57 protein-coding genes and 1 pseudogene (2 of these 58 cut by a window edge) are annotated in these 55,152 nt (G+C 63.5%); 17 read left to right on the top strand and 41 right to left on the bottom strand.

Going from position 1 to position 55,152, the window contains the following annotated elements; all coding sequences use genetic code 11:
• The 3 genes from ACX3OZ_RS03325 to ACX3OZ_RS03315 all read left to right on the top strand — a co-directional run.
• Positions 1–1,594, top strand: partial view of an alpha-D-glucose phosphate-specific phosphoglucomutase gene (locus ACX3OZ_RS03325; protein ID WP_459094853.1) — the 3' portion only. It extends 41 nt beyond the left edge of the window; the window shows 1,594 of its 1,635 coding nt (coding positions 42–1,635); the start codon falls outside the window, past its left edge; the stop codon is at positions 1,592–1,594.
• Between the two features lie 96 nt (positions 1,595–1,690).
• The gene (glgX, locus tag ACX3OZ_RS03320) at positions 1,691–3,688 is read left to right on the top strand and encodes a glycogen debranching protein GlgX (protein ID WP_459103817.1); all 1,998 of its coding nucleotides are present in this window, start codon (positions 1,691–1,693) and stop codon (positions 3,686–3,688) included.
• A 304-nt stretch (positions 3,689–3,992) separates the two neighbouring features.
• Positions 3,993–4,421 (top strand): hypothetical protein, encoded by a 429-nt coding sequence (locus tag ACX3OZ_RS03315; RefSeq protein ID WP_459094855.1) that lies wholly within the window; start codon positions 3,993–3,995, stop codon positions 4,419–4,421.
• 74 nt (positions 4,422–4,495) lie between these two features.
• Here the strand turns inward: ACX3OZ_RS03315 and ACX3OZ_RS03310 are convergent, their stop codons facing one another.
• The 5 genes from ACX3OZ_RS03310 to ACX3OZ_RS03290 all read right to left on the bottom strand — a co-directional run bounded on the left by ACX3OZ_RS03310 (position 4,496) and on the right by ACX3OZ_RS03290 (position 7,052).
• Positions 4,496–4,927 (bottom strand): DUF3995 domain-containing protein, encoded by a 432-nt coding sequence (locus ACX3OZ_RS03310; protein WP_459094856.1) that lies wholly within the window; start codon positions 4,925–4,927, stop codon positions 4,496–4,498.
• A 77-nt stretch (positions 4,928–5,004) separates the two neighbouring features.
• The gene (locus tag ACX3OZ_RS03305) at positions 5,005–5,538 is read right to left on the bottom strand and encodes a hypothetical protein (protein ID WP_459103816.1); all 534 of its coding nucleotides are present in this window, start codon (positions 5,536–5,538) and stop codon (positions 5,005–5,007) included.
• Between the two features lie 57 nt (positions 5,539–5,595).
• Entirely contained in the window at positions 5,596–5,979 is a 384-nt protein-coding gene (locus ACX3OZ_RS03300; RefSeq protein ID WP_459094858.1) for an MliC family protein, read from the bottom strand.
• Between the two features lie 129 nt (positions 5,980–6,108).
• Positions 6,109–6,510: a hypothetical protein gene (locus ACX3OZ_RS03295; protein ID WP_459103815.1), complete on the bottom strand. Its 402-nt coding sequence runs from the start codon at positions 6,508–6,510 to the stop codon at positions 6,109–6,111.
• Positions 6,511–6,647: 137 nt separating this feature from the next.
• Positions 6,648–7,052: an META domain-containing protein gene (locus ACX3OZ_RS03290; protein WP_459103814.1), complete on the bottom strand. Its 405-nt coding sequence runs from the start codon at positions 7,050–7,052 to the stop codon at positions 6,648–6,650.
• 388 nt (positions 7,053–7,440) lie between these two features.
• Between ACX3OZ_RS03290 and ACX3OZ_RS03285 the strand changes: the two genes are divergently transcribed.
• Positions 7,441–7,905, top strand: coding sequence for an Lrp/AsnC family transcriptional regulator (locus ACX3OZ_RS03285; RefSeq protein WP_459103813.1), 465 nt, complete (start codon positions 7,441–7,443; stop codon positions 7,903–7,905).
• Positions 7,906–7,911: 6 nt separating this feature from the next.
• On the opposite strand, the gene ACX3OZ_RS03280 is transcribed toward ACX3OZ_RS03285, so the two are convergent.
• Positions 7,912–8,712: a class I SAM-dependent methyltransferase gene (locus ACX3OZ_RS03280; RefSeq protein ID WP_459103812.1), complete on the bottom strand. Its 801-nt coding sequence runs from the start codon at positions 8,710–8,712 to the stop codon at positions 7,912–7,914.
• Between the two features lie 82 nt (positions 8,713–8,794).
• Entirely contained in the window at positions 8,795–9,313 is a 519-nt protein-coding gene (locus tag ACX3OZ_RS03275) for a MarR family winged helix-turn-helix transcriptional regulator (protein WP_459103811.1), read from the bottom strand.
• A 138-nt stretch (positions 9,314–9,451) separates the two neighbouring features.
• Between ACX3OZ_RS03275 and ACX3OZ_RS03270 the strand changes: the two genes are divergently transcribed.
• On the top strand, positions 9,452–10,345 hold the full coding sequence (locus ACX3OZ_RS03270) for a branched-chain amino acid aminotransferase (RefSeq protein WP_459103810.1): 894 nt from the start codon (positions 9,452–9,454) through the stop codon (positions 10,343–10,345).
• Positions 10,346–10,559: 214 nt separating this feature from the next.
• Here the strand turns inward: ACX3OZ_RS03270 and ACX3OZ_RS03265 are convergent, their stop codons facing one another.
• The 6 genes from ACX3OZ_RS03265 to ACX3OZ_RS03240 all read right to left on the bottom strand — a co-directional run bounded on the left by ACX3OZ_RS03265 (position 10,560) and on the right by ACX3OZ_RS03240 (position 16,065).
• On the bottom strand, positions 10,560–11,006 hold the full coding sequence (locus ACX3OZ_RS03265; RefSeq protein ID WP_459103809.1) for a molybdenum cofactor biosynthesis protein MoaE: 447 nt from the start codon (positions 11,004–11,006) through the stop codon (positions 10,560–10,562).
• 1 nt (position 11,007) lies between these two features.
• Positions 11,008–11,259: a molybdopterin converting factor subunit 1 gene (moaD, locus tag ACX3OZ_RS03260; protein ID WP_459103808.1), complete on the bottom strand. Its 252-nt coding sequence runs from the start codon at positions 11,257–11,259 to the stop codon at positions 11,008–11,010.
• Complete coding sequence (pgsA, locus tag ACX3OZ_RS03255; protein WP_459103807.1) at positions 11,256–11,822, bottom strand: CDP-diacylglycerol--glycerol-3-phosphate 3-phosphatidyltransferase; 567 nt, start codon at positions 11,820–11,822, stop codon at positions 11,256–11,258. The genes moaD and pgsA overlap by 4 nt, the downstream gene beginning before the upstream one ends.
• A gap of 266 nt (positions 11,823–12,088) precedes the next feature.
• Positions 12,089–13,162 (bottom strand): 3-deoxy-7-phosphoheptulonate synthase, encoded by a 1,074-nt coding sequence (locus ACX3OZ_RS03250; RefSeq protein ID WP_459103806.1) that lies wholly within the window; start codon positions 13,160–13,162, stop codon positions 12,089–12,091.
• Positions 13,163–13,402: 240 nt separating this feature from the next.
• The gene (gene uvrC, locus ACX3OZ_RS03245) at positions 13,403–15,286 is read right to left on the bottom strand and encodes an excinuclease ABC subunit UvrC (RefSeq protein ID WP_459094869.1); all 1,884 of its coding nucleotides are present in this window, start codon (positions 15,284–15,286) and stop codon (positions 13,403–13,405) included.
• Complete coding sequence (locus tag ACX3OZ_RS03240; protein ID WP_459103805.1) at positions 15,283–16,065, bottom strand: SDR family oxidoreductase; 783 nt, start codon at positions 16,063–16,065, stop codon at positions 15,283–15,285. Before ACX3OZ_RS03240 ends, uvrC begins: the two co-directional genes overlap by 4 nt.
• Before the next feature lie 210 nt (positions 16,066–16,275).
• On the opposite strand from ACX3OZ_RS03240, the gene ACX3OZ_RS03235 reads away from it, so the two are divergent.
• Both ACX3OZ_RS03235 and ACX3OZ_RS03230 read left to right on the top strand, forming a co-directional pair.
• Entirely contained in the window at positions 16,276–16,593 is a 318-nt protein-coding gene (locus tag ACX3OZ_RS03235; RefSeq protein ID WP_459103804.1) for a hypothetical protein, read from the top strand.
• Between the two features lie 77 nt (positions 16,594–16,670).
• Complete coding sequence (locus tag ACX3OZ_RS03230) at positions 16,671–17,594, top strand: DMT family transporter (protein WP_459094872.1); 924 nt, start codon at positions 16,671–16,673, stop codon at positions 17,592–17,594.
• 34 nt (positions 17,595–17,628) lie between these two features.
• Here ACX3OZ_RS03230 and ACX3OZ_RS03225 read toward each other — a convergent pair whose 3' ends face one another.
• Positions 17,629–18,087: an SH3 domain-containing protein gene (locus tag ACX3OZ_RS03225; RefSeq protein ID WP_459103803.1), complete on the bottom strand. Its 459-nt coding sequence runs from the start codon at positions 18,085–18,087 to the stop codon at positions 17,629–17,631.
• Between the two features lie 95 nt (positions 18,088–18,182).
• Complete coding sequence (locus ACX3OZ_RS03220) at positions 18,183–18,605, bottom strand: MarR family winged helix-turn-helix transcriptional regulator (protein WP_459094874.1); 423 nt, start codon at positions 18,603–18,605, stop codon at positions 18,183–18,185.
• Between the two features lie 143 nt (positions 18,606–18,748).
• On the opposite strand from ACX3OZ_RS03220, the gene ACX3OZ_RS03215 reads away from it, so the two are divergent.
• From ACX3OZ_RS03215 to hemH, 3 genes are all read left to right on the top strand, one after another.
• Complete coding sequence (locus tag ACX3OZ_RS03215) at positions 18,749–19,648, top strand: LysR family transcriptional regulator (protein WP_459094875.1); 900 nt, start codon at positions 18,749–18,751, stop codon at positions 19,646–19,648.
• A gap of 10 nt (positions 19,649–19,658) precedes the next feature.
• Complete coding sequence (locus ACX3OZ_RS03210) at positions 19,659–21,281, top strand: HoxN/HupN/NixA family nickel/cobalt transporter (RefSeq protein WP_459103802.1); 1,623 nt, start codon at positions 19,659–19,661, stop codon at positions 21,279–21,281.
• Positions 21,282–21,362: 81 nt separating this feature from the next.
• Entirely contained in the window at positions 21,363–22,388 is a 1,026-nt protein-coding gene (gene hemH / locus ACX3OZ_RS03205) for a ferrochelatase (RefSeq protein ID WP_459094877.1), read from the top strand.
• Positions 22,389–22,396: 8 nt separating this feature from the next.
• Here the strand turns inward: hemH and ACX3OZ_RS03200 are convergent, their stop codons facing one another.
• From ACX3OZ_RS03200 to ACX3OZ_RS03170, 7 genes are all read right to left on the bottom strand, one after another.
• The gene (locus ACX3OZ_RS03200) at positions 22,397–23,125 is read right to left on the bottom strand and encodes a FadR/GntR family transcriptional regulator (RefSeq protein WP_459094878.1); all 729 of its coding nucleotides are present in this window, start codon (positions 23,123–23,125) and stop codon (positions 22,397–22,399) included.
• Between the two features lie 57 nt (positions 23,126–23,182).
• Positions 23,183–24,391: an aminotransferase class V-fold PLP-dependent enzyme gene (locus tag ACX3OZ_RS03195; RefSeq protein ID WP_459094879.1), complete on the bottom strand. Its 1,209-nt coding sequence runs from the start codon at positions 24,389–24,391 to the stop codon at positions 23,183–23,185.
• 1 nt (position 24,392) lies between these two features.
• Positions 24,393–25,274, bottom strand: a complete 882-nt coding sequence (locus tag ACX3OZ_RS03190) for an ABC transporter permease (RefSeq protein WP_459094880.1) — start codon at positions 25,272–25,274, stop codon at positions 24,393–24,395.
• The gene (locus ACX3OZ_RS03185) at positions 25,271–26,200 is read right to left on the bottom strand and encodes an ABC transporter permease (protein WP_459094881.1); all 930 of its coding nucleotides are present in this window, start codon (positions 26,198–26,200) and stop codon (positions 25,271–25,273) included. The genes ACX3OZ_RS03190 and ACX3OZ_RS03185 overlap by 4 nt, the downstream gene beginning before the upstream one ends.
• 178 nt (positions 26,201–26,378) lie before the next feature.
• Positions 26,379–28,136 carry an ABC transporter ATP-binding protein gene (locus tag ACX3OZ_RS03180; RefSeq protein WP_459094882.1) on the bottom strand — a complete coding sequence of 586 codons (1,758 nt, stop codon included), beginning with the start codon at positions 28,134–28,136 and terminating at the stop codon, positions 26,379–26,381.
• A gap of 68 nt (positions 28,137–28,204) precedes the next feature.
• Positions 28,205–29,812: a peptide ABC transporter substrate-binding protein gene (locus ACX3OZ_RS03175; RefSeq protein ID WP_459094883.1), complete on the bottom strand. Its 1,608-nt coding sequence runs from the start codon at positions 29,810–29,812 to the stop codon at positions 28,205–28,207.
• 387 nt (positions 29,813–30,199) lie between these two features.
• Positions 30,200–32,587, bottom strand: a complete 2,388-nt coding sequence (locus ACX3OZ_RS03170) for a transketolase (RefSeq protein WP_459103801.1) — start codon at positions 32,585–32,587, stop codon at positions 30,200–30,202.
• 112 nt (positions 32,588–32,699) lie between these two features.
• On the opposite strand from ACX3OZ_RS03170, the gene ACX3OZ_RS03165 reads away from it, so the two are divergent.
• Entirely contained in the window at positions 32,700–33,176 is a 477-nt protein-coding gene (locus ACX3OZ_RS03165) for an Lrp/AsnC family transcriptional regulator (protein WP_459094885.1), read from the top strand.
• Position 33,177: 1 nt separating this feature from the next.
• On the opposite strand, the gene ACX3OZ_RS03160 is transcribed toward ACX3OZ_RS03165, so the two are convergent.
• Both ACX3OZ_RS03160 and ACX3OZ_RS03155 read right to left on the bottom strand, forming a co-directional pair.
• A complete protein-coding gene (locus ACX3OZ_RS03160) occupies positions 33,178–33,531 on the bottom strand; it encodes an SH3 domain-containing protein (RefSeq protein WP_459103800.1) in 354 nt (117 codons plus the stop codon).
• Between the two features lie 550 nt (positions 33,532–34,081).
• Positions 34,082–34,474 (bottom strand): hypothetical protein, encoded by a 393-nt coding sequence (locus ACX3OZ_RS03155; RefSeq protein ID WP_459094887.1) that lies wholly within the window; start codon positions 34,472–34,474, stop codon positions 34,082–34,084.
• Between the two features lie 300 nt (positions 34,475–34,774).
• Here ACX3OZ_RS03155 and ACX3OZ_RS03150 point away from each other — a divergent pair, with 300 nt between their 5' ends.
• Positions 34,775–35,314 carry an SH3 domain-containing protein gene (locus ACX3OZ_RS03150; RefSeq protein WP_459094888.1) on the top strand — a complete coding sequence of 180 codons (540 nt, stop codon included), beginning with the start codon at positions 34,775–34,777 and terminating at the stop codon, positions 35,312–35,314.
• 356 nt (positions 35,315–35,670) lie between these two features.
• Complete coding sequence (locus tag ACX3OZ_RS03145; RefSeq protein WP_459103799.1) at positions 35,671–37,278, top strand: RNA-directed DNA polymerase; 1,608 nt, start codon at positions 35,671–35,673, stop codon at positions 37,276–37,278.
• 58 nt (positions 37,279–37,336) lie between these two features.
• Here the strand turns inward: ACX3OZ_RS03145 and uvrB are convergent.
• The 8 genes and pseudogenes from uvrB to ACX3OZ_RS03105 all read right to left on the bottom strand — a co-directional run.
• Positions 37,337–39,688, bottom strand: a pseudogene (uvrB, locus tag ACX3OZ_RS03140) (excinuclease ABC subunit UvrB); the annotation flags it as partial.
• 394 nt (positions 39,689–40,082) lie between these two features.
• Complete coding sequence (locus ACX3OZ_RS03135; protein ID WP_459103798.1) at positions 40,083–40,772, bottom strand: spermidine synthase; 690 nt, start codon at positions 40,770–40,772, stop codon at positions 40,083–40,085.
• Positions 40,773–40,994: 222 nt separating this feature from the next.
• The gene (locus tag ACX3OZ_RS03130) at positions 40,995–41,456 is read right to left on the bottom strand and encodes a DUF3597 domain-containing protein (protein ID WP_459103797.1); all 462 of its coding nucleotides are present in this window, start codon (positions 41,454–41,456) and stop codon (positions 40,995–40,997) included.
• A gap of 174 nt (positions 41,457–41,630) precedes the next feature.
• A complete protein-coding gene (locus ACX3OZ_RS03125; protein ID WP_459103796.1) occupies positions 41,631–42,005 on the bottom strand; it encodes a hypothetical protein in 375 nt (124 codons plus the stop codon).
• A 427-nt stretch (positions 42,006–42,432) separates the two neighbouring features.
• Positions 42,433–42,996, bottom strand: coding sequence for a peptidase inhibitor family I36 protein (locus tag ACX3OZ_RS03120; protein ID WP_459094894.1), 564 nt, complete (start codon positions 42,994–42,996; stop codon positions 42,433–42,435).
• A 110-nt stretch (positions 42,997–43,106) separates the two neighbouring features.
• A complete protein-coding gene (locus tag ACX3OZ_RS03115; RefSeq protein WP_459103795.1) occupies positions 43,107–43,790 on the bottom strand; it encodes an SH3 domain-containing protein in 684 nt (227 codons plus the stop codon).
• A gap of 200 nt (positions 43,791–43,990) precedes the next feature.
• Positions 43,991–44,323, bottom strand: coding sequence for an acyl-CoA thioesterase (locus ACX3OZ_RS03110; RefSeq protein ID WP_459095460.1), 333 nt, complete (start codon positions 44,321–44,323; stop codon positions 43,991–43,993).
• Positions 44,324–44,379: 56 nt separating this feature from the next.
• Positions 44,380–44,973: a thymidine kinase gene (locus ACX3OZ_RS03105; protein ID WP_459094896.1), complete on the bottom strand. Its 594-nt coding sequence runs from the start codon at positions 44,971–44,973 to the stop codon at positions 44,380–44,382.
• A gap of 288 nt (positions 44,974–45,261) precedes the next feature.
• Here ACX3OZ_RS03105 and ACX3OZ_RS03100 point away from each other — a divergent pair, with 288 nt between their 5' ends.
• Positions 45,262–45,645 (top strand): DUF2147 domain-containing protein, encoded by a 384-nt coding sequence (locus ACX3OZ_RS03100; protein ID WP_459094897.1) that lies wholly within the window; start codon positions 45,262–45,264, stop codon positions 45,643–45,645.
• A gap of 129 nt (positions 45,646–45,774) precedes the next feature.
• Here the strand turns inward: ACX3OZ_RS03100 and ACX3OZ_RS03095 are convergent, their stop codons facing one another.
• The 3 genes from ACX3OZ_RS03095 to ACX3OZ_RS03085 form a co-directional block, all read right to left on the bottom strand.
• Positions 45,775–46,680, bottom strand: coding sequence for a DMT family transporter (locus tag ACX3OZ_RS03095; RefSeq protein ID WP_459094898.1), 906 nt, complete (start codon positions 46,678–46,680; stop codon positions 45,775–45,777).
• 201 nt (positions 46,681–46,881) lie between these two features.
• The gene (locus tag ACX3OZ_RS03090; protein WP_459103794.1) at positions 46,882–48,114 is read right to left on the bottom strand and encodes an aminotransferase class V-fold PLP-dependent enzyme; all 1,233 of its coding nucleotides are present in this window, start codon (positions 48,112–48,114) and stop codon (positions 46,882–46,884) included.
• A gap of 130 nt (positions 48,115–48,244) precedes the next feature.
• On the bottom strand, positions 48,245–48,850 hold the full coding sequence (locus ACX3OZ_RS03085) for a Spy/CpxP family protein refolding chaperone (RefSeq protein WP_459103793.1): 606 nt from the start codon (positions 48,848–48,850) through the stop codon (positions 48,245–48,247).
• A gap of 223 nt (positions 48,851–49,073) precedes the next feature.
• Here ACX3OZ_RS03085 and ACX3OZ_RS03080 point away from each other — a divergent pair, with 223 nt between their 5' ends.
• The gene (locus ACX3OZ_RS03080) at positions 49,074–49,460 is read left to right on the top strand and encodes a GNAT family N-acetyltransferase (protein ID WP_459103792.1); all 387 of its coding nucleotides are present in this window, start codon (positions 49,074–49,076) and stop codon (positions 49,458–49,460) included.
• On the opposite strand, the gene ACX3OZ_RS03075 is transcribed toward ACX3OZ_RS03080, so the two are convergent.
• The 5 genes from ACX3OZ_RS03075 to ACX3OZ_RS03055 all read right to left on the bottom strand — a co-directional run bounded on the left by ACX3OZ_RS03075 (position 49,457) and on the right by ACX3OZ_RS03055 (position 52,370).
• Complete coding sequence (locus ACX3OZ_RS03075; RefSeq protein WP_459094902.1) at positions 49,457–50,092, bottom strand: LysE family translocator; 636 nt, start codon at positions 50,090–50,092, stop codon at positions 49,457–49,459. The two genes, ACX3OZ_RS03080 and ACX3OZ_RS03075, sit on opposite strands and share 4 nt — an antisense overlap.
• Before the next feature lie 15 nt (positions 50,093–50,107).
• Positions 50,108–51,094, bottom strand: coding sequence for an alpha/beta hydrolase (locus ACX3OZ_RS03070; RefSeq protein ID WP_459094903.1), 987 nt, complete (start codon positions 51,092–51,094; stop codon positions 50,108–50,110).
• A 65-nt stretch (positions 51,095–51,159) separates the two neighbouring features.
• Positions 51,160–51,588 (bottom strand): CBS domain-containing protein, encoded by a 429-nt coding sequence (locus ACX3OZ_RS03065; RefSeq protein WP_459094904.1) that lies wholly within the window; start codon positions 51,586–51,588, stop codon positions 51,160–51,162.
• A 138-nt stretch (positions 51,589–51,726) separates the two neighbouring features.
• Positions 51,727–52,026 carry a hypothetical protein gene (locus tag ACX3OZ_RS03060; protein ID WP_459103791.1) on the bottom strand — a complete coding sequence of 100 codons (300 nt, stop codon included), beginning with the start codon at positions 52,024–52,026 and terminating at the stop codon, positions 51,727–51,729.
• Between the two features lie 167 nt (positions 52,027–52,193).
• A complete protein-coding gene (locus ACX3OZ_RS03055; RefSeq protein ID WP_459103790.1) occupies positions 52,194–52,370 on the bottom strand; it encodes a hypothetical protein in 177 nt (58 codons plus the stop codon).
• 155 nt (positions 52,371–52,525) lie between these two features.
• Here ACX3OZ_RS03055 and ACX3OZ_RS03050 point away from each other — a divergent pair, with 155 nt between their 5' ends.
• Both ACX3OZ_RS03050 and ACX3OZ_RS03045 read left to right on the top strand, forming a co-directional pair.
• Positions 52,526–53,581 carry a LacI family DNA-binding transcriptional regulator gene (locus ACX3OZ_RS03050; RefSeq protein WP_459103789.1) on the top strand — a complete coding sequence of 352 codons (1,056 nt, stop codon included), beginning with the start codon at positions 52,526–52,528 and terminating at the stop codon, positions 53,579–53,581.
• Positions 53,582–53,643: 62 nt separating this feature from the next.
• Complete coding sequence (locus ACX3OZ_RS03045) at positions 53,644–54,846, top strand: pyridoxal phosphate-dependent aminotransferase (RefSeq protein WP_459103788.1); 1,203 nt, start codon at positions 53,644–53,646, stop codon at positions 54,844–54,846.
• Positions 54,847–54,983: 137 nt separating this feature from the next.
• On the opposite strand, the gene ACX3OZ_RS03040 is transcribed toward ACX3OZ_RS03045, so the two are convergent.
• Positions 54,984–55,152, bottom strand: the end of a protein-coding gene (locus ACX3OZ_RS03040; protein ID WP_459103787.1) for a hypothetical protein. It continues 941 nt past the right edge of the window; the window shows 169 of its 1,110 coding nt (coding positions 942–1,110); its start codon lies off the right edge, out of view; its stop codon occupies positions 54,984–54,986.

The raw sequence follows: 55,152 nt of genomic DNA, 5'->3' as shown, positions 1-55,152 counted from the left end.
GAAGCCGGGAACCTCGGGCCTGCGCAAGCGGGTCACGGTGTTTGCCCAGCCCCATTATGCCGAGAATTTCGTGCAGTCGATCTTTGACAGCCTGGACGGGATCGCCGGCCAGACGCTGGTGATTGGCGGCGACGGGCGCTTCTACAATGATGTCGCCATCCAGAAGGCGATCCGCATCGCGGCGGCCAACGGCTTCGGCAAGGTGCTGGTCGGGCAGAACGGGCTGCTGTCGACCCCGGCGGCCAGCCATGTCATTCGCCATCACAAGGCCTTTGGCGGGCTGGTGTTGTCGGCGAGCCATAATCCGGGCGGGCCGGATGGCGATTTCGGCATCAAATACAATATCGGCAATGGCGGACCGGCGCCGGAAAAGATCACCGACGCGATTTATGCGCGCAGCAAGGTGATCGACCGCTATCTGACCAATGATGCGCCCGACGTGGCTTTGGACCAGATCGGCACGCAGCGTTCAGGCGACATGGTGGTCGAGGTGATCGATCCGGTGGCTGATTATGCGGCGCTGATGCAGACGCTGTTCGATTTCGACGCCATCCGCGCGCTGTTCGCCTCGGGCTTCCGCATGACCTTCGACGCCATGCATGCGATTACCGGCCCCTATGGCCACGCCATTCTCGAAGGCCTGCTTGGTGCGCCCAAGGGGACGGTGATCAACGGCACGCCGTCGCCCACTTTTGGCAACGGGCATCCCGATCCGAACCTAGTCTATTGCAAGGAAATGCATGATCTGCTGATGACGCCGGAGGGGCCTGATTTCGGCGCGGCCTCGGATGGCGATGGGGATCGCAATCTGATCATTGGCAAGAACCGCTTCGTTACGCCCTCGGACTCGCTGGCCATTCTGGCGGCCAATGCGCATCTGGCGCCGGGCTACAAAGATGGCATTGCCGGCATTGCCCGCTCGATGCCGACCAGTGCGGCGGCAGACCGGGTGGCGGAAAAGCTCGGCATCGAAATGCATGAAACGCCAACGGGTTGGAAGTTTTTCGGCAATCTGCTGGATGCCGGAAGGGTGACCATTTGCGGCGAGGAAAGCGCCGGCACCGGCTCGAACCATGTGCGCGAGAAGGACGGTCTTTGGGCCGTGCTGCTGTGGCTCAACATCATCGCGGTCCGCAAGCAGAGCGTCGATCAGATCGTGCGCGAGCACTGGGCGAGTTATGGGCGCAACTACTATACGCGTCACGATTATGAAGAGGTCGATGCCGCAATCGCTGGCAAGCTTGTCGATGATTTGCGTGCAGAATTGCCCAAGCTTTCTGGCAGAATTCTTGCAGAAGACTTGCAAGTTGCTTACGCTGACGACTTCACCTACCACGATCCGGTCGACGGTTCGACCAGTGCCAGACAGGGCATCAGGATCGGCTTTACTGACGGCAGTCGCATCGTTGTGCGGCTGAGCGGAACCGGTACGGTCGGCGCCACGTTGCGGCTCTATCTGGAGCGCTATGAGGCCGCCGATGGACGACACGATCTCGAGACGCAAACTGCCCTGGAGCCGCTCATCGCGTTGGTCGATCAGCTCACGGGGATCAAGCAGCGCACTGGCCGGCGGGAACCCAGCGTCATCACCTAGGGCCGTACATGATTTGACCAGGGTCACCTCATCGGCCCTAACCTTTTGTTGTCGCAAGGTTATTTGCGAACACCTTGCTTTAGCATCGGAACACCAATGAAACCCATGATTGTCCCCAATGGGGGCAGTATTGAGCACCTCGGCGCCACCCTCACCGAGGGCGGCGTCAATTTTGCTGTGTACTCGGAAAGCGCCACCACGATCTGGGTGTCGATCTATGACGAGCAGGACGAGGAAACCGACCGCTTCGAGCTCGATGTGCATCAGGACCATATCTGGGCCGGGCTGGTCTCGGGGCTGACGGCGGGCACGCGCTATGGGTTGCGCGCCGATGGGCCCTATGATCCCGATCAGGGCTATTTCTTTGATCCGATGAAGCTGCTGGTCGATCCCTATGCCAAACGGCTGGATCGGGTGTTCGTGCGGTCGCCGCGGCTGCGGCTGGATCGCAGCGAGGCCGTCGACACCGCGCCGCTGATCCCCAAGGCCATCGTGATCAGCAATACCGGCGAGACTATTCTGCCGCGCAAGAAGGCGCCGGGCCTGTTCTATGAAATGAACGTGCGCGGCTACACCATGCGCCATCCCAGTGTGCAGGGGCCGCTACGCGGCACCATTGCCGGGCTGACCACGCAGCGGGTGATCGATCATCTGAAATATATCGGCGTCGACACGCTGCAATTGATGCCGACGGCAGCGTGGATCGATGAGGGGCACCTGCCGGTGCTCGGGCTGACCAATGCCTGGGGCTATAATCCGGTGGCCTATTCAGCCATCGACCCAAGGCTGGCGCCGCGTGGGCCGCAGGAATTGCGGAACATGACCGATCTCTACCGCAAGAACGGCATCTCGGTGATCCTCGACGTGGTCTATAACCACACCGGCGAAAGCGACGCCAATGGGCCGATGCTGAGCCTGATGGGGCTCGACGCCAAGACCTATTACCGGTTCGTGGAAGTCGACGGCAAACAGCATCTGGTCAACGACACCGGCACCGGCAACACGCTGCGCTGCGACCATCCGGCCACGCAACGGCTGGTGATCGACTCGCTGCGTTACTGGGTCGAGGAAATGGGCGTCTCGGGCTTCCGCTTCGATCTGGCCACCATTCTGGGCCGCGATCCCGGCTTCGACCCCAATGCGGTGATGCTGCAGAAGATCAAGGCCGACCCGGTGCTGAGCAAGGCCATTCTGGTGGCCGAGCCCTGGGATCCGGGTCCGGGCGGCTATGCGCTCGGCCAGTTCGGCAAGGAATTCAAGGAGCACAACGACACTTATCGCGACGAAGTGCGAGAGTTCTGGCGCGGTGAGGACGGCAAGATCGGCGCCTTGGCCGGCAAGGTCGCTGGCTCGGCCGAAATCTTCAATTTCTCCGGCCGCAAGCCCAGCCATGGCGTCAATATGCTGGCGGTGCATGACGGGTTCACCCTGCGCGATCTGGTGAGCTATCACGACAAGCATAACGGGGCGAATGGCGAGAACAATAATGACGGCCACAACCACAATGCCTCGTGGAATTGTGGGGCCGAGGGCGAGACCGACGACGAGACCATTCAGGCCGCCCGAAAGCGCGACGTGCGAGCGCTGCTGGCGACGCTGTTCCTGTCGCGCGGCGTGCCGCTGCTGCAGCAGGGCGACGAGATGTTCCGCACCCAGCAGGGCAACAACAATGCCTATGCGCAGGACAATGAAATCACCTGGCTGGACTGGGAAAACGGCGATGGCGAGCTGGTCGACTTCGTCGCCGCGATGAACCGGTTCCGCAAGGCGCATCCCGCGTTGACGCATGACCATTTCCTCTCCGGGCAGGAGAAGAACGGCGTGCGTGACGTGGTCTGGCTGCACCCGGATGGCCGCGAGATGAATGAAGGCGACTGGGGCGACTCCAGCGCTTCGGTGCTGGGCATGCAGCTGCGGCACAAGGATGACGAGGTGCTGGTGTGGTTTAACCGGCGCGCCGAACCGGTGGTGGCGCATTTGCCCGAGGGCGGATGGAGCGTCGGCATTCTCTCCGACAGTCTGGCCACGGTGCCGATCGCCGACAATATCGCGACGCTGACGCCGCGCTCGGTGGTGGCGCTGGTGCGCGGTTAGTCGACGGCAACCATGCCAAGACGCTGATAGAGTGCAATGGCGGGCGCGTTGCCCGCCATGACTTGACCAGATTTGCGCAGGCGGATCACGTCAGTCAGTTCGGCACCTGTCCAAGATTACATTCCGGACATGATTTGAAACATTCCACAATCCTTGCGATTGCCCAAATCATGCCGCGACAATTCCCAAGATCAAGCCCAAAATTGCCTTGGGTGGAGCGCCTGATGCTAGCGTCGACGCGATGTCACGCCGATGACCGCTCGCAGAATCCTGCGGCCTGATCTCGCAATCCATGGAGTTCAAAATGAAACCGATGCGCTCAGTATCGGCGGCAGTGCTGCTCGCTGCCATTCTCGCTATTCCCGGCACTGCGGCCTTCGCCGCGACCACGCCGGCGCCCGCCGCGGCCAAGGTGACCATGGGGGTCAAGACTGAGCTGGTGCCGGTAGGCAATCTGGTCGACATGATCGGTAGCTGGACGGCCGGCGATCTGGCCTTCCTCGACAAGGCGACCAGCATCAAGACCTTCGACACCAAGACGCTCTATCCGGCAACTGAACAGGCCCAGATTGCCAGTGCCGAGGCCGCCAAGTCGGTTCAGCTCGGTAAGTTCCGTGATGCCATTCGCGCCGACGGGGCGCTCAATGGCTGGTTCACTGCCAACCATATCGACGTCAACCGCGTGGTGGCGGTGGCCGACCCGAAGGGCAACCCGGAGATTTTCCTCTATTAGGCGCAGCCCGTCGCCTCGAACTGGACCAGTGCCGAATCCGCAAGGGTTCGGCGCTGGTCGTTTGCGGTAGGCGTTCAGAGCAGTCGCAGGATCACCAATGCGACGAAGCCGGCGCCCAGGAACAGGCAAAGCGGGGAATAGACGCGGGCGTCATTGAGGCGGAAATTGGCTTCGGGAGTCTTTTCGGCCCACCAGGCGGTGTAGCCAATGATGCCGCGTGCCAGGAACATGATGGCGAGGGGCAGGCCCAGCAGCGTCAGGGGCAGGCCGCCGCTGGTGTGGTCGGCCAGTGCCAGGGCGAGGATGCCGGCAGCCAGGGTGACCACCGCCACGGCGAAGGAAGCCAGCCTGGGCGGCATGCGCTCGATATCGCGGAAGCCGACCACGGTCTGGGCCAGCAGCTTCTCGCCGCGGATCGGCCAGGTGAAGCCGAGTGACCACAGCAAATGCGCCGTCGATACGGCCAGCAGGGCGATGAACATGAAAGCGGCGATCAGCATGCTCATAAGCGGAAGAATCTCCTGGTGCGGAAGGAACGCGTGATCGGGGTGATAGCCGCCGCCTCACGCGCGAGCAACAGGGCTCAGGTGACGGTGTTGAACAGGCGGAAGATCCACGACAGCTTGTAGATGAGATAGACCGACACCAGCGTCAGGTGAAAATTCCGGTTTGGCGTCCAGATGGCGATAGCGCAAAGGGCGATGCCGATGGGCGCCTGCAGGGCGAATTCGAAGGCGAATTTGCTCCAATGGGCTTCGCCCTTGATATAGGTGTCGACCAGGTCGCAAAGAATATTGGTGATGAATAGTCCGAAGAACCAGGGGCGACGATTAAGGAAGAAATCCTCATAGCCGTCATATTCAGCCAGCGAATCAGGAAACAGCAGCGCCGCCTGCAGGAACAGCACGATGGTGTAGAGAAAAATGAAGAAGAAGACGCCGAAGGTCCAGTCGTCGAGCTGGAACAGCGCAAATTCCCACCACCAGAAGTGAATGAGTTCGAGCAGGATCGCGCCGACCCATAGCAATTGCAGCGTCGAGAAGGTTTTCCGCTTCGGATGTTGAACCAGACTGGACACGCCCAGCAATAGGCGGGAGATGCCTAGACCGACGACCATGCCCAAAACGATGCGGATGTGGGGAAAAAGCTCCGGCGCAGCGTGCGGGTCCATGGCTCACGGGGTGTTGATCAACTCCGAGCAAGTAAGCACAGCTTGGGCATCTTCGCCAAGCGTCATGTCGTAGAGGCTGGCATCGGCGCCCTTGGTCCACCAAACCCATTGCCCGGCGGCGTAACGCACGCCGGAAGCGGCGATGACGGCGGTAAACACCAGTTCTTCGGGTTCCTCGACAATCGGCACCAGTGCCAGGAAATTCGGCGCCGCGTTGATATAGGTCACGGTGAGCGGCTCGGCTGCCGCACAGTCATAATGCATGACGCGGCGCTCGAAGTCGGATTGAGTCGCCAGATTGATGGTGACCGAGGTTTCGACGGCCTGGGCGGCGCCAGGCGCGAGCAAGGTGGCGATGATGGCTGCGGCGAGCAGGGGATGCGTCATGGGTGGGGCCTCCGTTGGGTTGCGCCATGGTGCTTTCGGCACAAGGCGGAATTGGGTCAGAGACGATCGACCTGGGTGCCGGATGGCCGGAGCAGGTCCGGCCATGAGGGCGCAACGCAAATTGCTACGCTAGTTGGCCTGGGCGGTTTTTTCCCGGCGATAGATGGCGGCGGTGTAGTCGATGATCTGGTCGAGCAGGGCTTCGCCCGCGGCGATCTGCGGGTCGCCGCCCTGGGTGCGGGCAATCAGGGAGATGGCGAGAACCTGGATGACATAAGCATGCGCCGACCGGCCCTCGCGATGATGCTCATTGCCCTGGGCCTCGAAGGTGCGCAGCAATGTGTCATAGGTGGCGGGGGCCATGGTGCGCTTGGCGCTCGACCAATCGGCGGTTTTGAGGTCGTCCGCCAGATCCGCCGCCAGGCTGCCGAGCAGCCACATGGCTTCCTTGTCCTTCGAGCCGTTCTGCTGCAAATCCTTGAGCACTTCGACGAAGCGGATCTTGAATTCTTGTTCCTTGGTGATGGTCATGGGGCAGGTCCGGGTCAAGATGATTGGCTGCCCTTAAAGCATTTGTGCGGGCGGGACGCCATGGCGCGGGCGATAAATCCACGCGCGATGTTCGCGCGTGGAGCCTGATGCTTGAACTGGCGCTGGCAAAGCGGGGCTTAGCTGGCGGGCGTGAACTCGGCCAGAACGGTAGCGCCGTCATCCAGCAATTGCAGCTTGCCGCCGGTGATGGCGAAATTTTTGGTGGCTTCGAGCGCGGCGAAGAAGGCCTGCTCCTGATCCAGCCCGGGGCACGCCATCATGGTCGAGAAGGTTTGGCTGATGGCGATGCCGTTCGGGGTCGGTTCGAGCTTGCCGCCATAGGAATTGCAGCCGCCATTGCCGTTCACGCTGTCGGCAGAAAACATCAGGGTCGAGGTGACGTCTGCGGCGGAGGCCGCGCCGCCGAGTTCAGTCAACTGCCAGCTGGTGCCGATCAGATCGGCCAGCGGGTCGCCATCGGCCGCCGCCGGGAGGGACAGCAAAGCGAGGGTGGCGAGACTCAGCAGGGTCGGGCGCAGCATAGATATTCTCCTTGTTCCGGTGGCAGGCTTGGCCGGTGATTGTGGCGGATTTCGACCCTGGAGGGCAAAACCTATCGGCCGGGCAGGGTCTGGTCTCTTCATTCGCCGATCACAGATGCGCGGCGGGGGAACCCTTGTCGTCCGGTCCCGTTATCCGAACGAACCCGGACGGCAGTCAACGTCATCATCCGGACGCTGTTTTGGTGTCGGTCCTCCCCGACACCAAGCGATCGGTGGACTGCTGCAGAGGCTGACGCTCCTTTGTGGTGTCTCCGGTGGGGGCGCGAAACTTCGGTTTCGCGCCCTTCTTTTTTGCCGTGGCGCTTGCATTTTTGAGCCAACGCCGCTCATGGTCGAATATCATTCGAGACTTCAGGGAAAGCGCGCAATGGTATTGCCGATCGACGCGGTGGACCGAAAGCTGCTGCGGCTGCTGCAGGTGGATAGCCGCAAGAGCGTGCAGATGCTCGGCGAGGCCGTGGGGTTGTCGGCTTCGGCCTGTCACCGGCGGCTCAAGGCGCTGGAGGATCAGGGGCTAATCGAGGCGTATCGGGCGGTGCTCAATGCCGGGCGGCTCGGCTATTCGATGCAGTTCTTCATCGAGGTGGGGCTGATCAGCCAGAGCGAGGCGGCGCTGGAGGCCTTCGAGGCCGCCGTGCAGGACATTCCAGAAGTGCTCGAATGCCACCTGATGGCGGGGCAGTCCGACTATATTTTGCGCGTGGTCTGTCAGGATCACGATGATTTCGAGCGGCTGCATCGCCGGCTCAGTGCGCGTTTGCCGGGCGTGGCGCGGATTCACTCCAATATGAGCATCCGCACCGTCAAGGCGCGTACCGGGCTGCCGATTTAGCAGCGGTCAGGCAATGGCGGTCTGGGCCGCGATCGGCCGATCGACGCTATAGATTTTAATGACCGGTTCGCCAATGAGCAGCGTGCCGGCCAAAATCAGTGCGGCACCGCCCTTGCGGCAGAGAAAGATGATGTTGTTGGCGACGCCGGCGGTGCGCCAGAGCAAGCGCCGGACCATGCCATCCAACCCGCCCTTAATGCCGAGCGAAGGCAGGCTAGTTTCAACGGCCAGATCATGCTGCGCCAGCGTGGCGCGAACATCGGCCATGTCATAGCGCCGGTAGCGCCCATCCTTGTTGAACAGCGACCACAAGATTCCGGCGCGGCGGTCGAGAATGTCGAAATAGAACTGCCCGCCCGGCTTGAGGAAGGGGGCGTAACGCTCCAACACTGCGTAAAAATCGACATATTTGGTGTAGAACATGTCGTTGACGACGATCACGTCATATTGCTGGCTGGGCTCGAAGGCCATGACATCGCAGACCTCGAAGCTGGAGGGGGCGATCAGGCCGGCGTCGACCAGGCTGGTGTGCAAGGGCGCCAGCAAACCATCAATATCGATGCTGTCGATGCGCTTGCAGGCCGGCGACAGGTAAAATTCCATGGCGAAGGGGCCGCTGGCAATATTGAGGACAGTCTTGCCCGCCAGATGCGGCTCGAGCGTGCGTCGCATGATGTCGAAGCGGCGCGCATTGACGAAGAAGCGGATCTCGCCGGCATCGCGCCCCGCGAGATGGGTGAACAATAAATCTTCGTATTTTTTCTGCCGCGCCAGCATATCCAGCAGTCCCCCCGGTGCTGCCAACATTATATCGTCAGATGACGACGACTAGGCAATAGAAGGCATGACCTGCTGGTTAATGGCTGCGAATAGTTTGCGCGACTGTTCGCTATAGTCCTGACGTCAGGTTCAGCCGGTCGAGCACTGCCCGATCGGCCGGATCGACCATGCCGACCAGAAAGCGTGTCACGATGCGCCGGGAATCGGGAGGCAGGGCGGCGATGGCGGCGGTGATGCGGCTGGCCTGCGTAGCCGAGAGCGTACCAAAGAACTGCCGGCCCTTGTCGGTGGCGTGGAGCAGGCGCTGGCGACGGTCGGAATGGCCGGTCTTTTGCTCGATATAGCCATTGTCGATCAGTTGCCGCAGCACGCGGGCCAGGCTCTGCTTGGTGATCTTGAGGATATCGAGCAGATCGGCGACCGGCATGCCGGGGCGCAAATTGACGAAATACAGCACACGGTGGTGGGCCCGGCCAAAATCCTGGCGCCCGAGCAGGGCATCGGCATCGCCGGTAAAATCGCGATAGGCGAAAAAGAACAGCCCCATAATGTCGAGCGGCAGATCCTGACCGCCGGGCGGCACGGAATTTATGTCAGCTATGTTGACATGTTTTAGGTTCGCTGCCATTCTCTTCCCATCAGGACGCCATTTCGTCTTATCCACCAGCCTTTGCGGTTTGCCAAGGCCCTGGGCCTCGGGCATGATCGGCGTCAATAGGGCGGCCGTGAAGAATGGCGCCTGTTCGAAATTTATCGGGAGTGGATTATGGCAGGCGTGCCTATGGACCAGCGTGATGGCTGGATCTGGTTTGACGGCGAACTCAAACCCTGGAAAGACGCGAAGGTTCACGTATTAACGCACGGGCTGCACTATGCCAGCTCGGTGTTTGAAGGTGAGCGCGCCTATGGCGGGGAAATCTTCAAGTCGCGCGAACATACCGAGCGGTTGATCCGCTCGGCGGCGACGCTCGACATGACAATGCCCTGGACGGTCGATCAGATCGAGGATGCCAAGCGGCTGGTGCTGGACAAGAATGGCCTGGTTGACGCCTATGTGCGTCCCGTGGCCTGGCGCGGCTCGGAAGAGCTGAGCGTTCCCGCCCGCAACAACACGGTGCATCTGGCGATCGCTGCCTGGGTGTGGCCGAGCTATTTTTCGGTCGAGGAGAAGCTCAAGGGCATTCGCCTCGAATGGAGCAAGTGGAAGCGCCCGTCGCCGGAGACCATTCCGTCTTCGGCCAAGGCGGCCGGCCTCTACATGATCTGCACCCTGTCCAAGGACGCGGCGATGGCCAATGGCTATGCCGACGCGCTGATGCTGGACTATCGCGGCTATGTCGCGGAAGCCACTGGCGCCAACGTGTTCTTCATCAAGGGCAAGGACATCACCACGCCGACCCCGGATTGCTTCCTCAACGGCATTACCCGCCAGACGCTGATCGCGCTGGCCAAGCGCAATGGCTTCACGGTCACCGAGCGCCATATCATGCCTGAGGAACTGAGCCAGTTCGACGAGTGCTTCCTGACGGGGACCGCCGCCGAGGTTACGCCAGTCAGCGTGATCGGGGATTACAAGTTTACCCCGGGCGATGGCTGCCGCACGCTGATCGACGCCTACACCGCCGAAGTTCAGCCCAAGCGCGCTGCCGCTGCTGAGTAAGCGGATTCAATTTGTGAAAAAGCCGGGCCAAGTGCCCGGCTTTTTTTTGTTTTTGTGGAGACATACCCCAACCACGGTGTCACCCCGGCGAAAGCCGGGGCCCATCCTGAGATGCGCGGCAACCCACATCTCAGGATGGGTCCCGGATCAAGTCCGGGATGACATCGTGGGTGGTGCTGGTTTGGTGCAAGATAGTTCCGGCAGGGCTTCCTGCTTATTCCCAACGCGCCTTTGCCGCGTCATCGGCGGCCTTGGCTTCGATCCAGTGGCTACCCTGCGGTCCGCTTTCCTGTTTCCAGAACGGGGCGTCGGTCTTGAGGTAGTCCATTAGGAATTCGGCGCCCTTGAAGGCGGCGTCGCGGTGGGGCGAGAGGGTCATCACCTGGACGATGGGCTCGCCGGGGCCGAGGGTGCCATAGCGGTGGATCACCGTGGCGGCCAGCAGGCCGAAGCGGGCCGTGGCCTGGTCGATGATGGCGGTGAGCTGGTTGATGGCCAGCTCGGGATAGCATTCCAGCGTCAAGGCGGTGATCGGATCGGCGGGATTGGAGCGGACGACGCCGGTGAAGGTGACGGCGGCGCCGGCGCCATTACCAGCGGCGAGGAAGGCGTTGGTTTCGGCACCGGGATCGAAGGAGTCAGGGGAGACGCGGACACTCATTTCAGCCCCCGGTCATCGGCGGAAACAGGGCGACGACGCTGGCACCAACGATTGATGCGTCGTGGCTGACCAGCTTGGCACCGACGGCGGCCTTGATCAGGCTGCGCTTTTCCACCGCCAGGGCAAAGGCTTCGTCGCGGGAGGCCAGCCAGTCGATGAGGTCAGCGACGGTGGCGACTTCAGCGGGCGGCGACACCTCTTCTTCGCCGCGATTGAGGCGTTCGCGCAGCCAGGCGAAATAGAGGATCTTCATTTCGGCTCTTCGACCAGATGCGGCCAGCTGGCGCGCAGATATTGAAAGCCGGTCCACAAGGTCAGCGCGCCGGCAACCCACAGCACCACATCGCTGGTGAGGCGCAGGCCGGGGATGATACGCTCGAGCAGCACGATGGCGAGCGCCACCAATTGTAGCGTGGTCTTCCACTTGGCCAGCCAGCTGACCGGCAGCACGATTTTGGTATTGCCGAGGAATTCGCGCAGGCCGGAGACGAAGAACTCGCGGAACAGAATAATGCAGACCGGGATCATGTCGAGGCCGGAGAAGCTGCCATCCCAGGCGAGTGCGGCGATGAGAATGCCGACCAGCAGCTTGTCGGCAATCGGGTCAAGCATGCGACCGAGGGGTGAATACTGGTTCCAGGCGCGGGCCAGATAACCGTCGAGCCAATCGCTGGCGGCGGCGATCACATAGATGATCAGCGCGATCAGTCGCAGCACCACATCGCCCTGCATCACCAGCCAGACAATGGGAATGATCGCCAGGATACGGGCGACGGTGATCAGATTTGGAACGAGGAGGAGCGGGTTTCTGGCCATGGGGCGACAGAACAGGAATGGGGGGAGGGGGTCAAGGGTGTGGCGCGCTCTCATCAACCACCGGACGGCACCTCCCCCTTGACGGGGGAGGCTAGGAGGGGGTGCGAGAGCCCCGATGAATTGGGGCCAATCCAACCCCCACCCTTGATCGCCATTCGAGCGTAGCTCTCATGGCCTTCTCACCTAAAATCGCTCCGTCGGAGCGATTTTGCCTGCGGCCGGCTCGAAGCCCCGCAAGGGGGAGGGTGTCGACTGCGACAATGGCGTTACGCCACAGCCTGATTGGTCACGGCGCGGCGCTGGGTGACGGAGTCGGCGAGGGCTTCGAGGGCGGTTACGGTGGTGTCCCAATCGATGCAGCCGTCGGTGATGGACTGGCCATAGACCAGTTCGCGGCCGGGGATGAGGTCCTGGCGGCCGGCGATGAGGTTGGATTCGACCATGACGCCGATGATGCGGCGGTCGCCGGCGGCCATCTGGGCGCCGATATCGGCGAGCACGTCGGGCTGATTTTCCGGCTTCTTGGACGAATTGGCGTGGCTGGCATCGATCATGATGGTCGGGGCGAGGCCAGATTTTTCGGCTAGAGCGGCGGCGGCGTCGACACTGGCGGCGTCGTAATTGGGGGCTTTGCCGCCGCGCAGGATGATGTGGCAATCCTCATTGCCGGTGGTGGCGGCAATGGCGAACTGGCCGTCCTTGGTGACGGCGAGGAAATGGTGCGACTGGCTGGCCGAGGCGACGGCATCGAGAGCGATCCGCACATTGCCGTCGGTGCCGTTCTTGAAGCCGACCGGACAGGACAGGCCCGAGGCCAGCTCACGGTGAATCTGGCTTTCGGTGGTGCGGGCGCCGATGGCGGCCCAGCTGACCAGATCGGCAATGTATTGCGGCGTGGTCATGTCGAGGAATTCGCAAGCGGCGGGCAGGCCGAGATTGTTGATGTCGAGCAGCAGGGCGCGGGCGGTGTGCAGGCCGACATCGATCTGGAAGCTGCCATCGAGATTGGGGTCGTTGATCAGGCCCTTCCAGCCGACCGTGGTGCGCGGCTTTTCGAAGTAGACGCGCATGATGATCTCCAGCCGGTCGCCCAGGGATTCGCGCAGCGCGACGAGGCGCTTGGCGTAATCCAGCGCCGCAGCGGGATCGTGAATGGAGCAGGGGCCGACGACGACGGCGAGGCGGTCATCCGAGCCGGCAAGGATATTGTGGAAGGCGTGACGGGCGCTGATGACGGTGCGGGTGGCGGCGTCGGTGCGCGGATGCTGGCGCATCACCTCGATCGGGGTGGTCAGCGGCTTGATGGCGGTAATGCGAAGGTCGTCGGTAGATTTGAGCATTTGGTGGTCTCCTCGAGGAATTTTCGGGGAGGCGGCCAATAAAAAAGCCGCCTCGGGTGGGGGCGGCTGGCTCGGTGTTTGGTCGTATCTTGTGAGATCAGATCAAGCGCGCAATAGCCTCCGCCGGGAGCGGATAGCTAAACCAAAACGAAACGGTGGCGACGGAGCGGATCATGGCGGTGGTTGTAGCGCCGGAAGTTGGGACTGTCGAGTCTGACTTTGGTAGGGGCGCTTGGGGGCCTATTCCACCCGATTGAAATGATCGTAGATCAGCTGGGCCATGGCGTTGGAGATGCCGGGGACGGCGGCGAGGTCGGCGAGGGAGGCGCGGCCGGTGGCTTTGGCGGAGCCGAAATGGTTGAGCAAAGCGCGCTTGCGGGTGGGGCCGATGCCCTCGATTTCATCGAGCGGGTTTTTCACCGCCTCCTTTTTGCGCTTGGCGCGGTGGGTGCCGATGGCGAAGCGGTGGGCTTCGTCGCGCAGGCGCTGGACGTAATACAGCACCGGATCGCGATGCGGCAGCATGAAGGCTTCGCGGCCTTCCATGAAGAATTTTTCGCGGCCGGCGTCGCGTTCCTCGCCCTTGGCGATGCCGATAAAGATCACCTCCTTGGGCAGGTTGAGTTCGGCGATGACTTCGCGCACGGCGTTGAGCTGGCCGGCGCCGCCGTCGATGAATACCACGTCGGGCCAGTCGGGCATGCCGGTGGTGTCGTCCTCGGCCTCGTTGTCGCTCTCATTGGCAAGGCGGGTGAAGCGGCGCGTCAGCACTTCGCGCATCATGCCGAAATCGTCGCCGGCGGTGATGTCGGATTTGATGTTGAAGGTGCGGTAGTGCTTTTTGGAAAAGCCTTCCTCGCCCGCCACCACCATGGCGCCGACCATGTTGGTGCCCGAGATATGCGAGTTGTCGTAGGTTTCGATGCGGCGCGGCACGTCTTCGAGGCCGAAGGTTTCGGCCACGCCTTCGAGCAGCACGCGGTTGGTAGCGCCTTCGGCGAGCTGGCGGCCCAGCGCCTCGCGGGCATTGTTGAGGGCGTGATTGACCAGGTCGCGCTTTTCGCCGCGCTTGGGCTGCTCGATATAGACGCGGCGGCCGGCGCGGGTGGAGAGCGCCTCGGTCATCACCTCGGGTTCGGACAGCTCGTGGCTGATCAGCACCAGCCTGGCCGGGGTGCGGTTTTCGTAGAACTGGCCGATAAAGGCTTCCAGCACCTCGGCGTCGGAGAGACTGGCGTCGGCGCGGGGGCGATAGGGGTAATTGCCCCAGTTCTGGAAGGCGCGGAAGAAGAACACCTGCACGCAGAACTGGCCGCCTTCGTGATGGATGGCGAAGACGTCGGCCTCTTCCACCGTCTTGGCGGTGGCGTCGCCCTGCGACTGGACCAGCGCCAGCGCCGAGAGGCGGTCGCGCAGCAGGGCAGCGCGTTCGAAATCAAGCTGTTCGGCGGCCTGGTTCATGTCGTGCTGCAAATGATCGCGCACGCCCTTGGATTTGCCCGAGAGGAACAGACGCGCGTCCTCGACCAGCTCGGCATAGCCTTCCAGCGAAATCTCGCGGGTGCAGGGAGCGGCGCAGCGCTTGATCTGGAATTGGAGGCAGGGACGGGTGCGGGCGGCGTAGAAACTGTCCGAGCAATTGCGCAGCAGAAACGCCTTTTGCAGGCTGGCAATGGTGCGGCCAACGGCGGTGGCCGAGGCGAAGGGGCCGAAATAATGACCCTGCCGGCGACGCGTGCCGCGATGCTTGGTCAGTTCGGGCGCCTCGTGATCGGTGGCGATGAGGATATAGGGAAAGCTCTTGTCGTCGCGCAGCAACACGTTGAAGCGGGGTTTCAGCCGCTTGATCATGTTGGCTTCGAGCAGCAGCGCTTCGGACTCGGTCTCGGTGACCACGAATTCCATGCTGGTGGTCGCGGCGATCATGCGCTGCAGGCGGACTTCGAGGCCGTCGGGGCGGGTGTAATTGGTGACGCGGGCCTTGAGGCTCCGTGCCTTGCCCACATACATGACTTCGCCATCCGCATTGAGCATACGGTAAACGCCGGGGGCGGCGGGCAGGGTACGGACGAAGGCGCGGATGACTTCGTGGCCGCTGGGCGGGGGCGTGGTGTCGTCGGTCATAGCCGGGGCGTCGGTTTGCTCTTGGGCAGATATTCGAGATGCTCGCCGCCGTCGAGCGCCAGCATCTGGCCGGTCATGGACGGAGTGTTGAGCAACATTATGACGCCATCGGCGATGGCCTCGGGGCCGGCATGACGCTGCAACGGCAAGGCGGCGACGGAGCGTTCGAATTCGGCCTGGCTCTGGCGGGTATGCGGCAGCACCGGGCCGGGGCCGATGGCATTGACGCGAATGGATGGGGCCAGCGATTGCGCCAGGGTGCGGGTGGCCGACCACAGCACTGCCTTGGAGAGGCTGTAGCTGAAATAGGCCGGCGTCGGATGCAGCACGCGCTCATCGACCAGATTGACGATATTGCCGTCGACGCCTGCCGGCAGTTGCGCGGCGAAGTCGCGGGCGAGGAAAATCGGCGCCTCGGCATGGATGGCGAAATGCTGGTCCCACAGCGCCTCATCGACATCGCGGGCACTGTCGGGTTCGAAGGTGGAGGCGTTGTTGACCAGCACGGTGAGCGGGCCGAAATGGCTGGCGGCCTGCGCGATCAGCGTGGCGCGCTGCGAGCGGTCGGCGAGGTCGGCCTGGATGATTTCGGCGCATCCACCCTGCTGGCGGATGCCGTCGCGCACCGCAGCGGCACCCTCGGCGTTGCTGCGATAATGGATGATGACCTGGTGACCGGCACGGGCTAGCGCCTGGGCAATGGCGGCGCCAATGCGGTCGCTGGCCCCGGTGACGAGCGCGGCGGAATGAGCGGGTGGTGAGTTGGTGCGATTCGACATGATGGCTGTGTGGGACCTTGTGGCCGGACCATAGGCCGCTTTGGCGGCTTTCTTCAATGCCGGAGAGGGCCGGTTTACCGGGGGCTGCTGACAGTTTCAGACAGGAGCGTTGTCCTTTTGTTGCACCAGAATCGGGCGTAGGCTCTTGTTGTTACGGCAAGCCATTAGCTTGCGGGCACTCCATGAGGGGGGAAGTAAATGGAAGTCATCGTGCCTATCCTCGTCCAGCTCATCGCCGGCGGCGCCGGTGGTAACATTATCGGCCAACTGGCCAAATCGCTCAATCTCGGCACGGCCGGCAACTCGATCGTGGGCGCGGTCGGGGGCATCGCCGGAACCTGGCTGGCCAGCATGATTCCGGGCCTCGATGGCCTGGTTGGTGCGGCTGCGAGCGCTGCGGGAACGGCAGGCGCGGCCGGTGGCCTCGACTTTGCTGCACTGGCCGGGCAGGGCGCCACCGGGCTGGTCAGCGGCGGCGTGCTCACGGCCATTGCGGGGCTGATCAAGTCGGCTATGGCCAAGGCCTGAGCTTTGCGATAGCGCTTTGAACGCCCCGACACCTCGCTGTGCCGGGGCGTTTTCACGTCCATTGATTGCCCATCGCCATGTCCATTCCCGTTGCCGATGCTCGTGCCGACAATATCGGCCGCGCCATCTTCCTGACGCTCATCACCATTGTGGTCTTCGGCGTGCAGGATGCCCTGGCCAAAATTCTGGTGCAGACCTACTCGCCGTTCCAGATCACCATGATGCGCTATTGGGGCTTTGCCGCTTTTTCGCTGCTTCTGGTGATGCGGCAGGCGCCGCTGCGCCAGGCCTTTGCTTCGAAAAAACCGCTGTGGCAGGTGCTGCGCGGCGTGCTGCTGATGGCCGATATCTGGTTGTTCGCGCTGGCGCTGCAGACCGTGCCGCTGGGCGAATTGCAGGCCATCACCCTGGTTTATCCGCTGCTGGTGACGCTGTTCGCCATTCCCATTCTCGGCGAAAAGGTGGGCATTTTCCGTTTTGCCGCGGTGGGCATCGGGTTCCTTGGCGCCTTGGTGATCGTGCGGCCGGGCGGCCTGCCGCTGGATTGGGGCGTGCTGTTCGCGCTGGCTTCGGCAACGCTTTATGCGATTTATATCGTGGTGACCCGCAAGGTCGGCCGGCACGATAGCGCGGCGACCAGCATGATCTATACCGCGACCATCGGGCTGGTGATGTCGGGGGCGGTGGGCGTATTTTTCTGGCAGCCGATGGGCTGGAACGATGTGCTGATGGTGATGACCATCATGGTGACCACCAGCATCGGGCACGGGCTGATGATGCTGGCGCTCTCGATGGCGCCGGCCAGCGTGGTGCAGCCGTTCAATTATTTCTCGCTTCCCTGCGCCATTGTGCTCAGCGTGGTGGTGTTCAACCACTGGATCGACCCGATCTCGCTGATCGGCACGGCCATCATTGTCGGAGCGGGGCTGGTGGTGATGGCGCGTGAGCGCATCAAGCGGGTGCCGGTGGTGGCCGATCCGCGTCTGCCGGGGCAGGAATAGCAAAACGCCGCCCCGAAGGGCGGCGTTCAAAACATTAGTTGCCCATGCAGAAATAGCCGTTGGGACCATTAAAGCAGACGCTGCCGCCATTGTTGCCCGGCCAGGGCTGCGGGCGCGGCGGGCGCGGGTTCCAGTGGGGCGGACGCGGCGGGCGTGGGTTCCACTGCGGCGGGCGATCCCACCCATTGTCCCAGCCACTATCATTATCCCAACCGCCACCGGGACGACCGGGGCGGCCGCGATCGAGATAATTGGCGGAAACCCAGCCATCCGGGCCGCTCTTGACCACATAGCACCAGCTGCCGCGGCACTGCTGCACGTCGACCCGTTCGCCGCGGCGCAGCGTATCGATGGCGCTGTAATGCGTGCCCGGACCCGAGCGCACATTCACATTGCCGGTGGCGACTGCCGGGGCTGCAAAGGCCGCGGCAGACGTCGCCAGAAGCGCCAGGGCGGCGAGGCCGCCAGCCATGAGTTTCTTGCTCAAAACCATATTGGTTCTCCTTGTCTGTTAGGCATTGCCTGCCTGTGACCCTAGAAAACACTTTTACGGATGAACCAGACCTGAATGGTCCGCTCAGATTTACTTCAAAGGCGCAGCAGCGCCACGAAACGCTTGAGGCGCTCGCCCAGCTGCTTGCGCTGTTTGGGCTTGAGTTCGCCCATCAGCGCTTCTTCCAGCTGGCTCCAGTGATCGGCCAGACTGTTGCGGATGCGTACACCCCGTTCGGTGAGGGCAATGCCCGGCGCCAGTTCGGGGCCAACGGCCTGGCGAATGACCAGGCCCCGCTCGATCAGGCGGGTGAGGCGGGCCACCAGAGCGGCCTCGGGCAGGCCTAGCTCGGCGGCCAGCTCGGCTTCGGTGGTGCCGGAGCGGCCCAGCTCAAACAGCACGGCGTCGTCGCCCGGTTCCAGTCCCTTCTCGAGCAAAGGCAGCAGCAGCGCCTTATGCGCGAGCTGGCCGGCTTCGATGAGCCGGTAGAGAGTGGATCGGGATGAAGGTCTGGACATAGGCAGGAAAATAGTCCGGCTCCTCGGTCACGTCGATTGGCGTCCTATCCTATCGTTAATCGTGGACGGACCAAGGCCAGTTATTGTTCACCCAGCGCAGGTGAGTTATGCGTAGATTACCTCGCTGACGTGAACGGAGTGCCATGACGCAGGACCTCGCCCGCATCCGTGCTTTCGTTCAGGTCTTCGACGCCGCCGGGTTTTCGGCGGCCGCGCGCCAGCATGGGCGCTCCAAAGCACTGCTCAGCAAATATGTCACCGATCTCGAGGATTATCTCGGGGTTCGGCTGATGAACCGCACCACGCGCAAGCTCAGCCTGACCGAGGCGGGGGAAGCCTATTACCGCGAAGCCAGCGCGCTGTTGCAGCAGCTGGACGATCTCGACGCCACCATTACCGATCAGACCGCGGCACCGCGCGGGCTGCTGCGGGTGTCGGCGCCGCGCAATTTCGGCGAGTCGACATTGGCGCCGGCGATTTACGATTATCTCAAGAAATATCCCAAGGTGACGCTCGATCTGCGGCTAGAGGATCGCTATGTCGACCTGATCGACGAGGGGATAGACGTGGCGCTGCGCATTTCGACGCTCGGCGATTCCTCGCTGATCGCGCGCAAGATTGCCGATATGCAGGTGGTGGTGGGAGCGGCGCCAGAGCTGCTCAAGCTGCATGGCACGCCCAAGCATCCCGAGGATTTGCGGCATCTGCCCTGCATTGTCGACGTCAATCTGCAGGGGCAGTCGAACTGGCGCTTTGTCGAGGATGGCAAGACCATTTCGGTGCCGGTCAATGGGCCGCTGCGGGTCAATTCCCCGCTGGCGGCGCGGCAGGCGGCGGTGATGGGTCTCGGATTTGTCGTATTGCCATCCTATCTGGCCGATCCGGCAGTGAACAGCGGCGAGCTGGTGCCGGTGCTGGGTGAATATTTGCCGACCGGACAGACGCTACAGGCGGTCTATCCGCATCGGCGGCATCTGGCGGGCAAGGTGCGGGCGCTGATCGACCATCTGGTCGAGTGGTTCCAGAACCATCCTATCGGTTAAGGGCAGGTCTTTGAATTTTTGGGCTGTTTCGCGCCGGGTGATCGGCGTTGTCGCTGTGATGCTGGGGTTGGTCGTGCCCGCCATGGCGCATCCGCATATTCTGATCGATGCCAAGGCCGTGGTGGTGTTTGACAGCACTGGCGCGGTGGCCGGGCTGCGCCATGCCTGGACTTTCGACGCGGCCTTTTCGGCCTGGATGGTACAGGGGCTCGACACCAATGGTGACCGCGTCACCAGCCCCGAGGAATTGCAGCCGCTGGCCGACGAGAATATGGCCGACCTCGCCGATTTTGGTTTTTACACCTATGCCGGCGCGCGCGATGCGCCGATGGCCTTCACGGCAGTGGGCGACCAGCGCATGGTCTATGACGATGGCCGGGTGACGCTGAGCTTTTCGGTGAATGCCACCACGCCGTTGCCGGCAGGCGGGCGGTTCGAGCTGGCGGTGTATGACCCGGAATATTACGTCGCCATCAGCTTTGCCGAGGCGACGGATGTCACGCTGGAGAATGCGCCGGACAGTTGCGCAGCGGTGCTGGTGCCGCCGACGCCGATGGACCGGGCGGTCGAGGAACGGCTCTATGCGCTGGGGCCGGAGGTGCTGGAACTGCCGCCCGATCTTGCGGCGGCGATGCGCGGCACGCAGGGCATGATCGCGGTCAATTGCGGCGCTGCGCCGGTGGCGGCGACGGCGCTGGAGGCAGCCAACCAGGTTGCCGAAGCGCGCCCGGCCACGCCGTTTGGCGGCCCGCCGCCGGAGCCGGGACTGAACCTGCCACGCAGCGGCTTTTTCGGCTGGCTGCAGGACCAGCAGCGCAATTTTTATGGCGCCATGACCAATTCGCTCGACGCATTGCGCACCGACTGGACCGCGTTCTGGGTGCTGGGCGGGCTGAGCTTTCTCTATGGCGTGTTTCATGCCGCCGGGCCGGGGCATGGCAAGGTGGTGATCTCGTCCTATGTGCTGGCCAACGAGACGCAGCTGCGGCGCGGGGTGAGCCTGAGCGTGCTGTCGGCGATGCTGCAATCGCTGGTGGCGGTGGTGTTCGTACTGATCGCGGCGGGGCTGATGGGCCTGGGCAGTGTCGCCCTGGGTGACGCCGCCAACTGGATCGGTATTGCCTCCTACGGCCTCGTGGCGCTGCTGGGGCTGTGGCTGGTGGCGCGCAAGATTTTTGGCTGGGGCCATCATCACCACCACCATGAGGATATGACGCAGAAGGCGCGTGGGCATCTGCATGATCATGTTCATGAACATCACCGCGACCATGATCACCATGACGGCCATGCGCATGTGGTGACGCCGCAGGCGGCGAGCGGCAGCTGGCGCGAGCAATTGGGCGTGGTGCTGGCGGTGGGGCTGCGGCCGTGTTCGGGGGCGCTGGTGGTGCTGGTGTTCGCGTTGTCGCAGGGGCTGCTGGTGGCGGGAATCGCCGCGATGTTCCTGATGGGGGCGGGCACGGCGATCACCGTGGCCCTGCTGGCGACACTGGCGGTGACGGCCAAGGGGCTGGCGCGGCGGATCGGGGGCGTCGACAACCCGGTGACGGGAGCGATTGTCTGGTGGGTGGAGCTGTTGGGGGCGTTTGCGGTGCTGGCCTTTGGCGTGCTGCTGCTGATCGCGAGCCTCTAGCGCGACCCATCGCCGCCTTGCGGATGACGGTGGAGCGGTTAAGGTGCGCCCCAGCCTAGAACCCTTCCAAACTGGCCGCTCATGTCCCAAAATTTTCCGCCCGATCATCCCTTCGTTCAACCGCCCAAGATCGGCGTCGTGCTGCTCAATCTGGGCACGCCGGATGCGACGGATTACTGGAGCGTGCGGCGCTACCTCAAGGAATTCCTCAGCGACCCGCGCGTCATCGAGACGCCGAAGTGGCTGTGGTGGCCGATTCTCAATCTGGCGATTCTGAGCGTGCGGCCGCAAAAGAGCGGCGAAGCCTATGCCCAGATCTGGGATAAGGAAAAAAATGAGAGCCCGTTGCGGGTGATCACGCGCGACCAGACCGAGGCGCTGGCGGCGCGGCTGGCCGGGCACGACAATATCGTGGTGGATTTTGCCATGCGCTATGGCAATCCTTCCACCAAGAGCGTGATGGAGAAGCTGCGGGCGGCGGGTTGCCAGAAGATCCTGCTGGTGCCGCTCTATCCGCAATACTCGGCGACCACGACGGGAACGGCCAATGACAAGGCGTTCGAGGCGCTGGGGACGATGCGCTGGCAGCCCGCCGTGCGCACCGCGCCGGCCTATTTCGCCGATGCAAAATATATCGAGACGCTCGGCAATTCGATCCGCGATGGCGTGGCAGCGCTCGACTTCGAGCCGGATTTGGTGGTGACCAGCTATCACGGCATGCCGGTGGAATATCTGGAGCGGGGCGACCCGTATTATTGCCAGTGCCACAAGACCACGCGGCTGGTGCGCGAATATCTGGGCTGGGACGAGTCCAAGATCATGGTGACGTTCCAGTCGCGCTTCGGCCCGACCAAGTGGCTGGAGCCCTATACCGACGCGACGCTGGCGGCGTTGCCAGGGCGCGGCACCAAGAAGATCGCTATTCTGGCGCCGGCGTTTTCGGCCGACTGCATCGAGACGCTGGAAGAAATCGCCATGGAAGGGCAGCAGATTTTCAAGGACGCCGGGGGCGAGAACTTCGCCTATATCCCATGCCTCAATGACAGTGCTGCCGGCATGGACATGATCGAAGCCATGGTACGCCGCGAACTGGGCGGCTGGATCTAGGCGACCGCCTACTGGGCCAGCTTGCCGCCGTCGATGATGGCTTTGACTTCGCGTTCGACGGTGTCGAGCAGGCGGTTGATGGCCGAGACGGCGGCGTCGACGTCACTGGCGAGGATGGCGTCGGCCAGCTCGCGGTGGATGGGGAACGAGTCGAGGCCGAAATTGTCGGCGGCGAAGGGCGAGTGGCCGCCGCGTTCCAGCGCGTGATCGAGATTCATCAGCAACTGGCCATACATCGGATTGCCGGTGGCGTCGTAAATGGCGCCATGGAAGGCGTGGTCGGCCTTGCGCCAGGGGCGGCCGGCATCGACTTCAATCAGCAGCACATCACAGAGCCTGGAAATCTGCTGGCGCTGGTTGGTGGTGGCCTTGAGCGTTGCCTTGCGCACGACGTCGTTTTCCAGCGTGCGGCGGATTTCCATCAGCCGCAGCAGCGCTTCGCCTTCGAGGCGGACCATGGTGGGCACCAGCCCACGCGAGGTCTGCACCCGGGCGGAGAGATAGGTGCCATCGCCACGGCGGCGGCGGATGATGCCCAGCCCTTCCCAGCGATTGAGCGCTTCGCGGATGGTGGAGCGGCCGACGCCGAGCGTGGCGGCCAGCGAGACTTCGGGCGGCAGGCGGTCACCGATCTTGAGGCCGGAGCGCTCGACCATATCGGCCAGCGCGTCGAGCACCGCCACCCCCCGGGTGCGGGTTTCGAGTGGCTCGAGATAGCTCAGGGCCGCCTGTGTCACTGCGCCATATCCTCCTGGTGTGTCGCTGGCTCCACACATCACAGTTTGCGGGGTTTGTCAGCCTTGCGATGCGGCGCGCGGGGCGGCTGAGGCCGAAAGGCCGAGCAATTCGGTCAGCGCGTCGATCAGTAAATCCATCTGTGGCTTGGAATTATAGCCCTGCACCGAGAGGCGCACGATGCAAATGTCCTGCCATTTGAACACGGGAATTTCGATATTGTAGCGGGTGAGCAGCGCGTCCTTGATGGCTTCGACGTCGCAGTCGGGCACTGGCATGGCGACCATTTGCGGGGCACAGAATTCGGCGGCGCTGAGCGGGGCGAGGTCGGTGCGTTCGCCAAGGCGGCGCGCGGTGTCCTGCGCCAGGGACTGGCAATGGGCGGCGACGGCATCCCAGTCATTGTCGCGGCGGAACTCCAGCGCTGCCGGCACGGTGAGCCAGGCAGATGGGTCGCGGGTGCCCTGCATTTCCAGCTCATCGATGAAGGGCGAATTGCCGAACGCGCCCTTGGTCCCCGGCTCCTTGGACTTGTCGGTCCAGCCATGGCTGATGACCAGCGGGTTGAGCAGGGGCTGCATTTCGGGGCGGGCGTGGAGGAACGCCGAGCCCTTGGGGGCCATCATCCATTTGTGGCAATTGCCGGCATAGAAATCGGCGCCGAGGGCATCGAGGTCGAGCTTGATATGGCCGGGGGTGTGGGCGCCGTCGATGACGCTCCAGATGCCGCGCTTGCGGGCTTCGGCAATGGCGCGTTCGATGGGGAAGAGCAGGGCGGTCGGCGAGGTGATGTGGCTGAGGAACAGCACCTTGGTGCGCTCGGTCATGCCGGCGAGAATGGTGTCGGTGAACTGCGCCTCGGTCAGCAGCGGCATCGGCACTTTGACCACGACCACTTCCGCGCCGGTGCGGCGGGTGACATAGGCCCAGGTCTTTTCCAGCGCCGAATATTCGTGGTCGGTGGTGAGAATCTGGTCGCCGGGTTTGAGGTCGAGCGATTGGGCGACGATGTTGAGGCCGAGCGTGGCGTTGGTGAGGCCCACGAGGTCTTCCGGGCTACAGCCCAGTTCGGCGGCGAGCGCGACGCGGGGGACGCGCATATTCTCGGTCAGCTTGCGGCCGAGGAACTCCACCGGCTGGCCTTCCAGCTCGAGCTGCCAGTTCTGGTAGGTGCTGAAGACCGGGCGCGGGCAGGCGCCGAACGAGCCGTGATTGAGAAAGACGACATCCTCGCGAATGAGGAATTGCCGGGCGAGATTTTCGGACACTTCAACGGCCTTTCAGGGTCGGATCGAGGGCATCGCGCAGGCCATCGCCAAACAGCGTGGTGGCCAGCACGGTGATGGCGAGCGCGGCAGTGGGGAACACCGCCATGTGCCAGTAGAAGAACATGAAATCGATGCCCTCATTGATCATCTGGCCCCAGGTCGGGGTGGGCGGGGGCACGCCGATGCCGAGGAAGCTGAGGCTGGCTTCGAGCATCATCGCCATGGGGATGGCGAGCACGAAGCCGACAATGATCGGGGAGATCGAATTGGGAATGAGGTGGCGGCGGATGATATACCAGGGGGAAGCCCCCAGCGCCTGCGCGGCCCGGACGAATTCCTTTTCGCGGAAGGCTTTGACCTGGGCGCGCACCAGCAGGCACACCTGCACCCAGCCGAACAGCGCCGCGATCAGTACGATGGTGAAATAGCCGCCGCGGGTGAGGGCGCCGAGCAGCATGGCGGCCAGCAGTGGCGGCACCACCGAGAACAGCTCGATGACGCGCATGACGATCCAGTCGGTGCGGCCGCCGAAATAGCCGGCCAGCGCCCCGAGGGGAATGCCGATGATGATGCTGAACACCGCAGCGGCAAAGCCGATGGTGAGCGAGACGCGGGACCCGTAGACGATGCGGGTGTAAAAATCGCGGCCCAGATCATCGACGCCGAACCAGTGCTGGGCCGAGGGGAAGGCCAGCGCCTCCTTGCGGAACAGCTGGGCCTCGGGTGGGGCGGGGGTGATCAGCGGCGCGAAGATGGCCATCAGGATCAGGATGGCCAGCACCACCCCGGCGGTGACGGCGGCCTTGTTGCCGGTGAAGCGCCGCCAGGCGAACCAGAGCGGATTGCGCTGGCGATAGGCGGGGGCGGGGGCAGCGATAGTCATGGCTCGCCTCCGACGCGGATGCGGGGGTTGATCAGGGCATAGACGATGTCGCTGAGCAGATAGGCGATGCAGTACATGAAGGTGATCATCAGCATCAGCGCCATTTCGAGGGGATAATCGCGACCCTCGATGGAGGAGACGAAATAGGCGCCGAGCCCCGGCACGCGGAACATGGCTTCAACGAAGATCGAGCCGGTGGCGGTGCCGATGAACATCGGCAGGAATACTGTGACCAGCGGGATCGCCGAATTGCGCAGCACGTGCTGGAAGACGATGCGGCGCTCGCTGAGCCCCTTGGCGCGCAGCACGGTGACGAAGGGGCGGTTGAGCGTGTCGAGCATGGCCGAGCGGGTGTAGCGGGCATAGGTGGCCAGCGGGATCAGCGCATAGGCGGTGATCGGCAGGATCCAGCGCTCGGGCTTGCCCCAGCCGCTGGCGGGGAGCCAGTTGAGCCAGACGGCGAAGACCAGGATCAGCAGCATGGACGAGACGAAGACTGGAATGGTCAGGCCCAATGTCGCCAGCGTCGAGGCGAGATAGTCGATCCAGGTGTTGCGATTGAGCGCGGCGGCCATGCCGAGCAGAATGCCAAGCGGGGTGCCGATGACGACGCCGAGGCCGCCGAGGACGAGGCTGGGGACCCAGGCGCGGGACAGCAGTTGGGTGACGGTTTCGCCGGGGCTTTGATAGGGCACGCCGAAGTCGAAATGCAGCACGCCCCACATGTAGCGCAGATACTGAACATACAACGGCTGATCGAGGCCGAGCTGGGCCATCAGCTTGGCCCGCACGGCGGCGGAGACCGGCATGTCATTGGCGTCGAACGGCCCGCCGGGAATGGCGTGCATCATGAAGAAGATGATGAGGGAGACGACGATGAAGGTGACGGCGACCGAGATCAGGCGGCGCAGGATGTAGCCTAGCATGATGGCGTCCTCGCTGCCGGGTGCGTGGGACTCCACCCCCTCCTAGCCTCCCCCTTCAAGGGGGAGGTAAAGATCGAGTTTGGGGCGCGATCTGGGTTTACCCATCGGACAGTACCTCCCCCTTGAAGGGGGAGGTTAGGAGGGGGTGATTTGCTGAGCTGCTGCATATCGATCTCCCTCACGTGGTCACAATCGCTTCGACGCGATGGTTGGGGGCGATGGTCACCAGTTGCGGGGTGGCGTTGGGGGCGAGGCCGGTCTGGATCACGGTGTAGCGCGGCGTTTGCGCGGCGATCTGTTCTGCGGCGAGGAAGCTGCGGGTGCGGCGGTCGCGGGGATTGGCGGCGGGGATCGCGTCGAGCAGAGCGCGGGTATAGGGGTGCTGCGGTTCGTTGAAGATGCGGTCGGTGGGCGCTTCCTCGACGACGCGGCCGCGATACATGACGACGACGCTATCGGTGAGCGATTTGACCGTCGATAGATCGTGGCTGATGAACAGCATGGAGAGGCCCATTTCGGCCTGCAACTCCTTGAGCAGGCCGATGATCTGCGCCTTGACGGTGACATCGAGCGCCGAGGTGGGTTCGTCGGCCACCAGCACAGTCGGGCCGAGGATCAGGGCGCGGGCGATGGCGACGCGCTGGCGCTGGCCGCCAGAGAGTTCGTGCGAATAGCGATTGCCGAAATTGCGCGGCAGGCCGACGCGTTCGAGCCAGTCGAGCGCCTTTTCGGTCTGTTCGCGGGCGGTGCCAACGCCATGGATATGCAGCGGTTCGGCGATGATCTGGGCCAAAGTCATCATCGGGTCGAGGGCAGAATAGCTGTCCTGAAACACGATCTGCATGCGGCGGCGAAAGGCTTTGAGCGCGTCGGAGTCGAGGCCGGAGATATCGGTGCCATCGACCAGGATCTGGCCGCTGCTGGGCTCGGTGAGGCGCATGGCCATCATGCCGGTGGTGGTTTTGCCGGAGCCGGATTCGCCGACCAGGCCGACGATCTTGTTGCGCGGCAGCACGATATCGACCGGGTGCACGGCGTGGAAATCGCTGTAGGTCGAGAGCAGGCCCGCGCGGCGGCGGATGCGGTAGGTTTTGGCGAGACCGCGCAATTCGAGCGCCGGGGCAGCGGTGGCATCGTCGCCGCGCGAGGGGTCGAAACTGGTGGTGAGGCTGGCGAGCAGGGTTTTGGTATAGGCGTGCTGCGGGGCATCGAATATCTGCTGCACCGAGCCTTCTTCCATCACCGCGCCGTCATACATCACCAGCACGCGGTCGACGGTTTCGGCGATGACGCCGAGGTCATGAGTGATCATGATCAGGGCCATGCCGAACTCGGCCTGCACCTGTTTGATGAGCTGGAGTATCTGCGCCTGAATGGTGACGTCGAGCGCGGTGGTGGGCTCGTCGGCGATCAGCACTTTGGGGCGGCAGGAGAGCGCCATGGCGATCATGGCGCGCTGCAACATGCCGCCGGAGAGCTGGTGCGGATAGTAATTGAGCACGTCGCCGGCGTTCTTGATTTCGACGCGCAGCAGCAATTGTTCGGCTTCGGCCAGGGCTTCGCGTTGCGAGACGCGGCGGTGGGCGCGGATGGTTTCGCCGATCTGGTGGCCGATGGTGAAGACCGGGTCGAAGGCGGTCATCGGGTCCTGAAAGATCATCGCGGCGGCGCGGCCGCGCAGGCGGGCGAGGTCTTCCTTGTTGGCGGTGAGGACGTCGATGCCGTCGAGGCGGAGCTTGCTGGCGCTGACATTGGCGGTGGCGGGCAGCAGGCGCAGCAGGGCGGCGCAACTGACCGATTTGCCGGAGCCGGATTCGCCGACAATGCCGAGACTTTCGCCCTCGTTGACAGTCAGGCTGACGCCACGGACCGCATCGATCTGGCCGCCATATTGGCTGAAGCTGACCCGGAGGTCTTCGATTTCGACAAGTGGCATGGGTTGGCCCTGGCAGGAGAGAAGGGCGCCTCCCAGTCCGGGGACCGGGAGGCGCGGCAAGACCGGGATTACTGCTTCGTCAAATGCGTGAAGAAGTAGTGGGCCAGGCGGTCGAGTGGGGTGAAGCCCAGGGCATTGGGCTGGGAGGCATCGCCGCCGAGTTCATCGGAGATGACGGCGATGGTGATCGGGTGGACCAGCGGCACGATCAGCCCCTGATCGATCATGATCTGCTCGGCCTGGGCGTAGAGCTGATAGCGGGTATCCCACTCCGAGGCGGAGTCGGCCTCGGCGACGATCGCGTCATATTCGGGGATGTGGTAGCCGTGCCGGCCGCCATTGTAGAAGATGCCGTAGAAGTTGGACGGGTCGAGATAGTCGTACTCATAGGGCGCGATGAAGATGTTGTTCTTCTTGTTGAGCAGCCCATCCATCCAGTCGGCGCCGGGCAGGACGCGGATATTCATGGTGATGCCCAGCACGTCCTTGAACTCGGCCTGCAGGAACTGCGCCATGGCCGGGATGATGGCGCCGTTATAGCCACCCTCTTCGCGATACCAGATCTCGATTTCGGGGAAGCCCTCGCCATTGGCGAAGCCGGCATCGGCCATGAACTGCTTGGCCTTTTCGGGGTCAAATACGGCCTCGGCGGCGATGTCGGGATTGTAGCCAGGATAGCCCGGCGGCAGGATCGAACCGGCGGGGATGGCGATGTCCTTGAGCACGGTTGAGGTCAGCTCGTTGCGGTCCACGGCATAATAGAAGGCGCGGCGGACATTGACGTCGTTGAACGGCGCGGCATCCAGATCGTAGGAAATATAGGAGGTGGCGAAGACCGCGTTCTTGCGGATGCCATCGGGGTAGCGCTGCGTCGCCACCGGCACCTGGCCGGTATTGAGGAAGGAATAATCCGCATCGCCGGCGAGGAAGGCCGGAAGGCCCACTTCGGGCGCGCCGAGGGTGGGGTCGATTTCGAGGCGGTCGATCTGGGCCTGCCAGGGGCCGGTATAGGTGTCGGACTTGGTCATCACGACCGAGTTGTTGGATTTTTCCCAGCTCTCCAGCTCGAACGGGCCCGAGGAGACGATGGTGTCGACATTGACGGCCCAATCGTCGCCGAATTTGTCGAACTGGTGTTTCGGCACCGGATACCAGAGGCTGGTGACCGAGGGCAGATAGGGTTTTGGCGCGATGGTGGTGACTTCGATGGTCAGATCATCGACGGCCTTGAGGCCGAGGGTGGAGACGTCGGCAGTGCCTTCGGTGACCTCTTTCCAGCCCTTGATGCCGCCGGCAAAATCCCAATACCAGGCAAAGTCGTAGCCGGTCGTGGCGGCGCGCTGCAGGGCGAAGATGTAGTCATCGGCCGTGAGCGGTTCGCCATCGGACCAGACCAGGCCAGGGCGCAGCTTGAAGGTCCAGGTGAGGCCATCCTCGGACTGGCTCCAGCTTTCGGCCGCCATTGGCGTCAGCTCGAATTCCTTGTCGAAGGTGGCAATCGGCACCTGCAGCAATTCGGCGAAGGTGGCGCGGTCATAGACCGTCTTCATGTAGTCCATATAGGTGCCGGTGGTGGACTGCCCCGGCGCGACGACGGTGGTCTGGGCCAAAACCGGTGCCGTCAAAGCCGTGGCGACGGCCAGCACTCCGGCGAATTTCAGCATTGAATTCATCATGCTCCCTCCTTGTTGCAGATGCTCTTCTGGACGTTTCCGTAAGCCGCTCCTTGCCGGAGCTGGTCATTTTGCGCCTGGCGCCGCTATCCGCGACGGCCCGGTTTCCTCCCGAAACCAGTCCAATGCCATATGTCTGACAAATCCAATTTTGCTTGGCAAGCCAGCTTGTGCGAGGGGCGTTCACTTTGTTGGCGGCGGAGGGGGCGGCACCACCCGGCTGGTGAGGGCGTGGCTGCCACGGATGTGGGCGGTGTCGCCCCCTCCCCCTTGAGGGGAGGGTTGGGGAGGGGGTGGTTTGGTGGGGCACTGATGGACCCCCACCCCTGGCCCCTCCCCTCAAGGGGGAGGGGAGGGCAAGAGCCGATGATTTCCTGTGCCGGAAACGTTCTATCCCCTTCCCATCAGGCTGCGGGCGGCGGTTTCGATGGCGGCGGCGTCGATGCCGAAATGGGCGTAGAGGTCGTTGACGGTGCCGGTCTGGCCGAAATGCTCCACGCCGAGCGTGATGGTGCGGTGGCCGAGGACGCTACCGAGCCAGCCCAACGTCGCCGGATGGGCGTCGATGGCGGTGATCAGGCCGGCATGGCGCGGCACGTCGGCGAGCAGGGTTTCGATGTGGCAGGTGGCAGTGCGGTCGCCATGCAGGCGCGCTCGTTGCGCGCCGTGCCAGCCGGCATTGAGCCGGTCGGCCGAGGTGACGGCGAGCACGGCGACATTGCGCCGGTCGCCGCCGATGGCTGCCGCTGCGGCGATGGCTTCGCTGGCGAGCACACCCTGATAGGCGATAACCACTTCGCACTCCGGCGTTGGGGCTTTGAGCCAATAGGCGCCGCGAATGATGGCATCGGACAGGGACTGGTCGACGCTGCGGGGTGGTTGTTCGATGGCGCGGGTGGAGAGGCGCAGATAGACCGAGCCGCCGGTGACGTCGCGCGGCCAATCGGCCAGATCGGGGCGGGCATCGCCGGAGCGCTGCATATAGTCAAACGCCCAATCCATGATGATCGACAGCTCGTCGGCAAAGGCCGGCTCGAAGCTGGCGAGGCCATCCTGCGACATGCCGATCAGCGGGCTGGCGATGGACTGGTGCGCCCCGCCTTCGCCGGCCAGCGACACGCCGGAGGGGGTGGCGACCAGCAGGAAGCGGGCGTCCTGGTAGCAGGCATAGTTCAGCGCATCGAGGCCGCGCGAAATGAACGGGTCGTAGAGCGTGCCGATGGGCAGCAGGCGCTCGCCGAATAGCGAATGGCTGAGGCCGGCCGCGCCGAGCGCGAGGAAAAGGTTCATTTCAGCGATGCCCAGCTCCAGATGTTGCCCCTCTGGAGTAAAGCGCCATTTCTGGGCACTGGGGATAGCTTCTTTCTGGAAGGTGTCGGCCATCTCGTGGCTGGCGAACAGATTGCGCCGATTGACCCAGGTGCCCAGATTTGTGGACACCGTGACGTCGGGCGAGGTGGTGATGATGCGGCGGGCCAGATCGCTATCGGTTTTGGCGATGGCGTCGAGGATTTTGCCGAAGGCGGTCTGGGTGGAGGTGGCGCCGGTGCCGACGAATTGCGGGCCGATGGTGGCGACGGCGGGCGAGGTGTGGCGACGGGATGCACTGGTGTTGAACGGCACCTGGGCGAGGAAGCGCTCGATGGCGGCCGGATGCTCCAGCCCTTCGAGCTTGTCCCATTCATGGCCCTCGCGGACATTCATCGCCTGGCGCAAAGTATCCATCTGCGCGCCGGTCATCTGGCCGGCGTGATTATCCTTGTGGCCGGCCAGCGGCGTAGACCAGCCCTTGACGGTGTAGGCGATGAACACCGTCGGCTGTTCGGTGCCGGCGGCCTCGAATTGTTCGAGCAGGCTCTGCGTGCAATGGCCGCCGAGATTGGCCATCAGTTCGGCCAGTTGGGCATCGCTGCGGCGGGCGAGCAAAGCGCTGACCTTGCCCTGATCGCCGATTTCGTCATTGAGGCGCTCGCGCCAGGCGGCGCCGCCGCGGAACATCAGCGCCGAATAGATGGCGTTGGGGGCGGCGTCGATCCAGGCCTTGAGCTTGTCGCCGCCCGGTTCGGCGAAGGCGGCGCGTTGCAATGCGCCATATTTCAGGGTGACGACCTTCCAGTCGAAGGCGCGGAAAATGGCTTCTATACGGTCGTAAAGGCCCTCGCGGACCACGCCGTCGAGGCTCTGGCGGTTGTAGTCGATGATCCACCAGGTGTTGCGCAGGCCGTGTTTCCAGCCCTCGAGCAGGCATTCGTAGACGTTGCCCTCGTCCAGCTCGGCATCGCCGACCAGCGCGATCATGCGGCCTTCGGGGCGACTGGTATCGGCCCAGGATTTGGCGCGGACATAGTCCTGGATCAGGCTGGCGAAGGCGGTGAAGGCGACGCCGAGGCCGACCGAGCCGGTGGAAATGTCGACGTCGTCAGTATCCTTGGTGCGGCTGGGATAGGATTGCGCGCCGCCAAAGGCGCGGAAATTCTCGATCTTGTCCAAGCTCTGTTTGCCGAACAGGTACTGGATGGCGTGGAATACCGGGGCGGCGTGGGGCTTGACCGCCACCCGATCCTCGGGCCGCAGCACGCCGAAATACAGCGCTGCCATGATCGCCGCCATCGAGGCGGAACTGGCCTGATGGCCGCCGACTTTCACCCCGTCGACATTGGGGCGAATGTGATTGGCGTGGTGGATCATCCAGTTGGAGAGCCACAGAATCTTGCGCGTCAGCGCCTCAATGCTGGCGACCCGCGTGTCCGTCGCTCCGCCAATGCCGCCGCTATCCATGAGGCCTCCCCGCAATTTTGACGATTTTGCGCCTTGCGGGGAAGTCTTTCTCGTCTATTTTGACCCGTACGGCGCAGGATGGCGCAGGATTTAGGAAGATTTGAGCAGGAAAATGGTGAAAACCGCCGAAATCGCGCTGACCGCCATCGATCGCAAAATCCTGCGGGCGCTGCAGGAGGATGGGCGGATGACCATCCAGGCGATTGCCGACCGGGTGGGCCTATCGGCGTCGCCCTGCCTGCGCAGAATACGCCAGATGGAGAGTGCGGGGATTATTGCCGCCTATAGCGCGACGGTGGACCAGACGGCGGTGGGGCTGCCGGTTTCGGTGTTCATTTCGATCAAGCTGGAGCGGCAGCGGAGCCATGAGCTGGATGCGTTCGGCGCGGCGATCAGCCGGTGGCCCGAGGTGATGGAATGCTATCTGATGACCGGACAATTCGACTTTCTGCTGCGGGTGGTCTGCGCCGATCTGGGGGCCTATGAGCAGTTTTTGCGGGAAAAGCTGACCCAGGTGGAGGGCGTCGCTTCCATTGAGAGCAGCTTTTCGCTGGGGCAGGTGAAATATTCGCGGGTGCTGCCGCTCTAGCCTACCAGCGGTGCTGGAAGCCGAATTCGGGGCCGAAAATCGGACCCTCGAAACGGGGCGGGGTGACCGGAATTTTGGCGGCCCAGCCGACCAGATAGGAGGCGCGCACCCAGCCGGTGTCGGTGACGAAGCACCATTGTTCATTGCGGGTGCAATAATCCAGCGTCACCTCACTGCCGTCGGCAAGGTTGCCGATGGTGGGATAATGGCTGCCGGGACCGGTGCGCACCGCGGTATTGCCGCCGCTGACCCGTGCCGTCGGCGCCGCCAATGCGGGCGCGGCCAGAGCGACGCTGAGGAGCAGCGCGGCGATGGCGGCAAGGCTGGCCTGGGCCGGGCGGGAAAATGGGCGCATGGGAGCCTCCGGGGACGGTTTGGACACTGAGACTGGCAATGCCTCAGCGCTGTGGCGGTTGCAAGGCACGCCGAAATGCCGCCCGACGCAAGCGCCGGCGGGGACACGGTAACGGGCGGCCTTTGACTCCACCGAATAGTACAAAGCGAGCCAAGGGCCGCCCGTCACGAGCCGGATTTTAGGCTGGGGCCGGTTCAGGCGCGACCATTCTTGCAGGTTCGGCTGCCGGGCCGGGAGCACAGCCCTCCTGGCCTTCAATGCTGCAAATGTCGCCGAGGCGAGATTTGTCCGGCTGTGCCGGATCCAGCGACGAAATCCCCTACCCAGGCGGGCGCCCCCTCCTGCCGGTCTTCCCACCCGACCCTGCGTAGGGGCCGCGTGAACTGGCGGGAATGGGAGCATGATGGCATGCGGGTCATGGGGCGGGGATAAGATTTTTTGTTTTTCGCGCTGTACGCCTTCGTCATTGCCGGGCTTGTCCCGGCAATCCATCTTCCCAGGGCGCAGTGTGGACCACCCGGATAAACCGGGTGGTGACGGTGGGGAGGGCTCAGCGATGCGGCGAGGGCAGGCCGTCCGGGCCGAGCCGGCGGGCATTCGTGCCGGCACTGGTGTCAGCACTGGTGTTGGGCTTGGTGAGGTGGAGATAGCGCCCCTCGAAGGTGACGGCGGCGCCGCTGAGCCGCGTAACCAGAATGGCAAAATCGGCGGCGGTGAATTTGACCTGCGGATCGAGGGCGACAAAGCGCGGCAAAGCGGGCTCCCGGCAAAACAGCCGATTGGCGGCATCGATGGCGGCATTGAGCGTTTGCACGCTGGCCTCGCTGATCACGCCGGAGGGCTTGTTGATGCGCAGCACATAATTCAGCGCGGCGAGGTCGACCGAGAGGCGGTTATAGGCGGTGATGGATTTGCCGCTGAGGCTGCGGGGGCGTTTGGACATGGTGGGCTCCGGTGAACGGGATAACCGGAGAGTGTAGCGCGGCTGGCGGGCGCGGGGAGAAGTTGGGGTCTGGTCCGCTGGTTCGGTGCGTGTGGCCCACCCCCACCCTTGATCCCTCCCCACAAGGGGGAGGGAGGCGATGAACACCGGCATCACAACCTGCGCCTCCCTCCCCTTGATGGGGAGGGATTGAGGGTGGGGTGGGGCCAAGCACACCGGCGCGACAGCCCACCCCCCTCGGGCGAGGCCGTTGGATGGACAGACCACGCGTGAGACGCGATGGTGTGTCGGGGGACGAGGATGCGAAAACTATTCTGGGTGCTGGCCGGACTTATGGCCTTGGGGGCGCTGGGCAATATTATCGGTGGCACGGACACGCCGGTCATTGCCTCGACCAATCCTGCCGCCGTGCAGGCAGCGATCCCGACCGCACCGGCTTTCGAAGCGACCATGTTCGTGTCGGCCAGCAGCCTCAATCTGCGCGAGGCCCCGACCAGCGGCGCGCGTGTGCTCACGACTTTGCCGCGCAATACGCCGGTGCGGACCGGTGAGCGGCGCGGTGGTTGGGTGCAGGTCTCGGTCAATGGCCGGGTCGGCTGGGTCAGCGATGACTATCTCGGCGCCACACCTATCGCGCCAGCGCTGTCTGTGCCGGTGCAAAGCCAGCCGAGACAGCGCGTGGTGCAGCAGCCGCAGAATGCCGCGTCCTGCCCGTCGCGGCGCTATTGCACCGAGATTAGCTCCTGTCAGGAAGCACGGTTCTATCTGGCCAATTGCAGCTGGGGGAGCAAGCTGGATGGCGACGGGGATGGCGTGCCGTGTGAGAAGCTTTGTCGGTAGGGGGCGATCCTCGGTGGACCGGGCTGGCAGGATACTGCCCACCCACCGCGTCACCCCGGCGGAAGCCGGGGCCCATCCTGAGTTCGTTTAATGCGGCCCCATCTCAGGATGGGTCCCGGCTCAAGGCCGGGATGACACCGAGTTTGTGTGGGCTGTTCGGCTTAATCTGGCGAGAGCAAATTGTGCGGCGGGATAAGGGCGGACCCGCAACAAACTCGACCTCTCTCAAGTGCGACCAAAAAACAGCAACGAGACAAAATTCATGCTTGTTCAGCAGGCAAGGAGCAGAATTCGCATCGCCGTTGTCTTTAACAACGATTGCAATTATGAAGATGCGGTCAATCGGGGGGCATGAATTGGCGACTTATCTTGCAGAAAATTCTATTCGGACGGCGGTAAGCCATCTTTGTCGCTTCGGTGATACCGACATTTTTCCTCATCTAATTGAACTCGTCTACCTGGCGGAAAAGGTGGATGAGATCGTAGATCAGCTTAAGTCGTACGATGTTTCCAATTTCCAGCCGTCTCATTCTGTCGAAGCATTAGCACCAAAATCCCGCTACGGTTTCAGAATTGCGAACCAGCTAATTATGCTTGATGCTCTGCTCCTAATGGCAGGAACTGTAGACATCGCGCCTGATTTGGAGAATTTTAAGGCGCCAAATGAAGTGTTTGGGCCGTTTTCATACAGATTTGAGAATAAAGGTTCCGGGTCTGTATTGAAGGATGGCCGGACATATCGAGATTGGATTGAGTTTCAGCGAGAAATAGCTAAGGATGAGACTATTGAATTTGTCGTTTTTACCGACATTGCCGATTTTTATCAGAGAATTTATTTTCATAGAATAGAGAATGTTCTTCGCGCTGCCTCAGCAAATAAAGGCGTTGCTTACTTGATAGAGAAGATTATCAAGAAGATACGTGCGAAGCAGTCTTATGGAATACCTGTGGGTGGAACAGCGTCACGGTTTATTGCCGAAGCTGTGCTGTCGGATTTTGATCATGCTTTAGAAGCTGAAGAGTGCGAATTCACTCGTTTTGTTGACGATATCCGAATTTATGTACGTCAAGGGGAGAGCGCGTATCGTTCTTTGGCATTTGCGGCTGAGGTTCTTCTGTCAGAGGGGCTCACCCTGAATGCTCAGAAGACGCGGGTTGTTACCCGTGAGCAGTATGTGGACTTTCTTGATGATGAGGGACTGGACGCATTCGATGAGGCGCAGCGCGCCGCATTAGAATCGCTCTCCAATTCACTCTACTTTGATGAAGCTGAGGAGCCTGATGAGGAAGAACTGGCTGCTCTGCAAGCGCTGAACCTAGTCGAACTACTCTCCGACCTACTAAGTGCAGAATTTTGGGACTTTGGAAAAATTCGTTCTATACTCAGGGCGCTCCGAATTACCCAGAATGCGGAATGCGTACAGTTTATCGGTGATAACCTGGAGTTGTTGCTTCCGTTTATCAAGGATGTGGTTCTGTTACTTGATAATCTTTCAAAGTCTGGAGCGCTTCCAAATGGATTTGATATCACACCGTCAGTTGTGGGCCATCTTAAGGCTGGCGCCGGGCGAAGCGTCCCGGTGATTAGAGCGTGGCTCCTAGAGCTATTTGTTCGACGGGTGACACCAATAACGGCAAAGACACTCGGAGAAATTGAGCGAGTCTCTGAACTCGACGGCCGGCAGATCATACTAATTAATGCGACAATCGCTAACGTGGCCTATTTTCGTAAAAATAAGACCCGTTTCGATCAGTTTAGTGTTTTTGAACAGTACGCGCTGATAGTCGGTGCGACCTGTTTGCCTAAGGATGAGTACGAAACCTGGGTCGATGCAGTAAGGGGCGGGATGGGCCAGCCTCTCGATAAATCTTTTTGTGACTGGGCTAAGTCAAAACAAGGGAATTTTGGCTCGATAGTTACAGATCTTGCTAACCTAGCTCAAGCGAGCGACGGCCAGTCCTAGGCCCTTCTGGGTCGTGCCCCAAGGGCTCGGCCTACCTCACCTCCCCGCTCAACGTATCCAACTCCATCTCCCGCAGCCGCTTGACCTCGTCGCGCAGTCTGGCCGCCTTCTCGAATTCCAGATTGGTCGCGGCTTCGCGCATTTGGGTTTCGATGTCTTTGATGACGGCGGCGAGGTTGGCGCCGACCTGGACTTGTTCCTTGCCGTCGCGGCCCTTGCCGATGGAGACGGTGACGTGGTCGCGTTCGTAGACCGAGTCCACGATGTCGTGGATGTTGCTGCGCACCGATTGCGGGGTGATGCCGTGTTCGAGATTGTAGGCGGTCTGCTTGTCGCGGCGGCGGCTGGTTTCGGCCAAAGCGCGTTCCATCGAGCCGGTGATGCGGTCGGCATAGAGCACCACCTTGCCGTCGACGTTACGGGCGGCGCGGCCGATGGTCTGGATCAGTGAGGTTTCGCTGCGCAAAAAACCTTCCTTGTCGGCGTCGAGAATGGCGACGAGGCCGCATTCGGGAATGTCGAGGCCTTCGCGCAGCAGGTTGATGCCCACCAGCACGTCAAAACCGCCGAGGCGGAGGTCGCGGATGATCTCGATGCGCTCGATGGTGTCGACATCGGAGTGCATGTAGCGCACGCGAATGCCCTGCTCATGCAGATATTCGGTCAGATCCTCGGCCATCTTCTTGGTGAGGACGGTGAGCAGGGTGCGGTAGCCCTTCTTGTTGGTCTGGCGGATTTCATCGACCACATCGTCGACCTGCGCCTTGGCCGGGCGGATTTCCACCGGGGGATCGATCAGCCCGGTGGGGCGGATGACCTGTTCGGCAAACACGCCGCCGGTCTGGTCCATCTCCCAACTGCCAGGGGTGGCCGAGACATAGACCGATTGCGGCCGCATGGCGTTCCATTCCTCGAAGCGCAGCGGGCGATTATCCATGCAGGAGGGCAGGCGGAAGCCATATTCGGCCAGGGTCGCCTTGCGGCGGAGGTCGCCTCTGTACATGGCGCCGAGCTGGCCGATGGTGACGTGGCTTTCGTCGACAAACACCAGCGCGTTATCGGGCAGATATTCGAACAGCGTCGGGGGCGGCTCGCCCGGCTTGCGGCCGGAGAAGTAGCGCGAGTAATTCTCGATGCCGGCGCAGGAGCCGGTGGCTTCCATCATTTCCAGATCGAACAGCGAACGCTGTTCGAGGCGCTGGGCTTCGAGGAAGCGGCCGGCGGCGTTCAGCTCGGCGAGGCGGGCATGCAGCTCGGTGCGGATGGCCTTGATGGCCTGGTTCATCGTGGTGCGCGGCGTCACGTGGTGGGAATTGGCGAAGACGCGAATGAAGGTGAGATCGGCGGATTTTTTGCCGGTCAGCGGATCGAACTCGGTGATGGATTCGATCTCGTTGCCGAACAGCGACACGCGCCAGGCGGCGGCTTCATAGTGGGCGGGGAAGATTTCCACCGTGTCGCCGCGCACGCGAAAGGTGCCGCGGACGAAGCCGGTGTCGCCGCGCTTATATTGCAGGGCCACCAGCTTGGCGAGCAGCTCGCGCTGGTCGATCTTCTGGCCCTTTTGCACGTCGATGGTCATGGCGGTGTAATCTTCCACCGAGCCAATGCCGTAAATGCAGGAGACCGAGGCGACGATGATTACGTCGTCGCGTTCGAGAATGGCGCGCGTGGCCGAGTGGCGCATGCGGTCGATCTGCTCGTTGATGGTGGATTCTTTTTCGATGTAGGTGTCGGTGCGCGGGACGTAGGCCTCGGGCTGGTAATAGTCGTAATAGGAGACGAAATATTCCACGGCGTTGTCGGGGAAGAAGCTTTTGAACTCGCCGTAAAGCTGGGCGGCGAGGGTTTTGTTGGGAGCGAGGATCAGCGCCGGACGGTTGGTGCGGGCGATGACCTGGGCGGCGGTGAAGGTCTTGCCCGAGCCGGTGACGCCGAGCAGCACCTGGTCGGATTCGCCATTGTTGATGCCTTCGACCAGCTCGGCGATGGCGGTGGGCTGATCGCCGGCGGGCTCATAGGGCGTGACCATGCGGAACGGCTTGCCGGCGTCGCGCTTGAGGTTGGACTGCGCCTTGTGCGGCACCCAGGGGGAGGAGCCCTCCACCTCCTTGCGGCCATGCAGGATGATCTGCTCGAGGGCCTTGACCGTGGCGGTGATGCCGACGGTCTGGGCGTTTTCCAGGCTCTCGCCCTTGCGGGCCTTGTTCTTCTTGATGCTGTCATCCAGCGCCGAGCGGATTTTGGACAAAGCTTCGGGATCGGCGGCAGCGGCGCGGGAAATGTCGCGGGCCGACATGGCGGCGGGCGAGGGCATATGGCCGAAGCCGGCTTGTGGGGTTTCACCCATGCCGTCGAAATCGACGCGGTCGACCGAGTTGATCTTGGTCTTGCTGGATTTGGCGGCCATGCCGGTGGCGGTGTCGTTGGAGGATTTGGTGGTGCGGCGCTTTTCCAGCGCGGTCTTCTTCTTGGCGGCCTGCTGCTCGGCCTTGAGCGCAGCGGCTTCGGCCTCGGCGGCGTCGGACGCGACTTTCTGGTCGGCACGGTCGAGGGCGCGCTTGTTGCGCATGCGCTCGGCATAAAGCGGCTTGCTGGCCGCGATATCCTCGGCCTTCTCGATCTCGCCGAGGAAATCGTCGATGGAAAACTCGGCTTTGCCGGGGCGTGCAGACTTGTCGGCCATGAAGACACCATGCGCTGGGGAGGCGACTCAGATGGGGGCTGAGGCGCGTTTATGCAATGTTGCCGCCAGCATAGGGGCTATCGAACGGAGAGGGAACAGCCGCTGCTGACAAGGGGTGTCAGGAGGCCGCTGGTTTACCGCCGGGCTTGGTGGCGAACCAGATGGTGTGGCGGGCGCCGCGGCCGGATTTGCTGGCGCGGACGCTGAGCTCTTCGACGGCGAGATTGGCGCGCTTGAGGCGGCGGGTGAATTGGGCGTCGGGAGCGGAGGACCAGACGGCGAGATGGCCGCCGGGGGTGAGCGCGACCTTGGCGGCGGCGAGGCCGGTGGCGTTGTAAAGCCGGTCATTGGCGGGGCGCGACAGGCCATCGGGGCCGTTATCGACATCGAGCAGGATGGCGTCGAAGGGTTTGCCGCCGCTGATGGCGGTGGCGACGTCGCCGACGTGAATGGTGACGCGGGGATCGTCGAGGCTGGCGCCATGGATAATGCTCAGGGGCCCGCGAGCCCAGGCGACGACGGCGGGGACCAGTTCGGCGATGACGATTTCGGCGTCGGGGCCGAAGCTGTCGAGGGCGGCGCGCAGGGTGAAGCCCATGCCGAGGCCGCCGATCAGGATGCGCGGTTTGGCGCGGGTGCCGATGCGGGCGACGGAGAGGGTGGCGAGCTGTTCTTCGGAGCCGCTGAGGCGGCTGTTCATCAGCTCGATGACGCCGGACATGATGGAAAACTCGGTGCCGCGTTGCATCAGCTTGAGCGCGCCGCCGCCGGGCATGATGGTTTCATCGAGTTTAACCCATGGCAGCATGCCGGACTCCTGTGTTGACGGGCTGTGTAGTCCGGTTTGGCGGCGGAGTCATGGGTGGGCTTGTCGCGGGGGCTCGGTGTGCGTGGCCCCACCCCACCCTCGGTCCCTCCCCATCGAAGGGGAGGGAGGCGCTGGGGGCAACGCACCGGTTGATCCGGCTCGATCTCAGGATGGGTCCCGGCTCGAGGCCGGGATGACATCGGGGTGGGGCGGCTTTGTGCCTTAGGCGAGTAGCGTCACCGGGACGGTGCCGCCATTGGCGGCGAGTTTGGCGAGGACCTGCTTGTGCAGCCAGATATTCATGGTGGCGGAGTCGGATTTGTCGCCGGTGTAGCCGAGTTCGTCGGCCAGGGTCTTGCGGGCGGTGAGCGAGCTGTCGAGGTCGAGGGCTTTCATCAGGTCGACGATGGAGGTCTTCCAGTTGAGCTTCTGGCCCGATTTGGCGACGGCAGCGTCGAGCACGGCGGCGACATCCACCTTGGCGGCGGGGGCGGCAGCAGCGGCGGCGGCGTTGGCGGCGATGGAGTCGGCAATCACCTTGTTGGCGGCGGCCATGCCGGCGTCGAGCGCGGCCTGCTGCTTGTCGGCGACCGAAGTGGTCGGAGCCGGGGTCGGGGTGCTGGTGGTCGAGGCGGTGACCGGAGCGCCGAAAATCTTGCCTTTGATATCGTCGAAGAAACCCATGAAATGACCCTTTGCAAAAGTAATCATTCTAGAGACGGCAGCTTGGCGGCGAGATCAAGGCAGAACGGGCTGCCATCGTCACCATCCGGTTTATCCGGGTGGGCCATGCGGTGTGCAGGGACGATGGATTGCCGGGAGGGGAGACGCGCCGCCCCGCGGGGCGGCGCGGTGGGTTTAGTGGCGGGCCGGGGTCCAGACGATCCAGGCGAAGAGCAGCACGCCGATGAAGGTGACGATCGAGAAGACGGACAGCACGGGCACGATGGCGGTGTTGCCCTGCAGCAGCATGTAGAGCGAGGCGGTCATCACTACGACGCCGAGCGTGTAGATCGCATATTGCAGCATGGGCAGGCGACCGACGGCCTTGGCCGGGTTCAGGGCGTAATAGCCGCCGAACAGGGCGCTGGTGACCCAGCCGAGCAGGTTGATATGGGCGTGGGCGCTGGCCACGCCGTGATTGCCGCTGATCGACATATGCAGGCCGACGGCGATGCCGACGAGCAGGAACAGAATGGCCGTGCGAAAGAAGTATTTGGAGATGCGTGGCATGATGGTTTCCCCCTGAGACGCTGGCGTCGCAGTCCCCTCATGGACTCAGTCCAGCGGAGGCACGATAGACTGTTGGTTGGGGAAAGCTATTGCTGTTGGGGGACGCGGTGGGCCGTGCAACGCGGGCCGCTGCGTCGGTGTATTTGGCCCCACCCCACCCTCGTTCCCTCCCCATCGAGGGGAGAGTGTTATTTTAGACTGCCGCTCCGAAACGCTGCGTTGGCGGCAATGACACTATCGGCTCTTGCCCTCCCTCCCCCTTGAGGGGAGGGCCGGGGAGGGGGTGGCATTGTGGGCAACTGCACGACCCCCACCCTCAATCCCTCCCCTCAAGGGGGAGGGAGGCGAAGGAACCGATATGCCGGAGCCGAGTCCAAAGGAACCCTCCTTCAAGGGGGAGGGGACCGCATGGTGTTTGGGGCAGCTGTCAGTAAACCCGGATCGAGGAGAGGGCGCGGCGGAGGTAGCGGTCGAGGGTGGGCTGGGAGGCGGTGATGCGCTCGCAATAGCTCTGGAAGAAGCGATCGCGGCAGGCAGCGGCGGAGACCGGGCCATCGATTTTGACCGAGGCGAAGCTGTTATCCAGGCCGAGTAGCGCGAGGTCGTCAATGACGCGGCCGGAGGGGACGCAGAGGGCTGCGCCGGTGTAGTTGGCGCCCTGATAAAAGCAGACGCTGCCGCTGCCGCCGGCATAAGGCGGGCGAGGCGTGCCGGGGGGCTGGCCGAAAGCGACGCCGTGCTTGGGCGTCCAACCGCGACCGCCAGCGCCATCGACGAGGCACCATAGTTTTTGGCAGCGCATCGCCTTGATGGCGACCAGAGCGGGCAATTGGCCGGTGATGGCATATTGGGCGCCGGGGCCGTTGTAGAGCACCAGCGGCTGGCGGCTCCAGGCATGGGTGCCGGCGACCTCCGGGGCGGCGAAGGCCGGGGCCTGGCTGAGCAGGAGAAGGGTGAGGAGGCTGGCAAGAGCGGTCAGGAAACGACGCATGGCGGTATGATCCCCGGCGTTGATCGACGACAGCAGCCTAGCGCGGCGGGAGCCGGGCTCCAAGGCGCAAAAAAAGGGCGCAGCCGAAGCTGCGCCCGTATCAGATGAGGTTAGCGGAGGCGGATCGAGACGATGTAGTCGTCAAAGTCGCCCAGCGAGGAGGCGCTGGTGGTGTAGGTGCGGCAGCTGCGGAAATTGCTGTCCGAGCACACCTGGACCTGCAGGCCATCGCGATTTTCGATCGAGGAAATGCGGTCGGCCCAATCGCCCAGATTGCGCACGCTATCACCTTCATTCATGCAGAAGCTGTCGCCACGGAAGCGCGAACGATCATAGAAACAGACTTCCGAGAAACGCGGGGGCTGCGGGCGAACCACCGGGGGACGCGACGGTGTGGGGCGCGTGTAGGGCGGCTGCGACGGCGTCGGGCCAACGCCGAAATTGAAGCTGGGGCCGTCAGGGCCGACCTGGAAGCCGAAGGACAGGCCGGGCTGGCTCGGATTGACCGGGCGACCGCCGCCGGCATTGAGATAGCTGGCCGAGACCCAGCCATCGGGGCCGGGCTTGGCGATAAAGCACCAAGAGCCCTGGCACTGCTGCACATCGACCGTGGTGCCGCGCTGCACGGTGTCGACCACGGTATAATTGGTGCCCGGACCGGAGCGCACATTGACGTTGCTGGTGATGGTGCCCGGTGCGGCATAGGCAGCCGGCAGGAACACCACCGCAGCGGTGGCGGCCACGGCAACGCCGGTAGCGATATTGAGCAACATCTTGCGGGTTTGGCGATTCATGGTCTGCTCCTCAGGACTCTGCCGACCGGTCCCGGGGATCGGGACGACGCTGGCGGCCGGTGACGCTTACTGTTTAGTCAAGTAACGGGGGCAGGAAGAAAAGAGTTCCGACCCCCGCAACCGGATCTGTCGATATGGTCAATAGCGGCGGCTGGCTGAACGCTGGCTGAACGGATTGGCAGACCCCGTTCAGCATGGAGTCAGGGCTCAATCCGACGCTTTTTGCCGTCTTCGCCCAGCGCCACATAGATGAAGCGGCCGTCGGTGACCTTGACGCGATCGTCAACGTGGTTGCGGCGGGCCCAGGCTTCGATGGCTACGGTGATCGACGTGGTGCCGACGCGCTCAATGGTGGTGTAGACGCACAGCACGTCGCCCACCTTGATCGGGGAGATGAAGGTCATGGCCTCAACGGCCACGGTGACGGTGCGGCTCTGAGCCCGTTCATGGGCGGCGATGCCGCCGGCAATATCCATCTGGCTCATCACCCAGCCGCCGAAAATGTCGCCGGATGGATTGGTGTCCGCCGGCATGGCCAGCGTGCGGATGGTCAGGACGCCAATGGGCTCGCTGGGGCTAGGCTGCACGATCACGGTCCTTTCACCGGCCAGCGGCCGACAGCTTCTTCCCAATGCTTGCGGCAGAGCGAGATATAGACCGATTTCTCAATCGAAACCTGCTCGCCATCGGTCAGCACGCGGCCATCGACATTCTGGCGAACCACCATGGTGGCCTTGGCGCCGCACTCACAGATGGTGCGAATTTCCCGCAACTCATCCGCGATGGCAAGCAGTTGTTGGGAGCCGGGAAACAGTTTGCCCTGGAAGTCGGTGCGCAGGCCGAAACACATCACCGGAATCTTCAGCCGGTCGCTGACCCGGGCCAATTGCCAGACCTGATCCGGGGTGAGGAACTGCGCCTCATCGACAAACACGCAATCGACCTTGCCGCTCTCCTGCTCTTCGCGGATGGCGTGGAACAGATCGTCATCGGCGGAATAGAGGGCCGCCGGCTCGGCAATGCCGATGCGCGAGGCAATCAGGCCGATGCCGTTTTCGACATAAAGCGCCGAGGTATAGAGCAGCGGCCGCATGCCGCGCTCGCGGTAATTATAGGCGGCCTGCAGCAGCAAGGTCGACTTGCCGGCATTCATCGCCGCGTAGGAAAAATAGAGCTTGGCCATGCCTGTTTGTGCCGGACCTGTGGAGTACGCGCGAGGGCTAAGAGCGGTGCTCCACAAAAAAAATGGCCGCCCGGGGGTGGGCGGCCAGAAATGCCGATGGCGTCGGCAGGAGCGGCGGGGTTGGCGGCCGCAGGCTCCCAGGGTCGGGCCGCCTGGGGAAGGGGCCGGGACCAAGGGGAGGCTAGCGGCGCTGTGTGACGACGGCATGACGGCGTGAGGCCCGCCGTTCAGTTGGCGTTCAGCTTGGCTGATGCCATTGTGGGGCCGAATTTGTATGGAGTTTTGACGATGCGGAAAGCGGTTTTTGCAGTTGGGGCGCTGGCCCTGCTGGCGCAGCCGGTGCTGGCGGCGTCGCCGGCCGGTATCTGGGAAATCGAGATGCGGGATTCGCGCTACAGCGTCGAATTATGCGGCGATGGCACCCAACTCTGCGGCACGCTGATCTGGCTCGGCAATGGCGCCGACAACAAGGAAAACCTGCCCTATCTCAACACGCTGATGATCGATCACGCCAAGCCGGTGGCGCCGAATTTGTGGAAGGGCGATCTGCATATTTATGGGCAGACCGCCAGCGGGACCATCACCCAGGTCAGCGATGACCAGATCACGCTGCAGGGCTGCGTGCTGCTGGTGATCTGCAAGACGTATCAGATGTATCGGTATGGGCAGTAGGGGGGGCTTCGCCCCGGTCCGTCACCCTCGGGCTTGACCCGAGGGCTCTATACTTGCTGCGCTTAGCGTAAGTGCAACGCCCTCGGGTCAAGCCCGAGGGTGACGAGCGGTGGGTTGGGACGCAGGCCCCTAATTCGTTGTTCGGGCCATATGGGCCTGGCGGCGGGACCAGAGGGGGGGCAGGGCTTCGACGGCGAGGATGGCGGCGAAGATCAGCGCGGCGCCGGCATAGCCGATCGGGGGCAGGCGCTCGCCCAGCAGCAGCGCGCCACCGATGGCGGCGAACAGGCTTTCGGCGGAGAGAATGAGCGCCGCATTGGCGGGCGGCACATATTGCTGGCCGATGGCCTGGAAGGTGAAGGCGACAGCGGTGGACAGAATGCCGGCATAGGCGATTTCCAGCCAGCCGGCGCTGATGCCGGCCATGGTCGGGGTTTCGAGGACGAAGGCCAGCGACGATGCGGCCACGCCGGCGATGAGGAAGCTGACGGCCGAAACGAAAATCGGCAGGCCGGTGGCGCGGGCGACATGGCCGAGCAGGATGACATGCAGCGCCCAGAATACTGCGCCGATGACGATGAGGCCGTCGCCGCCATTGAAGCTGTCGAGGCCGCCGCCATTGAGGAAATAGGTGCCGATCAGCGCCAGCGGGACGCAGACGAAAATGATCGGATGGGCCCGGTTGCGGAACAGCACATAGCCCAGCACCGGGACGAAGAAGACATAGAGCCCGGTGAGGAAACCGGCATTGGTGGCGGTGGTGGTGGCCAGCCCGGCCTGCTGCAGCCAGGAGCCGGCGAAGAACACCGCGCTCATGGCGAGAATGAAGCCCCAATGGGCGCGGGTGAGCGGTTCGACACGGCGACGGCGTTCGCGTAGGGCGAGCGGCAGCACCAGAAGGCCGCCCAGCAGGTAACGCACCCCGGCAAAGGTCAGCGGCTCCATGCTGTCCATGGCGGATTTTTGCGCGATGAAGGCAAAGCCCCACAGCATGGTGCAGATCAGAAGCAGCAGGGCGGCGACGGGGCGGGACATTGGATTTGGCTTTTTGGTTGGGGTGGAGTGTGCAGTCGACACCCTCCCCTTGCGGAGAGGGATCAAGGGTGGGGGTAATCACGCGCATCGAGCTTGCGGAGAGATACCCCCTCCCGGCTCGATCACGGACTTAGCAAACGCTAAGTCCTATCTCGCTGTCCCTCCCCGCAGGGGGGAGGGTTGTCGACTGTTGGATTTCGCCTACTTCAGCTCGGCATCCAGTGCGGCGATGAGCTGCTGGATTTCCTCTGGCGAGGTGTAGTGCGTGAAGGAGAGGCGCAGGACGCCGTGGGTGGGGTCGATGCCGACGGCTTCGAGCAGGCGGTAGGCGTAAAAGTGGCCGCCGCCGGCCATGATGCCGTGTTTGGCGAGGCGGGTGGCGACGGCGGCGCCGGGTTCGGAAAGGCCAAGCGCGATGGTGGGGGCGCGGGTGGCCGGGTCGGCGGGGCCGATCAGGCGGACGGTGTTCTTGCCGCGCAGATAATCCAGCAGCGGGGCGGCGAGGGCGATTTCCTGGGCGCGCATGGCGGCGTGGGCGCGGCGATAGGGATTTTCGCCTTCCACATTGTCGCCGGCGATGGTGGCGACGGTTTCGAGATAATCGACGATGCCGGATGATGCAGCGATCTGGGCGTGGTCGGGGCCGGCCGGGGTCAGGCGGTAGCGCGGCTTGTCTTCATTAAAGAAATGACCCTGATTGGGCAGCGCCATCGCCAGTTCGGGACGCACGGCCATGATGCCCTGATGCGGACCGAACACTTTGTAGGCCGAGAAGAAATAGATATCGGCGCCGAGCGCCATGAGGTCGGGCAGGCCATGCGGGGCGTAGCTGACGCCGTCGATGGCAGTGACCGCGCCGACGGTTTTGGCGCGGGCGGCGATATCGGCGATGGGGTTGATCTCGCCGGCAATATTGGAGCAATGCGGCGCGGCGACGAGGCGGACCTTGCTATCGAGCAGCTTGTCGAGATCAGCCAGGGAGAGCTGGCCGGTGACCGGATCGACGCGCCATTCGCGGATTTCGGCGCCCATTTTGGCGAGCTTGCGCCAGGCGCCCGAATTGGCCTCGTGATCCTGATTGGTGACGATGACGGCGTCGCCGGGCTTGAGCCAGCCGGCAAAGGCATTGGCCAGCACATAGGTGTTGGCCGATGACGAGGGGCCGAAATGGATCCAGTCGGCGGTGACGTTGAGCGCCTGCGCCAGCCGCTCGAAGCTCAGATTCATCGCGGCGCCGGCTTCCTCGGAGGCCGGGTAGAAGCCATAGGGCTGCACCTTGGTGGCGCGATAATAATGGTCGAGCTTGGCGAGCACGGCGCGAGCGGTGTAGGAGCCGCCGGCATTTTCGAAAAAGGCTTGGCCCTGGAGGGACGGTTCGGCAAAGGCGGGGAATTCGGCGCGAATGCGGGCCGGGTCGAGAGGCAGAGTGCTCATCAGCTATGGGTCCAAGCGGCGGGTCTCCGATTGGTAGAGGATGGGCAGATAAAAGCAAACCCCGGCGGTTGAGCGCCGGGGTTTGAGCGACCACCCGCCCGGGGGCTGGCGGGTTATCGCAACGGTGGCGTCAGCCCTGGGGGGCGGGCGCGGTTTCTACTGCCGGAGCGGCGGGGCCGCGCTTGTTGAACTGGCCCAGCTTGCCGCCGCGGTCGGGGCGCTGTGGGGTCAGTTGGGCCAGTTGCTCGGCGCTGAGGCTATCGAAAAAGGCGGTGGCGGCGGGCTGCACGGCTTCGAGCGCAGCGAGATGGGCGGCGGCGATGGCGATGCGGGCATCAAGGCGCTCGGCGGGGCCGGGACGCGTGGCGGTTTCGCCATCAGCGGGAGCCGTGGGACGCAGGGAAGCGGTGGCGGTGGTGAAGTCGGTCGCGGCGGCCAGCGCGGCGGTCTTGAGCGTGTCGAAGAGCGGCTGCTGTTCGGTGGTCAGCGTGACGCGGTGGCTGAGGCGGACCAGGGCGATCTCGACGCCTTCAGCGCCACGGGCGAAATTGAGGACATCACCGCCACCCATGCGGGCATCCATGCGGCCACCCTGACGCTGGCCGTGATGGTCGGCACGGAAGTTGTGTTGCTGGGCGGAGGGGGCAGCGCTTTGGGCATAGGTCGGGGCGACGGCGGCGAGGCCGATGGTGGCGGTCATCAGAGCCACGATGGCGGTGGTGGTGATCGTCTTCATGGGAGGTCCTTTGCATGGGAGCCGGGTAGGCCCGGCAAGAAGGACCCTAGCTGGTGTTGCCTATGCGTGACCTTGCGGGGAGGTGAAGACTTGGTCAGGTTGGTAAGGTGGGGTCGTTTGGGCATTCCGTGTTTGGGGCCGCCGCCCCCTCACCCTAACCCTCTCCCCGGAGGGGCGAGGGGACTGATCGAGTGTGGGGGGCGATCGGTAAATGGGGGCTGGCATGATCGAGATTGTGGTCGATCCGTTTCCGTCTGACGACGCCATGCGGGGCTTGTGGCGGCTGGCTTGGGGCGGCGAGGGGGCGGAGAGTTTTCAGCCGATATTGCAGCGGAGCCTGGGGCATGTCGGGGCGTATGACGGCGCGGCGTTGATTGGCTTCGTCAATGTGGCCGGGGATGGGGGCGTGCACGCCTTCATTCTCGATACCTGCGTGGCGCCGGCCTATGGCCGACGCGGCATCGCGGTGCAACTGGTGCAGCAGGCAGGGGAGACGGCGCGCCAGCGCGGGGCGCAGTGGCTGCATGTGGATTTCGAGCCGCAGCTGGAGGCGTTTTACCGGCAATGCGGCTTTGGGCCGACCGCTGCGGGGTTGATGCGGCTGGCCTAAGGCCGCAGGTCGCGGAGGCCGGAGAGGATCAAAGTGAGGCCGAGGGCGCCGAAGGCGGTGCCGAAGGCGGCTTCGATCCAGCGCCAGAAGCGGGCATAGCCCCGGCTGGCGGGGCCGCTGGAAAACAAGATGCCGTAGGTGCCGTAGATGAGGATGGACGAGGTTGCGGCGATGGGGCCGAATAGCAGCACTTCGCCGCCGCCCAGGCCGGAGCCGAACAGGAAGGTGGCGATGGCCATCCACATCAAGAGGGCTTTGGGGTTGGTCATGACGACGAAAAAGCCGCGCCGCCAGGCGGCCAGTTCGGAGAGCGGGCGGGTTTCGCGTTTCAGCGCCGCATCGCTGCCGCGCAAAGCGGCCCGCAACCCGCGATAGCCCATGACGCAGAGATAGGCGCCGCCGACGAATTTGAGCAGAGTGAGCAAAGCCGGCACGGCGGCAAACAGGGCGCCGAGGCCGAGGGCGGTCATGGCGGCCCAGACCAGCGTGCCGGAGGCGATGCCGGCGACCACCAGCAGGGACAAGCGGCGGCCTCGGCCGAGCGCCACGGCAATGACGGCGAACATATTGGGGCCGGGCGAAGCCTGGGCGGCGACGACGCCGAGCAGGACGATGAGATAATTCTGCAGCATGGGGGTGCTCGGGGGCTAGCGGAAGCGGCTGGCGACGAAGGCGTTGATGGCGTCGAGCGTGGTCATACCCTCGGGCGTATCCAGATTGAACTGGAATTCATGCGGCAGGGAAGGAACGTGATCGGCGGGGAAGAAGAGGGACTCAACCGATACATTCAGTTCGGTGAGGCGCTGGGCCAAGGCGACGGCCTGCACGCCGAGCGGATCGCCATTGCCGCTGGAAATGAAGGATGGCGGGAAGGAAGGGGTGACGTAGTTCGTAACCGGGGCCAGATCGAAGGCTTCGTCCTCGACGAAATTCTTGACGCCGGAATAGGCCCACAACACGGTGCGCAGGAACCAGCCGAAACTGCCGTCGAGATCAATGCCGGTCATGTCATAGGCGCCCGACACCAGCAGCGCGCCGCGCAATTGGGCCGGGGTGATGGTGGGGGCGATGTCCATGGCGGCGGCGTAAGCCGGGTCGGTGATGATATTGGCAAGCTGGGCGGCGATCTGCGCGCCAGCGGAATCACCGGCGAGAATGATGCGCGTTGGGTCGATATTGAGCTCGGCGGCGTGGGCCGTGAGATAGGCAAGGGCGGCGTTTACCTGCCGGACCGGGGTGGGGTAGCTGCTGCCATAGCCGGTGGAATATTCGACGCTCACCGTGGCGACGCCGCTGCCGGCGAGGACTTTGACATAATTGGCGACGCCGGCTTTGCTGCCGGCGATCCAGGCGCCGCCATGCACCCAGACGATGACGGGCAATGGCGCGGTCGCGTCAGGCGGCAGGTAAAGGTCGAAGGTCTCGATGGGGTCGGGGCCATAGGCCAGATCGGCGCGGGTGACGATGCCGGGCGGCACGTGCTTTTCCAGCCGCGCCTCGGAGGCGGCGTCGCCCTGGGCGAAGACATATTGGATGAGCAGCGCCGAGGGCCAGGGGCTGAGGCGAAACGCCAGCAGCCCCGCCAGCAGCAGCACGACGACGGTCGCTAACGTCCACAACCAGAACCGCTTCATCGACCTGCCCCCGCATGCGTCGCGACACTAATTACGGCGCGGGGCGAACTCAATGGCGTTTCAGGTCAGGAGGCGATGTATTCGCGCAGCTCTTCGGTCTCGCGTTCGGCCTGCTCGATCTTGGCCTTCACCACGTCGCCAATGGAGACGATGCCCACCAGATCGCCATCTTCGGCAACCGGCATATGGCGGATATGGAGCTGGGTCATGCGCTCCATAACATCGGCGATGGGGGTGTCGCGGGTGCAGGTGACGACGCCGCGCGTCATGCACTGGCTGATCGACAAAGCGAGGGCGCCGGTGGGGTCCTGGCCGAGGCGGCGCACGATGTCGCGTTCGGAGAGGATGCCGATGATGGCGCCGCCGGCATCGGTGATCACTAAGGCGCCGACATTATGCGCATTGAGCGCGGCCACCGCATCGCTGAGGGTGCCGGCTTCGGGCAGGGTGTGAACCATCACGCCCTTGGTTTGCAGGATGGTATCGACAAGCATGTTGAAGTCCTCCTTGCGCCAAGTCTGGACCGCCGTCGGGCGCGCGGCAATAGGCCGATGGTCGAGTTGCAGAAAATAGAAAAGGGCCGGCGCAAGGCCGGCCCAGTTGGTGACGTTGGTCAGGGAGGACGTCGGAGATCAGGTGTAGCGCTGGCTAGGGGACCAATGATGCGCGATACGCCGGGGAGCAGGGGCCTCCGCCGGCAAATTGCCACGCAAGGCAAAGCGCGTGACTTCGAACAACACTGCGAGGACCAGGATGGTCAGCGGCACCATGAACATCGCGATCTGGGTGTCAGGCTGGCTGGCCAGATTGGCGGCGGTGGCCGGCGTAACGCCAACCAGCAGGGCTGAAACCGTAGCCAGGGCCAGCAGGGCCGTGGAGGCTACAGCATAGAGCCCGATATTTTTCCGCTTGCCGGACGTGGAATTGTGCATGGGATCGACGTCTGCCTTGTCTTTCGCAATGCCCTCATCAAGCCACGCGAATGCGGTTCGAGTTTGGGGGCAATGGGGTCCGACGCGTACCATTTGAAGGCAAAACTGTGGCAGAGCGAGCCGCCGGAGGCGGAAAACAGGCTCCGCAACCGGCGGCTCAGGCTGGGTTAACGATGCCGATGCGCCTTGTGCGGGCGGCCCAGAATGGCGGTGATCGCGGCGGTGAGCGGGCTGGTCAGGCCATCGATATAGGGCTGGTTGCGCTCGGTGACGACCGGGGCGGTATCGGCCTCGATCCAGTGCTGGTGATAGATAGTCTTGAACAGATAGCTGGCGGGGATCATTTCAGGCTCCATATTGAATCGGTTCAATATATATATGTGGAGGAATGCGTTGAACCGGTTCAAAATAGGAGCTGTACTGCCACGGAGTCAAGTGGAAATTGAACCGATACAAAAATTGTGATACCGCAACAGCGAGAAACCGGAGCGGGTGGAAATTGGCAAAGCAGGGCGAGACCAGCATCAAGCTCAAGGACGTGGCGAAGGCTGCCGGGGTGTCGCAGGGCACGGCGTCCAACGTGTTCAGCCGGCCCGATATCGTGCGTGAAGAAGTGCGCGAGCGGGTGCGCGCTGTGGCCAAGGAACTGGGCTATGCCGGGCCGAGCCTGACCGGGCGGCTGCTGCGGGCGGGCAAGATCAACGCCATCGGCGTGGCGACGGCCGAGCCGCTATCGTATTTTTTCGAGGACCCGTGGGCGCGGGCGATGATGGCGGCGATTTCGGCCTGTTGCGATGCGCGCGGCGCCGGCATCGCGCTGGTGTCGGCGCAGAACCGGCAGCGGCCGGCCTGGAATATCCAGAGCGCCTTGGTGGATGGCTTCGTGCTGATGTGCGCCGAACAGGGTGAGTTGCTGGTGGATCTGACCCAGCAGCGCGACCTGCCCTTCGTGGCGCTGGCTCTTGATGAGGCGATGGGCAAGGTGCCGGCCATCGCCATCGACAACCTGGGCGGGGCGCGGCAGGCGGCCGAGCATCTGCTGGGGCTGGGGCATCGGCGGTTTGGCATTATCGGGCTGGGCGACGCGCCAATGGTGGCGCTGGAGTTTTCGGCGTTGCGGGCCGGGCCCTATGCGACGGTGCGTGACCGGGCCGAGGGCTATGCGCAGGCGCTGGAGGCAGCGCCGGCGGAGGTGGTCGCGTTTGAGACCGATGCCAGCCGGGCCGGTGTTACGGCGATCATGGAACAGCTGTTCGGCGCGGGCGATGGTCCGACGGCGCTGCTGGCCATGTCGGACCGGGTGGCGCTGCTGGCGATGGACTGGCTGCAGCAACGGGGCCGGCGCGTGCCGGAGGACGTGTCCATTGTCGGCTTTGACGGCGTGCCTGAAGGGGCCGAGACGCTGCCGGGCCTGACCACGGTGGCGCAGCCGATGGAGGAGATCGCCAAGTGGGCAGTGGCGGCGATACTCGACGACCAGATGCCCGATGGGCGGGAATTGCTGGCACTGGAGCTGGTCATTCGGGGCAGTACCGGGGCGCCTCGTCCGAACTGACCAGTTGCTCCCGACCCGGCGAGCCCGTATCAGTCTGCCCGGCATTTAAGCGGGAGAATGAAATGGGGTTCTTGTCCGAAGCACTGGCGCGGGTGGCGCCGTCGGCGACGGTGGCAATCAGCCAGAAGGCGCGCGTCATGGCGCAGGAGGGCCGCGATATCATCGCGCTCAGCGCCGGCGAACCCGATTTCGATACGCCGCTCAATGTGCGCGACGCTGCCAAGCGCGCCATGGATGAGGGCAAGACCCGCTATACCAATGTCGATGGCATTGCCGAGCTGAAGGAAGCCGTGGCCGCCAAATTCCGCCGCGACAACGGGCTCGACGTGACGGCGGCGGATTGCTTTGTCAGCTCCGGCGGCAAGCAGATCATTTTCAACGCGCTGATGGCGACGCTGAACCCCGGCGACGAGGTGGTGGTGCCGGTGCCCTATTGGGTGAGCTATCCCGAAATCGTGCGGCTGTGCGGGGCCGAGCCGGTGTTTGCGGTGGCGGATGCGTCGACCGGCTTCAAGCTGTCGCCCGAAGTGCTGGAAGCGGCGATCACGCCCAAGACCAAGTGGCTGCTGCTCAATACGCCGTCCAACCCGACCGGCGCGGCCTATAGCGCCGAGGAATTGCGCGGGCTGGCCGATGTGTTGCTGCGCCATCCGCAGGTGCATATTCTCACTGACGATATCTATGAAGTGCTGGTTTATGATGGCGGGGTGTTTGCCACCATCGCCCAGGTCGAGCCGGCGTTGCAGGCGCGCACGCTGACCATGAATGGGGTGTCCAAGTCGCATGCCATGACCGGCTGGCGCATTGGCTATTGCACCGGGCCGCGCCCTTTGCTGGCGGCGATGACCAAATTGCAGGGCCAGTCGACCACCAATCCCAGCTCGATCTCGCAATGGGCGGCGGTGGAAGCGCTGAACGGGCCACAGGATTTCCTGGCCGAGTGGCGGGACGTGTTCCAGACGCGCCGCGATCTGGTGGTGGCCGGGCTCAATGCCAATACCGGGCTGGACTGCCTGACGCCGGAGGGGGCGTTTTACGTGTTCCCGTCGTGCCAGCGGCTGCTGGGCAAGATTTCGGCGGGCGGGGCCAAGCTGGTGACGGACGAGGATTTCGTCATGGCGCTGCTGGAAGAGACCGGCGTGGCGCTGGTGCATGGCACGGCGTTTGGGCTGCCCGGGCATTTCCGGCTGAGCTATGCCGCGAGCAATGCGGAGCTGGAAGAAGCGGTGCGGCGGATCCAGGGGTTTTGTGCTGGGATTCGGTAGGGGCCCCGCTCGTCCCACGACCACGATGTCATCCCGGCCTTGAGCCGGGACCCATCTCGAGATCTCAGGATGGGCCCCGGCTCAAGGCCGGGGTGACACGGCGGGTGGGTGAGATCGCTAGGCGTAGGGCGCTGGTCCTATTTCCCCATCCAGCTCAGAAAGCCCGTATCGCTGCCGCCGGCTTGGGCGAACATTTGCATCAGTTTGTTGGTCGATTGGTAGCTGGAGACGGCGGCCTGGTAGAATTGGTCGCTCCAGCCGACGGCTTGGCGCTCTTCGGCGCTCATCGAGCCGTAGATGGCCATG

This window comes from Devosia sp. A369 (genome assembly GCF_054489345.1).
This window is presented reverse-complemented; position numbering and strand designations above follow the sequence as displayed.

Coding starts and splice junctions, on each gene's coding strand:
- glgX (WP_459103817.1), top strand. CDS start 1,691: ATGAAACCCATGATTGTCCCCAATGGGGGCAGTATTGAGCACCTCGGC.
- ACX3OZ_RS03315 (WP_459094855.1), top strand. CDS start 3,993: ATGAAACCGATGCGCTCAGTATCGGCGGCAGTGCTGCTCGCTGCCATT.
- ACX3OZ_RS03310 (WP_459094856.1), bottom strand. CDS start 4,927: ATGAGCATGCTGATCGCCGCTTTCATGTTCATCGCCCTGCTGGCCGTA.
- ACX3OZ_RS03305 (WP_459103816.1), bottom strand. CDS start 5,538: ATGGTCGTCGGTCTAGGCATCTCCCGCCTATTGCTGGGCGTGTCCAGT.
- ACX3OZ_RS03300 (WP_459094858.1), bottom strand. CDS start 5,979: ATGACGCATCCCCTGCTCGCCGCAGCCATCATCGCCACCTTGCTCGCG.
- ACX3OZ_RS03295 (WP_459103815.1), bottom strand. CDS start 6,510: ATGACCATCACCAAGGAACAAGAATTCAAGATCCGCTTCGTCGAAGTG.
- ACX3OZ_RS03290 (WP_459103814.1), bottom strand. CDS start 7,052: ATGCTGCGCCCGACCCTGCTGAGTCTCGCCACCCTCGCTTTGCTGTCC.
- ACX3OZ_RS03285 (WP_459103813.1), top strand. CDS start 7,441: ATGGTATTGCCGATCGACGCGGTGGACCGAAAGCTGCTGCGGCTGCTG.
- ACX3OZ_RS03280 (WP_459103812.1), bottom strand. CDS start 8,712: ATGTTGGCAGCACCGGGGGGACTGCTGGATATGCTGGCGCGGCAGAAA.
- ACX3OZ_RS03275 (WP_459103811.1), bottom strand. CDS start 9,313: ATGGCAGCGAACCTAAAACATGTCAACATAGCTGACATAAATTCCGTG.
- ACX3OZ_RS03270 (WP_459103810.1), top strand. CDS start 9,452: ATGGCAGGCGTGCCTATGGACCAGCGTGATGGCTGGATCTGGTTTGAC.
- ACX3OZ_RS03265 (WP_459103809.1), bottom strand. CDS start 11,006: ATGAGTGTCCGCGTCTCCCCTGACTCCTTCGATCCCGGTGCCGAAACC.
- moaD (WP_459103808.1), bottom strand. CDS start 11,259: ATGAAGATCCTCTATTTCGCCTGGCTGCGCGAACGCCTCAATCGCGGC.
- pgsA (WP_459103807.1), bottom strand. CDS start 11,822: ATGGCCAGAAACCCGCTCCTCCTCGTTCCAAATCTGATCACCGTCGCC.
- ACX3OZ_RS03250 (WP_459103806.1), bottom strand. CDS start 13,162: ATGCTCAAATCTACCGACGACCTTCGCATTACCGCCATCAAGCCGCTG.
- uvrC (WP_459094869.1), bottom strand. CDS start 15,286: ATGACCGACGACACCACGCCCCCGCCCAGCGGCCACGAAGTCATCCGC.
- ACX3OZ_RS03240 (WP_459103805.1), bottom strand. CDS start 16,065: ATGTCGAATCGCACCAACTCACCACCCGCTCATTCCGCCGCGCTCGTC.
- ACX3OZ_RS03230 (WP_459094872.1), top strand. CDS start 16,671: ATGTCCATTCCCGTTGCCGATGCTCGTGCCGACAATATCGGCCGCGCC.
- ACX3OZ_RS03225 (WP_459103803.1), bottom strand. CDS start 18,087: ATGGTTTTGAGCAAGAAACTCATGGCTGGCGGCCTCGCCGCCCTGGCG.
- ACX3OZ_RS03220 (WP_459094874.1), bottom strand. CDS start 18,605: ATGTCCAGACCTTCATCCCGATCCACTCTCTACCGGCTCATCGAAGCC.
- ACX3OZ_RS03215 (WP_459094875.1), top strand. CDS start 18,749: ATGACGCAGGACCTCGCCCGCATCCGTGCTTTCGTTCAGGTCTTCGAC.
- hemH (WP_459094877.1), top strand. CDS start 21,363: ATGTCCCAAAATTTTCCGCCCGATCATCCCTTCGTTCAACCGCCCAAG.
- ACX3OZ_RS03190 (WP_459094880.1), bottom strand. CDS start 25,274: ATGACTATCGCTGCCCCCGCCCCCGCCTATCGCCAGCGCAATCCGCTC.
- ACX3OZ_RS03185 (WP_459094881.1), bottom strand. CDS start 26,200: ATGCTAGGCTACATCCTGCGCCGCCTGATCTCGGTCGCCGTCACCTTC.
- ACX3OZ_RS03180 (WP_459094882.1), bottom strand. CDS start 28,136: ATGCCACTTGTCGAAATCGAAGACCTCCGGGTCAGCTTCAGCCAATAT.
- ACX3OZ_RS03175 (WP_459094883.1), bottom strand. CDS start 29,812: ATGATGAATTCAATGCTGAAATTCGCCGGAGTGCTGGCCGTCGCCACG.
- ACX3OZ_RS03170 (WP_459103801.1), bottom strand. CDS start 32,587: ATGGATAGCGGCGGCATTGGCGGAGCGACGGACACGCGGGTCGCCAGC.
- ACX3OZ_RS03165 (WP_459094885.1), top strand. CDS start 32,700: ATGGTGAAAACCGCCGAAATCGCGCTGACCGCCATCGATCGCAAAATC.
- ACX3OZ_RS03160 (WP_459103800.1), bottom strand. CDS start 33,531: ATGCGCCCATTTTCCCGCCCGGCCCAGGCCAGCCTTGCCGCCATCGCC.
- ACX3OZ_RS03155 (WP_459094887.1), bottom strand. CDS start 34,474: ATGTCCAAACGCCCCCGCAGCCTCAGCGGCAAATCCATCACCGCCTAT.
- ACX3OZ_RS03150 (WP_459094888.1), top strand. CDS start 34,775: ATGCGAAAACTATTCTGGGTGCTGGCCGGACTTATGGCCTTGGGGGCG.
- ACX3OZ_RS03135 (WP_459103798.1), bottom strand. CDS start 40,772: ATGCTGCCATGGGTTAAACTCGATGAAACCATCATGCCCGGCGGCGGC.
- ACX3OZ_RS03130 (WP_459103797.1), bottom strand. CDS start 41,456: ATGGGTTTCTTCGACGATATCAAAGGCAAGATTTTCGGCGCTCCGGTC.
- ACX3OZ_RS03125 (WP_459103796.1), bottom strand. CDS start 42,005: ATGCCACGCATCTCCAAATACTTCTTTCGCACGGCCATTCTGTTCCTG.
- ACX3OZ_RS03120 (WP_459094894.1), bottom strand. CDS start 42,996: ATGCGTCGTTTCCTGACCGCTCTTGCCAGCCTCCTCACCCTTCTCCTG.
- ACX3OZ_RS03115 (WP_459103795.1), bottom strand. CDS start 43,790: ATGAATCGCCAAACCCGCAAGATGTTGCTCAATATCGCTACCGGCGTT.
- ACX3OZ_RS03110 (WP_459095460.1), bottom strand. CDS start 44,323: ATGCCGGCGGACACCAATCCATCCGGCGACATTTTCGGCGGCTGGGTG.
- ACX3OZ_RS03105 (WP_459094896.1), bottom strand. CDS start 44,973: ATGGCCAAGCTCTATTTTTCCTACGCGGCGATGAATGCCGGCAAGTCG.
- ACX3OZ_RS03100 (WP_459094897.1), top strand. CDS start 45,262: ATGCGGAAAGCGGTTTTTGCAGTTGGGGCGCTGGCCCTGCTGGCGCAG.
- ACX3OZ_RS03095 (WP_459094898.1), bottom strand. CDS start 46,680: ATGTCCCGCCCCGTCGCCGCCCTGCTGCTTCTGATCTGCACCATGCTG.
- ACX3OZ_RS03090 (WP_459103794.1), bottom strand. CDS start 48,114: ATGAGCACTCTGCCTCTCGACCCGGCCCGCATTCGCGCCGAATTCCCC.
- ACX3OZ_RS03085 (WP_459103793.1), bottom strand. CDS start 48,850: ATGAAGACGATCACCACCACCGCCATCGTGGCTCTGATGACCGCCACC.
- ACX3OZ_RS03080 (WP_459103792.1), top strand. CDS start 49,074: ATGATCGAGATTGTGGTCGATCCGTTTCCGTCTGACGACGCCATGCGG.
- ACX3OZ_RS03075 (WP_459094902.1), bottom strand. CDS start 50,092: ATGCTGCAGAATTATCTCATCGTCCTGCTCGGCGTCGTCGCCGCCCAG.
- ACX3OZ_RS03070 (WP_459094903.1), bottom strand. CDS start 51,094: ATGAAGCGGTTCTGGTTGTGGACGTTAGCGACCGTCGTCGTGCTGCTG.
- ACX3OZ_RS03065 (WP_459094904.1), bottom strand. CDS start 51,588: ATGCTTGTCGATACCATCCTGCAAACCAAGGGCGTGATGGTTCACACC.
- ACX3OZ_RS03060 (WP_459103791.1), bottom strand. CDS start 52,026: ATGCACAATTCCACGTCCGGCAAGCGGAAAAATATCGGGCTCTATGCT.
- ACX3OZ_RS03055 (WP_459103790.1), bottom strand. CDS start 52,370: ATGATCCCCGCCAGCTATCTGTTCAAGACTATCTATCACCAGCACTGG.
- ACX3OZ_RS03045 (WP_459103788.1), top strand. CDS start 53,644: ATGGGGTTCTTGTCCGAAGCACTGGCGCGGGTGGCGCCGTCGGCGACG.